Source organism: Arthrobacter sp. M71 S08, from assembly GCF_059089725.1.
In genome coordinates this window covers 742,324-797,940 of sequence record NZ_JBNHEY010000001.1, presented here as the reverse complement: position 1 = coordinate 797,940, position 55,617 = coordinate 742,324, and the positions used below count along the sequence as shown (strand labels likewise).

Annotated in this window: 57 protein-coding genes (2 of these 57 cut by a window edge); 13 read left to right on the top strand and 44 right to left on the bottom strand. The window is 64.2% G+C overall.

From position 1 onward, the window contains the following. Positions 1 to 25, bottom strand: partial view of a 50S ribosomal protein L35 gene (rpmI, locus tag AC5RTB_RS03730; RefSeq protein ID WP_026545492.1) — the beginning only. Its footprint begins 170 nt before the window's first position; only the first 25 of its 195 coding nucleotides appear in the window; it begins with the start codon at positions 23 to 25; its stop codon lies beyond the left edge, outside the window. A 112-nt stretch (positions 26 to 137) separates the two neighbouring features. Further along, positions 138 to 1,202 carry a translation initiation factor IF-3 gene (infC, locus tag AC5RTB_RS03725; protein WP_494059712.1) on the bottom strand — a complete coding sequence of 355 codons (1,065 nt, stop codon included), beginning with the start codon at positions 1,200 to 1,202 and terminating at the stop codon, positions 138 to 140. A gap of 321 nt (positions 1,203 to 1,523) precedes the next feature. Here infC and AC5RTB_RS03720 point away from each other — a divergent pair, with 321 nt between their 5' ends. Beyond that, on the top strand, positions 1,524 to 1,934 hold the full coding sequence (locus AC5RTB_RS03720) for a DUF1844 domain-containing protein (protein WP_494059711.1): 411 nt from the start codon (positions 1,524 to 1,526) through the stop codon (positions 1,932 to 1,934). On the opposite strand, the gene AC5RTB_RS03715 is transcribed toward AC5RTB_RS03720, so the two are convergent. From AC5RTB_RS03715 to AC5RTB_RS03680, 8 genes are all read right to left on the bottom strand, one after another. After that, positions 1,927 to 3,267 (bottom strand): MFS transporter, encoded by a 1,341-nt coding sequence (locus tag AC5RTB_RS03715; protein WP_494059710.1) that lies wholly within the window; start codon positions 3,265 to 3,267, stop codon positions 1,927 to 1,929. The genes AC5RTB_RS03720 and AC5RTB_RS03715 overlap by 8 nt on opposite strands. A 39-nt stretch (positions 3,268 to 3,306) precedes the next feature. After that, the gene (locus tag AC5RTB_RS03710) at positions 3,307 to 4,173 is read right to left on the bottom strand and encodes an SseB family protein (protein WP_494059709.1); all 867 of its coding nucleotides are present in this window, start codon (positions 4,171 to 4,173) and stop codon (positions 3,307 to 3,309) included. A 2-nt stretch (positions 4,174 to 4,175) separates the two neighbouring features. Next, complete coding sequence (priA, locus tag AC5RTB_RS03705; protein WP_494059708.1) at positions 4,176 to 4,928, bottom strand: bifunctional 1-(5-phosphoribosyl)-5-((5-phosphoribosylamino)methylideneamino)imidazole-4-carboxamide isomerase/phosphoribosylanthranilate isomerase PriA; 753 nt, start codon at positions 4,926 to 4,928, stop codon at positions 4,176 to 4,178. A 44-nt stretch (positions 4,929 to 4,972) separates the two neighbouring features. Next, a complete protein-coding gene (locus tag AC5RTB_RS03700) occupies positions 4,973 to 5,128 on the bottom strand; it encodes a hypothetical protein (RefSeq protein ID WP_494059707.1) in 156 nt (51 codons plus the stop codon). A 3-nt stretch (positions 5,129 to 5,131) separates the two neighbouring features. Then, positions 5,132 to 5,770: an imidazole glycerol phosphate synthase subunit HisH gene (hisH, locus tag AC5RTB_RS03695; RefSeq protein ID WP_494059706.1), complete on the bottom strand. Its 639-nt coding sequence runs from the start codon at positions 5,768 to 5,770 to the stop codon at positions 5,132 to 5,134. Then, positions 5,767 to 6,384, bottom strand: a complete 618-nt coding sequence (gene hisB / locus AC5RTB_RS03690; RefSeq protein ID WP_494059705.1) for an imidazoleglycerol-phosphate dehydratase HisB — start codon at positions 6,382 to 6,384, stop codon at positions 5,767 to 5,769. Before hisB ends, hisH begins: the two co-directional genes overlap by 4 nt. 66 nt (positions 6,385 to 6,450) lie before the next feature. Beyond that, positions 6,451 to 7,560, bottom strand: a complete 1,110-nt coding sequence (locus tag AC5RTB_RS03685) for a histidinol-phosphate transaminase (protein ID WP_494059704.1) — start codon at positions 7,558 to 7,560, stop codon at positions 6,451 to 6,453. A 104-nt stretch (positions 7,561 to 7,664) separates the two neighbouring features. Beyond that, on the bottom strand, positions 7,665 to 8,054 hold the full coding sequence (locus tag AC5RTB_RS03680) for a LysM peptidoglycan-binding domain-containing protein (protein ID WP_494059703.1): 390 nt from the start codon (positions 8,052 to 8,054) through the stop codon (positions 7,665 to 7,667). Between the two features lie 291 nt (positions 8,055 to 8,345). Between AC5RTB_RS03680 and lexA the strand changes: the two genes are divergently transcribed. Beyond that, positions 8,346 to 9,074 (top strand): transcriptional repressor LexA, encoded by a 729-nt coding sequence (gene lexA, locus AC5RTB_RS03675; protein WP_494059769.1) that lies wholly within the window; start codon positions 8,346 to 8,348, stop codon positions 9,072 to 9,074. Between the two features lie 12 nt (positions 9,075 to 9,086). Here lexA and AC5RTB_RS03670 read toward each other — a convergent pair whose 3' ends face one another. Then, positions 9,087 to 11,108 carry an ATP-dependent DNA helicase gene (locus AC5RTB_RS03670; RefSeq protein WP_494059702.1) on the bottom strand — a complete coding sequence of 674 codons (2,022 nt, stop codon included), beginning with the start codon at positions 11,106 to 11,108 and terminating at the stop codon, positions 9,087 to 9,089. Then, positions 11,101 to 12,666: a GTPase HflX gene (gene hflX / locus AC5RTB_RS03665; RefSeq protein WP_494059701.1), complete on the bottom strand. Its 1,566-nt coding sequence runs from the start codon at positions 12,664 to 12,666 to the stop codon at positions 11,101 to 11,103. The genes AC5RTB_RS03670 and hflX overlap by 8 nt, the downstream gene beginning before the upstream one ends. Positions 12,667 to 12,837: 171 nt before the next feature. Here hflX and AC5RTB_RS03660 point away from each other — a divergent pair, with 171 nt between their 5' ends. After that, a complete protein-coding gene (locus tag AC5RTB_RS03660) occupies positions 12,838 to 13,446 on the top strand; it encodes a class I SAM-dependent methyltransferase (protein WP_494059700.1) in 609 nt (202 codons plus the stop codon). On the opposite strand, the gene dapF is transcribed toward AC5RTB_RS03660, so the two are convergent. The 6 genes from dapF to AC5RTB_RS03630 all read right to left on the bottom strand — a co-directional run bounded on the left by dapF (position 13,443) and on the right by AC5RTB_RS03630 (position 19,071). Next, positions 13,443 to 14,405, bottom strand: coding sequence for a diaminopimelate epimerase (gene dapF, locus AC5RTB_RS03655; protein WP_494059699.1), 963 nt, complete (start codon positions 14,403 to 14,405; stop codon positions 13,443 to 13,445). The genes AC5RTB_RS03660 and dapF overlap by 4 nt on opposite strands. Then, positions 14,389 to 15,321 carry a tRNA (adenosine(37)-N6)-dimethylallyltransferase MiaA gene (miaA, locus tag AC5RTB_RS03650; RefSeq protein ID WP_494059698.1) on the bottom strand — a complete coding sequence of 311 codons (933 nt, stop codon included), beginning with the start codon at positions 15,319 to 15,321 and terminating at the stop codon, positions 14,389 to 14,391. Before miaA ends, dapF begins: the two co-directional genes overlap by 17 nt. Before the next feature lies 1 nt (position 15,322). Next, positions 15,323 to 16,813 (bottom strand): tRNA (N6-isopentenyl adenosine(37)-C2)-methylthiotransferase MiaB, encoded by a 1,491-nt coding sequence (miaB, locus tag AC5RTB_RS03645; protein WP_494059768.1) that lies wholly within the window; start codon positions 16,811 to 16,813, stop codon positions 15,323 to 15,325. A 128-nt stretch (positions 16,814 to 16,941) separates the two neighbouring features. Beyond that, a complete protein-coding gene (locus tag AC5RTB_RS03640; RefSeq protein ID WP_494059697.1) occupies positions 16,942 to 17,565 on the bottom strand; it encodes a regulatory protein RecX in 624 nt (207 codons plus the stop codon). Positions 17,566 to 17,571: 6 nt separating this feature from the next. After that, positions 17,572 to 18,633, bottom strand: coding sequence for a recombinase RecA (gene recA, locus AC5RTB_RS03635; RefSeq protein WP_490890877.1), 1,062 nt, complete (start codon positions 18,631 to 18,633; stop codon positions 17,572 to 17,574). Positions 18,634 to 18,852: 219 nt separating this feature from the next. Beyond that, a complete protein-coding gene (locus AC5RTB_RS03630; protein ID WP_494059696.1) occupies positions 18,853 to 19,071 on the bottom strand; it encodes a DUF3046 domain-containing protein in 219 nt (72 codons plus the stop codon). A gap of 41 nt (positions 19,072 to 19,112) precedes the next feature. Here AC5RTB_RS03630 and AC5RTB_RS03625 point away from each other — a divergent pair, with 41 nt between their 5' ends. Then, on the top strand, positions 19,113 to 19,586 hold the full coding sequence (locus tag AC5RTB_RS03625) for a MarR family winged helix-turn-helix transcriptional regulator (protein ID WP_494059695.1): 474 nt from the start codon (positions 19,113 to 19,115) through the stop codon (positions 19,584 to 19,586). A 79-nt stretch (positions 19,587 to 19,665) separates the two neighbouring features. On the opposite strand, the gene AC5RTB_RS03620 is transcribed toward AC5RTB_RS03625, so the two are convergent. The 6 genes from AC5RTB_RS03620 to dapA all read right to left on the bottom strand — a co-directional run bounded on the left by AC5RTB_RS03620 (position 19,666) and on the right by dapA (position 26,888). Continuing rightward, positions 19,666 to 20,106 (bottom strand): helix-turn-helix domain-containing protein, encoded by a 441-nt coding sequence (locus tag AC5RTB_RS03620; RefSeq protein WP_490890874.1) that lies wholly within the window; start codon positions 20,104 to 20,106, stop codon positions 19,666 to 19,668. 93 nt (positions 20,107 to 20,199) lie between these two features. Beyond that, the gene (locus AC5RTB_RS03615) at positions 20,200 to 20,754 is read right to left on the bottom strand and encodes a CinA family protein (RefSeq protein ID WP_494059694.1); all 555 of its coding nucleotides are present in this window, start codon (positions 20,752 to 20,754) and stop codon (positions 20,200 to 20,202) included. Further along, positions 20,751 to 21,341, bottom strand: a complete 591-nt coding sequence (gene pgsA / locus AC5RTB_RS03610; RefSeq protein ID WP_494059693.1) for a CDP-diacylglycerol--glycerol-3-phosphate 3-phosphatidyltransferase — start codon at positions 21,339 to 21,341, stop codon at positions 20,751 to 20,753. The genes AC5RTB_RS03615 and pgsA overlap by 4 nt, the downstream gene beginning before the upstream one ends. A 9-nt stretch (positions 21,342 to 21,350) precedes the next feature. Then, positions 21,351 to 24,203: an FtsK/SpoIIIE family DNA translocase gene (locus AC5RTB_RS03605; RefSeq protein WP_494059692.1), complete on the bottom strand. Its 2,853-nt coding sequence runs from the start codon at positions 24,201 to 24,203 to the stop codon at positions 21,351 to 21,353. A 51-nt stretch (positions 24,204 to 24,254) separates the two neighbouring features. Continuing rightward, positions 24,255 to 25,946, bottom strand: a complete 1,692-nt coding sequence (locus AC5RTB_RS03600) for a ribonuclease J (protein WP_494059691.1) — start codon at positions 25,944 to 25,946, stop codon at positions 24,255 to 24,257. A gap of 18 nt (positions 25,947 to 25,964) precedes the next feature. Then, positions 25,965 to 26,888 carry a 4-hydroxy-tetrahydrodipicolinate synthase gene (gene dapA, locus AC5RTB_RS03595; protein WP_494059690.1) on the bottom strand — a complete coding sequence of 308 codons (924 nt, stop codon included), beginning with the start codon at positions 26,886 to 26,888 and terminating at the stop codon, positions 25,965 to 25,967. 43 nt (positions 26,889 to 26,931) lie between these two features. Between dapA and AC5RTB_RS03590 the strand changes: the two genes are divergently transcribed. Next, positions 26,932 to 28,113, top strand: a complete 1,182-nt coding sequence (locus tag AC5RTB_RS03590) for a heparan-alpha-glucosaminide N-acetyltransferase domain-containing protein (protein WP_494059689.1) — start codon at positions 26,932 to 26,934, stop codon at positions 28,111 to 28,113. On the opposite strand, the gene AC5RTB_RS03585 is transcribed toward AC5RTB_RS03590, so the two are convergent. The 6 genes from AC5RTB_RS03585 to AC5RTB_RS03560 are packed head-to-tail and all read right to left on the bottom strand — an operon-like array spanning position 28,114 to position 32,051. Further along, a complete protein-coding gene (locus AC5RTB_RS03585) occupies positions 28,114 to 28,587 on the bottom strand; it encodes a hypothetical protein (protein WP_494059767.1) in 474 nt (157 codons plus the stop codon). Further along, positions 28,587 to 29,345, bottom strand: a complete 759-nt coding sequence (gene dapB / locus AC5RTB_RS03580) for a 4-hydroxy-tetrahydrodipicolinate reductase (RefSeq protein WP_494059688.1) — start codon at positions 29,343 to 29,345, stop codon at positions 28,587 to 28,589. Before dapB ends, AC5RTB_RS03585 begins: the two co-directional genes overlap by 1 nt. Before the next feature lie 16 nt (positions 29,346 to 29,361). Further along, a complete protein-coding gene (locus tag AC5RTB_RS03575) occupies positions 29,362 to 29,793 on the bottom strand; it encodes a molybdenum cofactor biosynthesis protein MoaE (protein WP_494059687.1) in 432 nt (143 codons plus the stop codon). Then, positions 29,783 to 30,265: a MogA/MoaB family molybdenum cofactor biosynthesis protein gene (locus tag AC5RTB_RS03570; protein WP_494059686.1), complete on the bottom strand. Its 483-nt coding sequence runs from the start codon at positions 30,263 to 30,265 to the stop codon at positions 29,783 to 29,785. The genes AC5RTB_RS03575 and AC5RTB_RS03570 overlap by 11 nt, the downstream gene beginning before the upstream one ends. Further along, complete coding sequence (gene moaC / locus AC5RTB_RS03565) at positions 30,262 to 30,741, bottom strand: cyclic pyranopterin monophosphate synthase MoaC (protein WP_494059685.1); 480 nt, start codon at positions 30,739 to 30,741, stop codon at positions 30,262 to 30,264. Before moaC ends, AC5RTB_RS03570 begins: the two co-directional genes overlap by 4 nt. Further along, the gene (locus tag AC5RTB_RS03560) at positions 30,738 to 32,051 is read right to left on the bottom strand and encodes a molybdopterin molybdotransferase MoeA (RefSeq protein ID WP_494059684.1); all 1,314 of its coding nucleotides are present in this window, start codon (positions 32,049 to 32,051) and stop codon (positions 30,738 to 30,740) included. The genes moaC and AC5RTB_RS03560 overlap by 4 nt, the downstream gene beginning before the upstream one ends. A gap of 151 nt (positions 32,052 to 32,202) precedes the next feature. On the opposite strand from AC5RTB_RS03560, the gene moaA reads away from it, so the two are divergent. Both moaA and AC5RTB_RS03550 read left to right on the top strand, forming a co-directional pair. After that, a complete protein-coding gene (gene moaA / locus AC5RTB_RS03555) occupies positions 32,203 to 33,279 on the top strand; it encodes a GTP 3',8-cyclase MoaA (protein WP_494059683.1) in 1,077 nt (358 codons plus the stop codon). 1 nt (position 33,280) lies between these two features. Continuing rightward, positions 33,281 to 33,532 (top strand): MoaD/ThiS family protein, encoded by a 252-nt coding sequence (locus tag AC5RTB_RS03550; protein ID WP_494059682.1) that lies wholly within the window; start codon positions 33,281 to 33,283, stop codon positions 33,530 to 33,532. A gap of 37 nt (positions 33,533 to 33,569) precedes the next feature. Here AC5RTB_RS03550 and AC5RTB_RS03545 read toward each other — a convergent pair whose 3' ends face one another. Then, positions 33,570 to 34,685 (bottom strand): helix-turn-helix transcriptional regulator, encoded by a 1,116-nt coding sequence (locus tag AC5RTB_RS03545; RefSeq protein ID WP_494059681.1) that lies wholly within the window; start codon positions 34,683 to 34,685, stop codon positions 33,570 to 33,572. Positions 34,686 to 34,799: 114 nt separating this feature from the next. Between AC5RTB_RS03545 and AC5RTB_RS03540 the strand changes: the two genes are divergently transcribed. Continuing rightward, positions 34,800 to 35,093: a hypothetical protein gene (locus AC5RTB_RS03540; RefSeq protein ID WP_494059680.1), complete on the top strand. Its 294-nt coding sequence runs from the start codon at positions 34,800 to 34,802 to the stop codon at positions 35,091 to 35,093. Between the two features lie 10 nt (positions 35,094 to 35,103). Here AC5RTB_RS03540 and AC5RTB_RS03535 read toward each other — a convergent pair whose 3' ends face one another. The 4 genes from AC5RTB_RS03535 to AC5RTB_RS03520 form a co-directional block, all read right to left on the bottom strand. Next, a complete protein-coding gene (locus tag AC5RTB_RS03535; protein WP_494059679.1) occupies positions 35,104 to 36,471 on the bottom strand; it encodes a M16 family metallopeptidase in 1,368 nt (455 codons plus the stop codon). 81 nt (positions 36,472 to 36,552) lie between these two features. Continuing rightward, positions 36,553 to 38,823, bottom strand: a complete 2,271-nt coding sequence (locus AC5RTB_RS03530; RefSeq protein ID WP_494059766.1) for a polyribonucleotide nucleotidyltransferase — start codon at positions 38,821 to 38,823, stop codon at positions 36,553 to 36,555. 290 nt (positions 38,824 to 39,113) lie between these two features. Continuing rightward, positions 39,114 to 39,383, bottom strand: a complete 270-nt coding sequence (gene rpsO / locus AC5RTB_RS03525; protein WP_026545461.1) for a 30S ribosomal protein S15 — start codon at positions 39,381 to 39,383, stop codon at positions 39,114 to 39,116. A gap of 114 nt (positions 39,384 to 39,497) precedes the next feature. Then, positions 39,498 to 40,538, bottom strand: a complete 1,041-nt coding sequence (locus tag AC5RTB_RS03520; protein WP_494059678.1) for a bifunctional riboflavin kinase/FAD synthetase — start codon at positions 40,536 to 40,538, stop codon at positions 39,498 to 39,500. Between the two features lie 199 nt (positions 40,539 to 40,737). On the opposite strand from AC5RTB_RS03520, the gene AC5RTB_RS03515 reads away from it, so the two are divergent. After that, on the top strand, positions 40,738 to 42,645 hold the full coding sequence (locus tag AC5RTB_RS03515) for a hypothetical protein (RefSeq protein ID WP_494059677.1): 1,908 nt from the start codon (positions 40,738 to 40,740) through the stop codon (positions 42,643 to 42,645). Here the strand turns inward: AC5RTB_RS03515 and AC5RTB_RS03510 are convergent. The 4 genes from AC5RTB_RS03510 to truB form a co-directional block, all read right to left on the bottom strand. Then, positions 42,642 to 43,289 carry a DUF4345 domain-containing protein gene (locus tag AC5RTB_RS03510; RefSeq protein WP_494059676.1) on the bottom strand — a complete coding sequence of 216 codons (648 nt, stop codon included), beginning with the start codon at positions 43,287 to 43,289 and terminating at the stop codon, positions 42,642 to 42,644. The genes AC5RTB_RS03515 and AC5RTB_RS03510 overlap by 4 nt on opposite strands. Before the next feature lie 78 nt (positions 43,290 to 43,367). Then, complete coding sequence (locus tag AC5RTB_RS03505; protein ID WP_494059765.1) at positions 43,368 to 43,760, bottom strand: hypothetical protein; 393 nt, start codon at positions 43,758 to 43,760, stop codon at positions 43,368 to 43,370. An 89-nt stretch (positions 43,761 to 43,849) separates the two neighbouring features. After that, positions 43,850 to 44,224, bottom strand: a complete 375-nt coding sequence (locus AC5RTB_RS03500) for a hypothetical protein (RefSeq protein ID WP_494059675.1) — start codon at positions 44,222 to 44,224, stop codon at positions 43,850 to 43,852. Then, positions 44,224 to 45,153 (bottom strand): tRNA pseudouridine(55) synthase TruB, encoded by a 930-nt coding sequence (gene truB / locus AC5RTB_RS03495; RefSeq protein ID WP_494059674.1) that lies wholly within the window; start codon positions 45,151 to 45,153, stop codon positions 44,224 to 44,226. Before truB ends, AC5RTB_RS03500 begins: the two co-directional genes overlap by 1 nt. A gap of 54 nt (positions 45,154 to 45,207) precedes the next feature. Here truB and AC5RTB_RS03490 point away from each other — a divergent pair, with 54 nt between their 5' ends. Continuing rightward, positions 45,208 to 46,350 (top strand): pyridoxal phosphate-dependent aminotransferase, encoded by a 1,143-nt coding sequence (locus AC5RTB_RS03490; RefSeq protein ID WP_494059673.1) that lies wholly within the window; start codon positions 45,208 to 45,210, stop codon positions 46,348 to 46,350. Positions 46,351 to 46,578: 228 nt separating this feature from the next. After that, positions 46,579 to 47,715: a ScyD/ScyE family protein gene (locus AC5RTB_RS03485; RefSeq protein WP_494059672.1), complete on the top strand. Its 1,137-nt coding sequence runs from the start codon at positions 46,579 to 46,581 to the stop codon at positions 47,713 to 47,715. A gap of 104 nt (positions 47,716 to 47,819) precedes the next feature. Here the strand turns inward: AC5RTB_RS03485 and rbfA are convergent, their stop codons facing one another. The 5 genes from rbfA to rimP form a co-directional block, all read right to left on the bottom strand. Then, complete coding sequence (rbfA, locus tag AC5RTB_RS03480; RefSeq protein ID WP_494059671.1) at positions 47,820 to 48,257, bottom strand: 30S ribosome-binding factor RbfA; 438 nt, start codon at positions 48,255 to 48,257, stop codon at positions 47,820 to 47,822. A 117-nt stretch (positions 48,258 to 48,374) separates the two neighbouring features. Continuing rightward, on the bottom strand, positions 48,375 to 51,305 hold the full coding sequence (gene infB, locus AC5RTB_RS03475; RefSeq protein WP_494059670.1) for a translation initiation factor IF-2: 2,931 nt from the start codon (positions 51,303 to 51,305) through the stop codon (positions 48,375 to 48,377). A gap of 205 nt (positions 51,306 to 51,510) precedes the next feature. After that, entirely contained in the window at positions 51,511 to 51,789 is a 279-nt protein-coding gene (locus AC5RTB_RS03470; protein WP_494059669.1) for a YlxR family protein, read from the bottom strand. 74 nt (positions 51,790 to 51,863) lie between these two features. Beyond that, complete coding sequence (gene nusA / locus AC5RTB_RS03465; protein ID WP_494059668.1) at positions 51,864 to 52,835, bottom strand: transcription termination factor NusA; 972 nt, start codon at positions 52,833 to 52,835, stop codon at positions 51,864 to 51,866. Positions 52,836 to 52,865: 30 nt separating this feature from the next. Continuing rightward, positions 52,866 to 53,465: a ribosome maturation factor RimP gene (gene rimP / locus AC5RTB_RS03460; protein WP_494059667.1), complete on the bottom strand. Its 600-nt coding sequence runs from the start codon at positions 53,463 to 53,465 to the stop codon at positions 52,866 to 52,868. A 102-nt stretch (positions 53,466 to 53,567) separates the two neighbouring features. Between rimP and AC5RTB_RS03455 the strand changes: the two genes are divergently transcribed. Together AC5RTB_RS03455 and AC5RTB_RS03450 are read left to right on the top strand one after the other, a co-directional pair. After that, complete coding sequence (locus AC5RTB_RS03455; protein ID WP_494059666.1) at positions 53,568 to 54,650, top strand: DUF4439 domain-containing protein; 1,083 nt, start codon at positions 53,568 to 53,570, stop codon at positions 54,648 to 54,650. Positions 54,651 to 54,659: 9 nt separating this feature from the next. Continuing rightward, positions 54,660 to 55,617, top strand: the 5' portion of a protein-coding gene (locus AC5RTB_RS03450) for an aminoglycoside phosphotransferase family protein (protein ID WP_494059665.1). Its footprint extends 47 nt past the window's final position; only the first 958 of its 1,005 coding nucleotides appear in the window; the start codon lies at positions 54,660 to 54,662; the stop codon falls past the right edge of the window.

Sequence of the window (55,617 nt, the reverse complement as noted above, 5' to 3'; positions counted from 1 at the left end):
CACTGTGTGTCTTCATCTTCGGCATGGAAACCGATCTCCTTTGGTCTCCGCCGGCACTTTGCCGGCGGCTCTTGCGGTATCCGCAGCGAACTGCGGTGCTTACGTGTTTGCCTCGCTGCCCGGACGGCAACTGGCTCCTAGTTGGAGCCGGAGGGCTTCGGTCGGCTCGGCGAACCCTTGGTTGGGGCCGCCTTGCCGGTTGGCTTTGGCGTAGCAGGCCTGGGCTTCGGCGTTGCCGCCGGCTTAGGCATTGCAGCGGGCTTGGGCGTTGCTGCCGGCTTGGGCGTTGCTGCCGGTGCCGCTGCTGCAGGTGCCTGTTTCGGTGCGGCTGCCTGTTTCGGCGCCGGTGCCGCAGGCGCCTGCTTCGGTGCGACAGCCTGCTTCGGTGCTGCAGCTTCCGGCTTGGCCTCAGGTGCCTTGCTCTCTTCCTCAGGTTCCTTCGCCGCTTCAGCCTCAGGTGCATCAGCAACAGGTTCCGGAGCCTCAGGCGCTGCAGTCTCTGTCTCTGAAGTTTCAGGTACTGAAGTTTCTGTCACGGTTTCAGGAGCTTCGGGCGCTGCAGCTTCCGGGGCGGACGCCGTTCCGGCAGATCGCAGTTCCTCGGGAAGTAGATCCCCAATGCTCTGTGTCAGCGGTGCCTGGCCGGAAGTGTCAACCTTGCCCTTCGGCGAGTCGTTCGCAGCCTTGGACTCGGCGCGCTGGGCAGCGCGGCGCGCTTCAGCCTTCGCTTCAGCCTTGTTCTTGACCGGCCCGATGACCATCACCATGTTGCGGCCGTCGATCCGCGGAGTCGATTCGACGACGCCGACCTCAGCTACGTCCTCCGCGAAGCGCTGCAGGAGACGAATCCCCATCTCGGGACGCTGCTGCTCGCGACCGCGGAACTGAATCATGGCCTTTACCTTGTCGCCGGCTCCAAGGAAGCGAATGGCGTGACCGCGCTTGGTCTCGTAGTCGTGGGTATCAATCTTCAGCCGGAAACGAATTTCCTTCAGCACGGTGTTCGTCTGGTTCTTGCGCGCCTCGCGCGCCTTCACCGCGGCTTCGTACTTGTACTTACCAAAATCCATGAGCTTGGCAACCGGAGGCTTGGCCTGAGGTGCCACCTCAACAAGATCAAGGTCGGACTCAGCGGCGAGTCGGAGGGCGTCTTCAATGCGGACGATTCCAACCTGCTCGCCCGCAGGGCCTACCAACCGCACCTCTGGGACGCGGATACGATCATTGATTCTTGGCTCGCTAATGTGCTGCTCCTGATGTCCGTCGAAAACCTGGACCGCGTGCAAAAGGAGAAGGCCCCCAATTGCATGCGCAATCGAAGGCCTCGGGCATCAGTGCGTAGGACAAACTGTAAACGTATGCCTTGGCACCGACCTGAACCCGGCTGCCTGTAGTCGCCTCAGGGGCAACGGCGGCAATCGCGGGTGGGAGAGGACTCCGCTTGCATACTGGTGATCCTTTTCATGCCGTTCCCGGCCATAAAAAATAACGACCCTCAGTCGGTCTGTGACAAGCTTACCAGCATGAGCACAGCAGACAGCAATCCCGACGCCACCCGCCATACCTTCCCGGCCTCAGACGAGGGCGACAGCGGAACGCTCGGCTCTGCCGACCATGTCCGCGACATAGCGGAGGTTCCGGCGGTCGAGGTCATCACAACATCGGCGGTCCATCTGATGAGCGCCGCGGCCGTCAAATGCGGACTGGCCGAGGGATCGGATGCCGAGACCTACAAGGACCTGGACGAGGCTCGCAAACTGATCACCGCACTTGCGGGATTCATCACTGCAGCGGCACCGGAAATCGGAAGCCAGCATGCCGGACCTTTGCGCGATGGACTGAGGTCGCTCCAGCTCGCCTTCCGCGAGGCGTCGATGCTTCCCGACGCACCCGGCCAGGGACCCGGTGAGAAGTTCACCGGTCCCGTCAACTGATTGTCCGCCGGCGACAATCCCTAGACCACCAGGCCGAGCGCCGTCGTCGTACCTGCTGCGCACCCAGACACAGCAGGCTCATGGCGGCGGCAGCTGCTCCCACCGCGACGAATCCTCCCCAGGGTCCCACGGAGTCGATTGTCAGGCCCGCCAGCGGTGCGCCCAGTGCCACGCCTGACGTGAGAGCCGAGCCGTACCAGCCCATCGCCTCTCCCCTGCGTTCCTCGGCGACCAGATAAGCAATCCGTTCCGATGCGGCGGAGAGCACCGGGGCGCACAGCAGTCCCGGCGCGATCGAGAGCAGCGCCAGCATCATGGTGCTGTCAGCAAAACCCATGGGGATGGTCAGGACGCTCATCAGGAGCAGGAGAACCAGAGGCGAGAGCGGCCTGTGCATTGCACCGTAAACCAGCCCGCCGACTACAGAGGCTGAACACCAGGCGAGGAAGACCCACCCCAACTCAAATGCCCGGTCATTGTTCTCGAGCACGGCGATGATACCGACATCGGTACCGGCGAGGACGAGTCCTGCTCCCGCTGCCACGATCATGACCACTGCCACAGGGAGCGTGAGCCATTGGAAGCTCTGTGCGACGCGTGCGCGCGCCCCGGCTGCTCTGGCGGGCCGCGCTCCGGGGACAAGTTCAGCCGACGCCTCGCTGACGCGCGCAGGAGCGGACGCGACCATCACTTCCACGGCCGCGGCAACGTCCTGGGCGGCGGACAGCGTGGCACCGGCGGCGCCCGGCTGGGTGCTCCGGGTGGGCGGGTTGAACCACATCAGGAGCAATCCCGCGAGGGCGGTCGATAGCCCGACGACGGTGAGCCCGAAGACCGTGGACACTTGGGTGGCCAGCACGGCACCGAGCGCTGGGCCGCCCATGAAGATCACTTCAGTCCCGACCGCGTCAAGAGTGAAAGCGGTCCGGCGTGAATCGCCGGTGACCAGGACGCCCAGGGATTGCCGGACCACGGAGAAGACGGGAAGGGTGAATACGCCGCCGATGAGAGCGGCGAGGAGCAGCCACTCGTAGGACAGGTGGGGAGCCACCGACCAAATGACTGCCTCCGCGACCACTGATGGAATAAGCGCTACCCGCAGGCCGGCTATATCCACCCGTCGGCCGCGCCACGGCGCACCTACAGCAATGCCGATGGTCATTACCGCCGCAACCGCTCCTGCTTCGGCGTAGCCTCGCTCCAGGGTCTGCACCACGTGCAGGGTGAGCAGCACTCCCGCAGCAGAATGCGGAAAGCGGGCGATCATGCCCACGATCAGCAGGCGGCGAACCGGGACGATCCTCAGCAGCTCCCGGTAAACGGCAAAGTTCAACGTTCGTCATCTTTCACGCGGGCTCCCCCGCGTGAAAGATCAACGCGTGAGCCGAATTTCGAGCGAGTCCACCCGCTCGACAAACTCCTGCAGATTTTGGAGGCGGTCCTGGAATGCCGCTGTCGTTGAGCGGACATCCTCCTGCGAGAGCCCTGAGTCCAGTACGAGGGTCAGGCGCAGTTCCGGGCCGGCACCGCCGCCTCGGACTACTCTACCGTCAGCTGTACGGCTGGAGACGCCGGGGCCGGGAGAGAGCTCGACCCTGCGGATGGTGCCCTGTTCGGCGATGGCTTCGCTCACCAGGCGTGCAAGGTCGGGATCCGCGTACGACGGCGTCCACTCCCTTTGCTGGGCCAGCGCCCACAGCGCGGGGCGGCGGACGACGAAAGTCACCTCGGCGCCGGGGTCCACGACCATGAGTTCGGCATTCTCGGATACTGCAGCAAGGGCCGCTCGTGGCGCAAAGACCGCGACGGGCCGCGCCTCCGGGTGCCAGCGTTCGAGGCGGGCTGTGGACGTGAACACCGGCAGGACACTTCGCCCGTCCGGCGCCCTCATGGTGACCAGGGCCATGTCTGCTTCCTTGTCACCCTCATGGTGGCGGTGCCCGGCCCCTGCGGCCTCCTCGGCAACTCCGTCCTGGCCTCCGAGCTGGGCGACCACCGGCACGAAGACGCGAACGTCGGCCAGTGCCCCTACGACTGCCGTCTCATCCGCGGCATCGTTCACCAGGTTGCGCACAGCGGCATCGTAAGCAGCCGGCACCGCGCCGTCGTCCTTGTCGAAAGCATGAAGCGGGTTCCCGTCCGCAGACAGATCCCTGCCCCTCCAGGCGCGCCCGGCCGAGTCGGCAACGTTGTGGCTGAGCGCCGCCTCGATATGGGCCGGGAGCCTCCGCTCGGTCATGCCTAGCGTTCCGGGTGTCCTGCGACGTCCAGCGCCTGCGGCAGCGTGAAGGCACCCGCGTAGAGGGCCTTTCCGACGATGGCGCCCTCGAGTCCTTCGACAACGAGCTGCCGGAGCGCGGCAAGGTCGTCCAGGCTGGAGATGCCTCCGGATGCGACAACGGGGCGCTGGGTCTTCTCCAATACGTCGCGGAGGAGCTGAAGGTTAGGGCCCTGCAGAGTCCCGTCCTTCGTCACATCGGTTACCACGTAGCGTGCGCAGCCGGCGTCGTCGAGACGGGCGAGTACCTCCCAAAGGTCGCCGCCCTCCTCGGTCCAGCCGCGGGCGGCCAGCGTCGTGCCCCGAACGTCGAGGCCGACGGCGATGGCGTCACCATATCGAGCGATGGCGCTGGCGGTCCAGACCGGATTTTCAAGTGCCGCGGTGCCGAGATTGACGCGCTCAGCGCCGAGCTCGAGTGCCTGGTCCAGGGAAGCGTCGTCACGGATGCCGCCGGAGAGCTCCACCTTGATGTTCAGTTCCTTGACGACGCGGGCGAGCAGGTCGCGGTTCGATCCGCGACCGAAGGCGGCATCGAGGTCCACGAGGTGAACCCACTCGGCGCCGTCGTTCTGCCACTGCAGGGCCGCGTCCAGGGGGTCGCCATAGCTGGTCTCGCTACCGGCCGCCCCTTGGACCAGCCGGACGGCCTGGCCGTCCGCGACGTCGACAGCCGGGAGGAGCTCAAGGATGGGAGATTCGGTGAAGGGGCTCATTCACGTCCTTTGTTCAGGTGTTCGGGCCGGCTCAGGTGGACGGCTTACGGGGTCAGGGTCAACAGAAAGGCAGCGAGCAGGGCCATCCCGGCGAGGACGCCGAAGCTGATGGTCAACGCCCTCGGCATCTGCTGGCGGTGGAACGAGACGACGCCGCCGATCAGCAGCCCCGCCAGCCCCATGAGGATCAGGCTCCACATCGGTCAGCGAAGGCTGCCGGTCCAGTTGCGCAGCAGTTGGGCTCCAGCATCTCCGGACTTCTCGGGGTGGAACTGCGTGGCGGAAAGCGGGCCGTTTTCCACTGCCGCAATAAAAGGGGAACCGTGGGTGGACCAGGTGACCTGTGGGGGGCGCATGGCCGGCTGGGTGACGTCGAAGTTCCATTCCTGGACTCCGTACGAATGCACGAAGTAAAACCGCTCGTCAGCCAGTCCCTCGAAGAGCACCGAACCTGGCGGCGGCTCGACTGTATTCCAGCCCATGTGTGGAACCACATCAGCTTTGAGCCGCTCAACCGTACCGGGCCATTCGCCCATGCCCTGGGTGCGCACACCGTGCTCCACGCCCTCCTCGAACAACACCTGCAACCCAACACAGATGCCAAGAACCGGGCGCCCTCCTGCAACGCGGCGCCCGATCATCCGAAGGGCGTCGACATCCTTCAGGCCCTGCATGACGGCAGCAAAGGCACCGACACCGGGCACAACAAGACCGTCGGCGTTCAGGACATCGTCGGCAGCCGCACTGAGTGTGACTTCAGCACCGACGTGTTCGAGTGCACGCACCGCAGAGCGGATGTTCCCCGACCCGTAATCGAGCACGGTCACTTTCGGTGCACTCATAGCGCACCCTTGGTGGACGGAATACCCGTGACGCGGGGATCCGGCTCGACTGCCGCACGAAGGGCCCGTGCAAAAGCCTTGAACTGAGCCTCCACGATGTGGTGCGGATCCCTGCCCCCGAGGACCTTCATGTGAAGGCAGATCTGCGCATGCAGCGTGATGGCTTCGAAAACGTGGCGCGTAAGGGAGCCCGTAAAGTGTCCACCGATGAGGTGATATTCCTGGCCGGCCGGCTCGCCCGAGTGGACCAGGTAGGGACGTCCGGAGATGTCCACGACGGCGTTCGCCAGCGCTTCGTCCAGCGGCACGGTCGCTTCGCCGAAGCGGCGGATTCCGGCCTTGTCACCAAGTGCTTCCCGGAGCACCTCTCCAAGTGTGATCGCCACGTCCTCGACGGTGTGGTGTACGTCGATATGCGTGTCGCCGCTGGCCTTGACCGTGAGGTCGATCAACGAGTGCTTTGCCAGAGCGGTCAACATGTGGTCGTAGAACGGCACAGAGGTGCTGATGTCAGAGCGGCCGGTGCCGTCGAGATCGAGTTCGACGAATACCGATGATTCACTAGTGGTCCGCTCGCGTCGGGCAGCGCGTTGGGCGGTAGCTTCCGCGGTCATGGGTGGTCCTTACGGTTGTAACGGCAACAGACGGGCAGTGGGCCCGTACGTGCATCCCGGTCTAGTTTAGGAGACGCCCGGCCGGATCAAAGATTCGAGGGTGTCAAGGAAGATAGTGGTCTCCTCCTGTGTACCGGCAGTGACCCGCAAGTGGTGCGGTATGCCGACGTTGCGGATCAGGACTCCGGCATCAAGGAGGCCCTGCCAGACTGCGCGCGGGTCCTCGATGCCTCCAAACAGCACGAAATTGGAGTCCGACGGCGCAACCGGCAGGCCCATGCCTATAAGGCCGGACACAATGCGGTCCCTCTGCCGCTTAATCTCATCGACGTTGGCGAGCAGCTTCCCGGAGTGCGTCAGGGCCGCCACTGCCGTGGCTTGAGTGATCGCGGAGAGGTGGTAAGGAAGGCGTACGAGCCGAAGGGCGTCCGCGATTTCCGGCGCCGCGGCCAGGTATCCGAGGCGCGCTCCGGCGAGAGCGAACGCTTTGCTCATAGTGCGCGAGACAATAAGCCGCTCCCTCCCGGGCAGCAGTTCGAGTGCGCTGGGCGTGCCCGTGTGGGAGAACTCCGCGTACGCCTCGTCCACAATGATGATCGCCTGGGCTGCCTCGCCTGCATCGTAGACCTCGGAGACAACGTCCAGGGAGAGGGCAGTACCGGTCGGATTGTTCGGGCTGCACAGGAACACAATGTTCGCTCCTGAGGAAGCCACCTGGTCAGCGGTCGACCGAACATCAAGATCGAAGTTGTCCTGCCTCGTGCCTGTCAGGTACTCAGTCCCCGTGGATCCGGCAAGTAAGGGATACATCGAGTAGGTGGGAGGGAAACCCAGAGCAGTTCGGGCAGGGCCGCCGAACGCAAGCAGGATGTGTTGGAGGACCTCGTTCGATCCGTTGGCTGCCCAGATGTTGTCTGCGGTGAGTCCGTGACCGAGGTAGCTGGCGAGGTGCTCGCGGAGGAGGGTGAACTCCCGGTCGGGGTAGCGGTTGAGTCCTGCTACGGCTTTCTGCACCGCATCAACGATCGCACTGCGAACGTCCTCCGGGACGCCATGGGTATTCTCGTTGACATTCAGAAGGATGGGTACGTCTATCTGCGGAGCACCGTACGGCCGGAGTCCGCGCAGGTTCTCTCGGATCGGCAGACGGCTAAGGCGTTCAAGCTGATCGGTCACTACCAGAGTTTAAGGCCGCAGGCTGCCCATTGAAGAATTCGTTGCGGGAGCGGGGCACTATTACGCACTTCCCCGGGACACTTCCATCCGACATCTTCAAGGCCTCACGGGCCTCCGACGGGGATATGGAGGGACTGCCCAGCCTGCACGGTGGACGAGGCCAGAGCGTTCAGTTCGACGATCTCCTCGACTACCGCACGCGGATCCCGGTTTGGTGCATACTCTGCGGCCAGTGCCCAGAGAGTCTCGCCCGACGTGACATTGACGCGCACGGTATTGGTGACTTCGCCCGCGCCTCCCGCGGCCTGTGCCTGCGAGGTGAAGAACGCACTGATGATGAGCAGCGCTGCGGCGAGAAGTGCGAGGGGCAGAGCTATCAGAACAATCCAGCCGCGGCGAGTGAGATGCAGGCCGGATGGTGCGCCGGTTCCGCGGTTCGGACGCATTTCCAGCCGGAATGTGGGAACTGATCCTGCGATATGGAGCGTCGACATGGCGTCCACCTTTCTCGTTGTGTGGATGTCCCAACAGCTTTTTTCGAAGCTGTGTTCTATTCCTATCCGTTTATTCTTAGCATTTGTGAACTAATATTGTCGAGACTCGCTCGAACAAATGTTTGAAAACGGACGTTCAGTCCCCTAGCGTTGCTGGCAAAGGTGACGGTCCGGCCGCTTCGAAACCAGCTCATCACCCACCACTGACAAAACAGGTTGGCGAGCGGCAGTCCGGGTCCAGCCAGAGGAAAGGGACGCATTCTCGTGGCAGATCTCAGTGCGGCAGAGGACATGACAGAGGTGCCTGCGCCAGACGCCAAGCGCGGACGCGGGCGTCCGCGGGGCCGGGCCACGCCAAAGGGAATGACACCCCGCCAGAAGAAGATTCTTGAGACCATCCAGCGCAGCGTTGCAGCGCACGGTTACCCGCCGTCCATGCGCGAGATTGGGGACACCGTCGGGCTTGCCAGCCTCTCAAGCGTCACGCACCAGCTCTCGCAGCTGGAGCGCATGGGTTACATCCGTCGCGACCCGAAGCGTCCCCGCGCCATGGAGATCCTGCTTCCCCTCACCCTTGGAGACGACGGTCCGCGCATCCTGCCTTCCTCCGCTGAGGAAGAAGAATCAGCGCCACTCTCGGCCGTTGATGCCGCCATGGTTCCGCTGGTCGGACGCATTGCCGCCGGCGGTCCTATCCTGGCGGACCAGCTGGTTGAAGACGTTATGCCGCTCCCCCGTCAGCTTGTCGGTCATGGAGAACTTTTCATGCTGCGGGTGTCCGGCGACTCCATGATCGACGCCGCCATCTGTGACGGCGACTGGGTAGTGGTCCGCCGTCAGAGCAATGCGGAAAACGGAGACGTGGTGGCGGCGCTTCTGGATGATGAAGCCACTGTGAAGACGTTCCGCCAGCGTGATGGCCACACCTGGCTCCTGCCGCAGAACACCAACTACGAGCCGATTCTCGGCGACCATGCCACCATCATGGGCAGAGTCGTCTCGGTGATGCGCGCCCTCTAACCCGCTCGCAACCTAGGCCGGTTGCGTGGGAGCAAGGCGCGTCAGAATCGCGAGCGCGGTTGCCCTGTCTGTCGTGGGCCAAAAGGGCGGCAGGGCGGCCCTCAGGAAGCCGCCGTAGCCGGCCGTTGCCAGGCGGGAGTCAAGTACGGCGACCATTCCCCTATCGTTCTGGGCGCGGATGAGCCGGCCCGCTCCCTGAGCAAGGCGTACCGCGGCGTGGGTGGCCGAGACATGCATGAAGCCGTTCCCCCCGGCCTTCGCCACAGCACGGGTTCGCGCCGTCATCAGCGGGTCGTCGGGCCGCGGGAAGGGTATGCGGTCGATGGTGACCAGGCGGCAGGAGGTTCCGGGCACATCAACGCCCTGCCACAGCGACATTGTGCCGAAAAGGCAGGTGTCGGGTTCCTCCGCGAACTGCTTTACCAGCGCAGACATGGAGGATTCGCCCTGGCAGAGGATCTCGACGTCGACTCTCCCCCGAAGCGCTTCGGCAGCATCTTCCGCTGCCCGCCGCGACGAGAACAGTCCGAGTGTTCCCCCACGGGAGGCCTTGATCAGCGCCTCGAGCTCGTCCAGCTGCTCCTCGGAAGTTCCGCGTCCGGGCTTCGGCAAGTCCTTGGCGACGTACAGTACGCCCTGCCGGGGATAGTCGAAAGGACTTCCGACGTCCACCCCGGTCCACGACGGCGCGCCCTCGCCGGTTAACCCGAGGGAGCCCGCGACCGGCCCGAATTCGGAACCGATCGCGAGTGTCGCTGACGTGAGCACGACGGTGTGATCCTCGAACAGGCCCCGCCTGAGACGTCCCGCAACCGAAAGTGGGGCAATGCTGATGGTGGCGGGCGAGGAGTCGTCCGCCGCTGAGTAACCGGAGCCGGGACTGAACGTGCTCGGACGGCTGGCCCACAGCACCTCCCCAGCGCCACCGGCTGAGACCATTCGCTCGGACAATTCGAGCAGCATCAGCAGACGCGAGCGGGCCATCTGCCGCCCGCCGTCCGCCGACTGGGCGGACCCGTCGGAGCTCGACTCGGATAGAGCCAGCCTGCAGGCTTCCCGCAATTGGACAAGCGCGAGCTCCTGCTGCTCATCGAGCCCCCCGGGCATTAAGCCGGTGGGTTGAGCGTCAAAGGCACCCTCAAAGGCGCTCTGCGCGGCATGCAGCGTGTCAGTATCCGCGCCCAGATGGCGGCGCGCCACCGAGGCTGCCGCTCCGATCAGAGCTCCGGAGAGTTGGCCGGACACCGCTGAGGTCACGCGGTCGTGCAGCTCGTGTGCTTCATCGATGACTACCACGTCGTGCTCGGGGAGCACCGCAAGCCCCTCGAACGCATTGATCGCCAGCAGGGCATGGTTGGTGATCACGATGTCCGCCTGCCCGGCTTTTTCTCGTGCACGCTCACTGAAGCATTCGTCGGCAACGGGACACTTCTGGGCGCCGAGGCATTCCATGGAGGAGACGGAGACCTGACGCCAGGCCCGATCGCTGACACCCGGGAGGAGCTCGTCCCGATCGCCGGTTTCGGTATCCTCAGCCCACTCCCGCAGCCGGACGATCTCCCGACCAAGTGGGGTCGACGGCCCGGCCGTGGGATGCGGTGCCGCGGTGTCGCCGTCGAGAGCAAACAGCGCTCCTGAATCGTCCTCGTCGGGGAATCCGCCGTCGGTCTTGTGGCGGCAGACGTAGTTGCTCCGGCCCTTGAGCAGCGCGACGTTCACCGGGCGCGGGAGTGAGCCGTGCAGTGTGTCGAGGAGCCTCGGCAGATCACGGTTAACAATCTGCGCCTGCAGTGCCAGGGTGGCGGTCGAAACGATGGAGGTCGTGTCGCTCTTCACCGCATGCGCAATCAACGGAAGCAGGTATGCCAGCGACTTCCCGGTACCGGTGCCAGCCTGCACCAGCAAATGGGTGCCGGTGTCGATTGCCTCCTCGACCTGGCGCACCATCTCATGCTGTCCGCTGCGCTGCTGACCGCCCATCGTTTCCACGACATGGTCAAGCAGTTGAAGGGGACTTACGCTCCCTTCAGCCATGCCTGACGAACGGCTCCAGTTCCGCGGCCAAGCCTTCCCGGACCATCACGTCGATCTGTGTACCGTCTTCCACATGCTCAAGGCGAAGGATCTCCGCATCCGGCTGGTGCAGACGGCTGACGACATCGCCGCGCTGGTAGGGCACGAGCAGGGTCAGTTTGACGCTGGGCCGCGGGATTGCCTGACTGATCAGCTCCAGCAGCTCCGGAATTCCCTGGCCAGTGCGGGCAGAAACGATCGCGTGGCGGGGTTCCCGCTGCCGGAGCCGTTCGAGCACGAAGGGATCGGCCGCATCCGCCTTGTTCAGGACCACAATTTCCGGCACCTTGCGCGCGTCGACTTCGGTAAGCACTTCGCGTACCGCAGCGATCTGCCCCTCAGGGTCGGGGTGCGAGGCATCCACGACGTGGAGAATGAGGTCGGCGTCCGCCACTTCCTCCAGCGTTGACCGGAACGCCTCGACCAGCTGGGTAGGAAGCGAACGGACGAATCCGACGGTGTCCGCGAGCGTGAACTCGAGCCCGTCAGGAGTCTGCGCACGCCGGATGGTGGGATCCAGCGTTGCAAAGAGCGCATTCTCGACCAGGACCCCGGCGTCGGTCAGGCGGTTGAGCAGGGACGATTTTCCGGCATTGGTGTACCCGGCAATAGCGACTGATGGAACTTCATGACGACGGCGGTTGGCCCGCTTGGTCTCACGGGCAGGCTTCATCCCGGCGATTTCACGACGGAGCTTGGCCATACGGGTGCGGATCTTCCGCCGGTCGAGCTCGATCTTGGTTTCACCGGGTCCACGGGAACCCATGCCTGCACCGGCACCGCCGACCTGGCCACCGGCCTGGCGGGACATCGAGTCACCCCAGCCACGGAGACGAGGGAGGAGGTACTCAAGCTGCGCGAGCTCGACCTGCGCCTTGCCCTCACGGGACTTGGCGTGCTGGGCGAAAATATCCAGGATGAGCGCCGTCCGGTCGATGACCTTGACCTTGACGATGTCTTCGAGTCCGCGGCGCTGCGACGGAGCGAGCTCACTATCGACGACCACGGTGTCTGCACCGGTTGCCATCACGATGTTCTTCAGCTCCTCGGCCTTGCCCGCTCCAAGGAAGGTTCCAGGGTCCGGTTTCAGGCGGCGCTGGATGATCCCGTCCAACACTTCCGATCCGGCCGTTTCCGCGAGTGCAGCGAGTTCGCGGAGAGAGTTCTCCGCCTCTTCGACTGTGCCTTCGCCCCAGATGCCCGCCAAGACCACGCGCTCAAGGCGCAGCTGCCGGTACTCGACTTCGGTGACATCCTCGAGTTCCGTAGACAGGCCAGCCACACGCCGGAGAGCGCGACGCTCCGCGAGGTCCTGCTGTTCGCCGTCGTACTCGGTGTGCTCCTCGTCGAGTTCCGAAAGGGCCTGGGCTCGGCCACTGGGGCCGTTGCTGAAACGGCGGGGAACGCCGTTGGGCGACGATGCGGGGTCCTTGGCAAGTATCCGGTCAATAACAGCCTGGATCTCATCCGGGCCCATTTCCGGCTCGGGCGTTGCCGACGCTCCGTGATGTGTGGTCATACTCTCCCTTGGTAACTGTCTTTCCATGGTAGTCCGTTGCCCCAAGTGCGTGGGCAAGATTCTCTGAGCGCGAAGACGGGCACAGGACCGATCGGCCGAAGCGGCGTCGTGGAGTGTGTGTTGCGGACTGTAGGTTCGCGGGCCGTGAGGAGCGCACTAGGCTGGAACACTATGGATTCGCAGCACTACTTCAGCGCCGCCCCTTCGGGACCGGATCGCCGCCGGCCGCTCCGGGTGACCCTTGCGGGCAAGGAGCGGGAGCTGGTTACATCGGGCGGTATCTTCAGCCCCGACGGCGTGGACAAGGGCACTGCCATCCTGCTGTCCGAGGTCCCGCCTCCAACCGGCTCGAACCTGCTCGACATTGGCTGCGGATGGGGACCGATTGCCCTCACAATGGCGCTTCAGGCACCGCAGGCGAACGTCGTGGCAATCGATGTCAATGAGCGTTCGCTGGAACTGACCAGGGAAAACGCACGCCGGCTGGATCTGTCCAACGTAAGCGCTGTCCTGCCCGACGACGTCAGCCCGGACATCTCCTTCGACACCATCTGGTCCAACCCGCCTATCCGCATCGGAAAGGACGCTCTCCACGAGCTTCTCCTGCGGTGGGTTCCGCGGCTGGCGCCCGGCGGCATCGCCTGGCTGGTCGTGCAGAAGAATCTTGGTGCGGACTCGCTGCAGCGGTGGCTCGCTGCCGAGCTTGCCGCCGATTACGACGTCGACAGGGCAGCCACCTCGAAGTCCTTCCGCATTCTACGGGTGACCCGCAGGGCCTAGGCGAAAGTACCGCTGGCTACCAGCACTGCAGGTCCGCTGAGGTGGACGTGCTCGGCTCCCCCGGGACTGATCGCAAAACGGACGCCGACAGTACCGCCGGGGACTGTGACGCTCCAGATGTCAGGGGCCTCTTCTCCTGCCCAGTATCGCGCGGCGACTGCCGCCGCGCAGGCACCGGTACCGCACGAGAGCGTTTCTCCCACTCCGCGCTCGTGGACACGCATGCTTACCTGCCCCACGCCGTCGTGCATGAGGGGGTCATGCGGGACGACAAACTCGACGTTGGTACCGTTCGGCGGCACCGGGTCCACGGAAGGCGCGTCGAACAGACGCGTTGCTCGCAGTTCGGCGATCTCAGCGAGGGCAACAACCGTGTGGGGATTGCCCATACTGATCGACAGGCCCGGCCTGGCAACCTGCAGTCCGTCGGCCTCCACCAGGGAATCAGTTGCACGCGAAGCTGCCGCGTTCGGATAGATGAATTCCCAGGGACCCATGTCGACCGAGTAACCGTCGGCAGACCGCTCGACCAGTTTGATGCCGCCACGGGTCCCGATGGCCACCACGGCACCCTCCGCCAGCTCGACCAGGCCCTGGCTGATCAGGAAATGAACAAACACGCGGACCCCGTTGCCGCACATCTCCGACATCGAGCCGTCACCGTTGCGATAGTCCATGAACCACTGCGCGCTTGGATTCTGTTCGAGCAGCGCCCTTCCCTCCGGCAGGAACGACGACGGCACCGCACGGATCAGACCGTCAGCACCGATACCGCGGTGACGGTCACAGGCGATCGCGACATCCGTGGCCGTCAGGTCCACCGACCCGTCCGGATCCGCAACGAGGATGAAATCGTTGCCGGTGCCGTGCCCCTTGGTGAAGGACAGGCCGGACAGTCGCGTACGGACGGGCGATGCTGCTTGGGCGTGGGTACTCACCGTTCTAGGATAGGGGTCCATCGCTGCGGACAATGCTCACGGCTTTCGCAACAAGCTCCGGATCCCGCCAGTGGAGCCAGTGCACCCGTTCATCGGCCCGGAACCAGGTCAGCTGACGCCGGGCAAAGCGCCGCGTAGCCGCAATGGTGTCCTCCGCTGCCTCCGCCGGTGACCATTCGCCGTCGAGCACGCGCAGGAACTGGCTGTACCCCAGGGCGCGCGCCGCGGTTCGGCCCTTCCGGAGGCCCTGCTCATCGAGCGTGCGTACCTCGTCCAGCAGCCCACGCTCGACCATGACATGCACGCGCTCGGCAAGCCGCTCCTTGAGGATGTCCCGGTCGACCTGCAGTCCAATCTGCACGGCGGGCTGGTGATACACGCGCTGCGGCATGTAGGAGCTGAAGGGCCGGCCCGTGATTTCGTGCACTTCAAGCGCCCGGATCACGCGGCGCTCGTCTTCCAGACGCTGTGCTGAAACGGGATCGACGGCGGAGAGTCGCTCCCTCAGGGCCGCTGACCCGTGCAGTTCGTTTTCCGATTCGAGGCGGGCGCGGACCATGGCGTCGGTCGGCGGAAATTCAAGCTGATCGAGGGCTGCGCGGATGTACAGGCCTGAGCCGCCCACGAGGATCGGCACGTTGCCCCGCGAACGGACATCCGCCATCACCTCGCGGCTGCGCTGTTGGTAGCGGGCAACGCTTGCTTCGTCACGGACGTCGAGGATGTCCAGGAGGTGGTGCCGTACGCCGGAGTGTTCATCGACTGACAACTTGGCCGTGCCGATGTCCATGCCGCGGTAGAACTGCATGGAGTCAGCGTTGATGACCTCACCGCCGAGCGCCTTGGCCAGCGCGATGCCCAACTCTGATTTCCCCGACCCCGTGGGTCCGACGACGGCGATGAGCGGCAGCGTTCCCGCCGCCTCCGTCCCGCTCATCTTAGGGACGGCGAACGGGAAGGGAGGGCATGCCCAGTGAGACACCCTTGCCGCCGATACCCGCAGCGCCCGGTGCCGGCGCTCCACAGGACTCTGCCTGCGCCCGGTCCCAGGCGTCACCGGCGCGTGAGCGACGCAGGTGGTAATCCTCTGCCGAGGGGTCAGCGATGAGGTGGAAGGCCGCGGCCGCAGTGATGGGTACGGTGACGAGGTCCCCGGGCCGTGGAGCCTCAGTGCCCTCCGGCACCGAGAAGTGCACGAGACGCTGGTCGCGGGCACGCCCGCTCAGTCGATGGGTCTCATGCGCTTTGCGGCCCTGCTGAGCGGTGACCATCACCTCCACCCGCCGGCCGACCTGCGCCGCGTTCTCCTCACCGGAGATGCGGTCCTGCAACGCGGTGAGCCTCTCGTAGCGCTCCTGTACAACTGCCTTCGGGAGCTGGTCGGGAAGATCCGCGGCAGGCGTGCCGGGCCGCTTGGAGTACTGGAAGGTGAAAGCGGTGGCGAATCGCGACTGTTCCACGACCCGAAGCGTTTCCTGGAAGTCCTCCTCGGTCTCTCCGGGGAAGCCGACGATGATGTCCGTCGAGATTGACGCGTGCGGCATGCGCCGGCGAACCCGGTCGAGAATGCCGAGGAACTTCTCCGACCTGTAGGAGCGGCGCATCGCCTTGAGTATGCGGTCGGAGCCGGACTGCAGGGGCATGTGCAGTTGTGGAGCCACGTTCGGCGTCTCTGCCATGGCGTCGATGACGTCGTCGGTGAACGCTGCGGGGTGGGGGCTCGTGAAGCGCACCCTTTCCAGTCCTGGGATGTCGCCGCAGGAACGCAGCAGCTTGGCGAATGCACCCCGGTCCCCGAACTCAACCCCGTAGGAATTTACGTTCTGGCCCAGGAGCGTGACTTCGATGGCCCCGTCCGCCACCAGTGCCTCGATCTCGGCAAGGATGTCGCCGGGGCGCCTGTCCTTCTCCTTCCCTCGCAGCGAGGGGACTATGCAGAAGGTGCAGGTGTTGTTGCAGCCGACGGATATGGACACCCAACCCGAGTACACCGCGTCGCGTTTGGTCGGCAGGGTGGAGGGGAAGACGTCCAGCGCTTCGAGGATCTCGAGCTGTGCTTCGTTGTTGTGACGGGCGCGTTCCAGCAGGGCGGGCAGCGCGCCGATGTTGTGCGTTCCGAAGACGGCGTCCACCCACGGCGCCTTGCGGAGGATCGTCTCCCGGTCCTTTTGGGCGAGGCATCCACCCACAGCAATCTGCATCCCGGGCCTGGATTGCTTGACGGGTGCAAGCTGACCGAGGTTTCCGTACAGCTTGTTGTCCGCGTTCTCCCGCACCGCGCAGGTGTTGAAAACGACGACGTCGGCCTGGTCTCCAGCGGCAGTGACGTAACCGGCGTCTTCCAGGAGGCCTGCGATCCGTTCGGAATCGTGCACGTTCATTTGACAGCCGAACGTACGCACTTCATACGTGCGCTGCTGGGCGGACACATGCTCTGCGGGCTGTGCTGGGGAAGGAAACGCAACTGTGGAACTCACCCATTAAGGGTACGGCCCACCGCTCCCTGTCCCAATCCGACGGCGTGCAGCCGTAGACGGCCAGCCGACGCGGGGAGATCCTAACCCTCGTCCGGGATATCCTGCTCGACGGAATCCCGCTCCAGAAGATTCTTGACGATCGAGAACGCGAGGGAGGGGGCGTAACCCTTCCGCGCGAGCATTGCTACCAGGCGGCGCACTTGCTTGTCGCGCTCCACGCGGTCATTGGGATCAGCGAGCGGCCGCAACTTCCTGCGTACAAGATCTTCGGCGGCAGCACGCTCGTCCTCATCAGTGCGTTGGGACAACGCATCTTCGGCCAACTCCCCCGTGATGCCCTTGTCCGCGAGCTCGCGCTTGATCGCCGATCTGGCCAGCGACCGGGTTTGCGCCCGGCTTCTGACCCACATTCGGGCGAACTCCGCGTCGTCAATCAGCTGGACCTCTTCATAACGGTCCAGGATCTCCTCCGCTACCTGCTCGGAAACATCCCGCTCGAGGAGTTTCATGAGGAGCTGGTGACGGCTGCGCGGTGCCATGGAGAGCTGACGCAAGACGATCGAGCGTGCAACCTCGTGGGGATCCGCTTCCAGGGTGAGGTCCGCCGGTGAACCAGGTGTGGGGCCCTGATTTCCCTTCGTCTTGCCTGAACGTCCGGCGCCGCGTCGGGTCGCGGCGCCGGACCCTCCGGAAAAACCACTCATAAACGGCTAGCCGGCCTCGCCGCCGACGGCCTTCAGCTTGGGAGCATCCTGTTCCGGTGCGGGTTCTACCGCACCTCCCACTCCCAGCTTTTGCCGGATCCGCTGCTCCAACTCGTCAGCAAGGTCGGGGTTGTCTATCAGGAACTTGCGGGCATTCTCCTTGCCCTGTCCCAGCTGGTCTCCGTCATAGGTGAACCATGCGCCCGACTTCTTGACGAGGCCGTTCTCTACACCGACGTCGATGAGTCCGCCTTCACGGGAGATTCCGAAGCCGTACAGAATATCGAATTCAGCCTGCTTGAACGGCGGAGCCATCTTGTTCTTGACGATCTTGGCCCGCGTCCGGTTACCGACCGGGTTTGTGCCCTCCTTGAGCGTTTCAATACGCCGCACGTCGATGCGCACGGACGCATAGAACTTCAGTGCCTTGCCGCCTGTGGTGGTTTCCGGGCTGCCGAAGAACACGCCGATCTTCTCGCGAAGCTGGTTGATAAAGATGGCGGTTGTCTTGGTCTGGCTCAGCCGGCCTGTGATCTTGCGCAGTGCCTGGCTCATCAGCCGGGCCTGCAGACCCACATGGCTGTCTCCCATTTCGCCCTCGATCTCGGCGCGGGGGACGAGCGCGGCAACGGAGTCGATGACGACGATGTCGATGGACCCTGAGCCCACGAGCATGTCCATGATTTCAAGTGCCTGCTCACCGGTGTCCGGCTGGGAGACCAACAGTGCGTCAGTATCCACGCCGAGCTTCTTTGCGTACTCAGGATCCAGTGCGTGCTCGGCATCGATGAAAGCCGCGATGCCACCGTTGCGCTGGGCGTTGGCTACCGCATGCAGCGCCACCGTGGTTTTACCCGAAGATTCCGGACCATAGATTTCCACGACGCGGCCGCGCGGGAGACCGCCGATTCCGAGCGCCGCATCGAGCGCGATGGAACTGGTGGAGATAGTCTCGATTGGCGCACGGATCTCGTCGCCAAGCCGCATGACTGAGCCCTTGCCGTACTGCTTGTCAATCTGGGCCAGTGCGGCCTCAAGAGCCTTTTCACGATTGGCTGGTACGGCCATAATTCACCTCGGTTTATTCATGGCCACCTAAGGCCCGTTTTACTGTTCCTTTTGACCGTAACGTCCCCCTCCGACAGTTTGCCCGGCGGAGCAACCGATGTGGATATCCTGCGCTGTTCAGCGGACATGTGGAGGACGTGTGGCAAGGAATGTTCTCCGTTCAGCATAGCCCGGTCCGAACACATATTCGATTGATTCGCCCGGCGTGTTCGGCTGCCGCTAGCGGGGCTTGACGTCCCGCCCCAGCCGGCGGTAATCGGGCACATCCTGCATTTCGCATACCGCGAGCCATACCGCCTTCGGATCGCTTCCTGCCTGCAGGGCCTGGGCAGGGGTCCGGTCTCCGAGGCCGGACAGATGCAGGGTCTGGGCCAGCGTCCGTGAGTAGGCGGATCCGAACTCGTCGTCCATCAACCGCCAGAAGTCACTTGTGCGCATGCTGCGCCCTCCTTCTCCTGATAAACCCTAGAATGAAAAGCATGACTGTAGACCGCCAGGAACCCGATGCTTCCGTCGATGCTGCCGTTCAGGCGTTGGAACAACAGCTCAGCATGCTGTGGCGGCGTGCGCGGTCAAACTCCTACAAAGTAGCGCGGCGCGTCCACCCCGATATGGAGCCGGCCGCCTACGGACTGCTGGTCATCTTACAACGGGAGGGCTCGATGCGCCTGACTGACTTGGCGGCCAGTATCGGGGTAGGCAAACCGTCCGTCAGCCGGCAAATCGCCATGCTCGAGCAGCTCGGCCTGGTCCAGAAGGCAGCCGATCCCCTTGACGGCCGCGCCCAGTCCATCAGTCTCACGGAGGACGGGTTGAGGCAGCTTTCGGCCGCACAGGAGGCCCGCAAGGAAGCTTTCCACCAACTGATGGAGGACTGGAGCCTGTCGGACCTTACGACACTCGGGAACCTCATTTCCCAGCTTAATCAGACCTATACCAAGGACAACTGGTAGCAGCACCGAACAGAAGAGGCTCGCCGCATGCGGCGAGCCTCTCCTCAACACTTTGAGTTGGTTATGAGTTGGTACAGAATCAGTTCTTGGTGCCTGCCAGGCCCCTGCTGAAACCGTCGGTGAAGTCCTCAGGCATATCGCCGCCGAACTGCTGGGCGAATTCCTGGGGAACCGTGTCAGGAACCGCGACTCCTTCAGCTTCTGCCAGACGATCACTGACCTCTCGGAGCATCAGCGACAGCGGCACATCAAGTGCTGAGCAGATTGACGAAAGCAACTCCGAAGACGCTTCCTTTTGACCTCGCTCTACCTCACTGAGGTAACCCAGAGAGACCCGGGCGCTGTGCGACACTTCCCTGAGCGTACGGCCCTGGCGCTGGCGGACGTCCCGCAGGACGTCTCCGATCTCGTGGCGTAAAACGACCATCTTGCGCTCCTTCGGCTTACGTTGCGGATCTTCTGCCAACCCCACATCCCGCCAACGGATAACACCGTTCACGGATACGGGTTGCTTTACCATGTGTATCGCCTAACTCCCTTGTGCTGACTACTGTGCAGCCGTCTGATTTAAGCCTAGCCCGTCTGAGTTCTGCGTGCTGGATACTATTGATAACTATTGCGGAACTCCGTTTGTTCCCGCCGGTTCGTGTTGAAGAGCCCCTGTCAGCAGTGTCACTGCCGCGTCACAGGTCGATTCCCGGATTTCCGCCCGGGTGCCGGTGAACCGGAACTCCCGGACCACACTACCGTCAACCGTATCAACAGCAACGACGACGGTGCCTACCGCTTTGCCTTCATGGGGCTCCGGTCCTGCAACACCGGTGGTAGACACGCCGACATCAGCACCGCACGCAATCCTTGCCCCCCTGGCCATCTGCTCGGCCACTTCACGGTCAACGGCACCCACGCGCGCAAGGAGTGCCGGGGAGACTCCAAGCAGGGCTGCCTTGACCTCTCGATGATAGGACACCACACCGCCCCGCAGGACTGCCGAAGCACCCGGGACGGTGGCCAGCGCGGCGGCAACCATTCCGGCGGTCAACGATTCTCCGGTAGCGATGGTCAGGCCGCGTTCCCGAGCAAGCGCAACCACCCGTTCAAGATTTGCAGCGCGGGTCTGCCCGCCCGTCACCGTGGGGTGCGCAGTTGACGGCTGATCCGCCTTCACAGCGGCGAGTTGGGTGCTGTGCGACGAAGACGGACAGCCTGCATCACGTAATCGATGCCTGTCACCACAGTGATGGCCAGTGCAGCCAACATCACGACGACGGCAGGCCACCACGCCCAGTCCCCGAGGGCCGGCACCAGCAGGTAAAGGAAGATCGCAAGAGTCTGGACGACTGTCTTCAGCTTTCCTCCGCGCGAGGCAGGCATCACCCCGTAACGGATAACCGCAAACCTGAGCAAGGTGATGCCGAGTTCCCGAACGAGGATCACTATGGTGACCCACCACCAGAGCTCCCCCAGTACGGAAAGCAGGATCAGTGCGGAGCCGATGAGCAGCTTGTCGGCGATGGGGTCGGCGATCTTCCCGAAATTCGTGATGAGGCCACGGCTACGGGCGATATCACCGTCCAGCTTGTCGGTGTAGATGGCGATTGCGAACGTTGCAACAGCGAGCCACCGGAGCATGCCGCCCTGGCTTGCATCGGCCAGGAGGAACCACACGAAGAACGGCACCAGCACGATTCTCACGACCGTCAGCACATTTGCGACGTTCAGGACTGGTACCGCTCCGGCGTCAGAATTACTCACGGATAAAGGCTACCTGCCTGTCAGTGACCAGGCGTCTTCCGATCCGTCATCGTCGTCGTCATGGTAGTCGGCGGCCTGCGGACGGGAGTCCAGATCCTCTGCGACCAGATCGGTGCCGCCACCGGGCGGGTAGCTCTGTTCGGCTGCCGGCTCGGCAGCCGCTGCCGCCGGCGGATCATCGCCCCGCATGGCAGCGAGAACCGGACCGAGGTCATCGGGCTTCACCAGAACATCACGCGCCTTGGAGCCTTCCGATGGGCCAACCACTCCCCTGGATTCCAGCAGGTCCATCAGGCGGCCGGCCTTGGCAAAACCGACGCGAAGCTTGCGCTGCAGCATCGATGTGGAACCGAACTGTGTGGTGACGACCAGTTCCGTGGCCTGCAGCAAAACTTCGAGATCGTCCCCGATGTCGTCATCAATCTGCTTCTTCGGCGCCTCCACCGCAACGTCATCGCGGTAGACCGCTTTCAGCTGTTCCTTGACGTGCTCCACCACGCGGTGGATCTCGGACTCAGTCACCCAGGCACCCTGAACGCGCATTGGCTTGGAAGCACCCATGGGCAGGAAGAGAGCGTCGCCCTGTCCGATCAGCTTCTCGGCACCCGGTTGGTCAAGGACAACCCGCGAGTCGGTGACCGACGAGGTGGCAAACGCCATGCGCGACGGTACGTTCGCCTTGATCAGGCCGGTCACGACGTCGACCGACGGCCGCTGCGTTGCAAGCACAAGGTGGATGCCCGCGGCACGCGCCAGCTGGGTGATACGGACGATGGAGTCTTCGACGTCCCTGGGCGCAACCATCATCAGGTCCGCGAGCTCATCGACGATGACCAGCAGGTACGGGTAAGGCCGCACAACGCGCTTTGAGTCCGGCGGAGGGACGACCTTCCCGTTCCGCACAGCCTTGTTGAAGTCATCGATGTGCTTGTAGCCGTAGTTGGCGAGGTCGTCGTAGCGGGTGTCCATCTCGCGGACAACCCATTGGAGGGCCTCAGCAGCTTTCTTGGGGCTGGTGATGATGGGGGTGATGAGGTGTGGCACACCCTCGTAGGCCGTCAGCTCAACGCGCTTCGGATCGACCATGATCATCCGCACCTCATCGGGTGTGGCCCGCATGAGTATGGACGTGATCATTGAGTTCACGAAGGAGGACTTACCCGCGCCGGTGGCACCCGCGACAAGGAGGTGCGGCATCTTGGCGAGATTCGCGACAACGAATCCGCCCTCGACGTCCTTGCCGACGCCCATGACCATGGGGTGGTCCGTCTTCCGCGCGTTTCCGGAGCGCAGGACATCGCCCAGCGACACCGTCTCGCGGTCAGTGTTCGGGATCTCGATGCCGATAGCGGACTTGCCTGGAATCGGAGACAGAATCCGGACGTCCGAACTGGCGACCGCATAGGAGATGTTCTTGGACAGCGCGGTGACCCGCTCCACCTTGGTGCCCGAGGCCAATTCGATCTCGTAGCGGGTGACCGTGGGTCCCCGGGAGAAACCGGTCACCTTCGCGTCGACGTTGAACTGCTCGAGGGTATGCGTAAGCGCTGCGACGACGGCGTCGTTGGCCTCGGAACGTTCCTTCGGTGGAGTGCCGGCGGGCAAATAATCTGACGGCGGGAGCGTATAGGTCACGTCTCCGGCGAGCGAGAGTTGCTCGGTCCGCTGCGGGATCGGGGTTGCGGGGGCCTGCGGCTGGACCGGGTTCGACGGAACGTGGACCGGCTGGGCGGCGGGTGCGCTGACCGGCGGCAGGACCGCCATCGCCTCGGTGGCCGGCTCTGCCTCTTCCAACCCCTGGTTGCGCTTGATCTTCTCGGTGGCAAGCTCCTGCTGGGTGGGACGACGCACGCCCGGCGGGATGGCCGGCGGAGCGGGGACGGGGTCGCCGTCGTCGTCGAGAACGGCGCGCTCGAAGGCTTCGTCCCCGACATACCCGTCCAGGTCCTCTTCCTGCTTCGAATCCTTCTTCCCGCCGAAGAGGCGGGACTTCTTCTTCGGCTTGGCCGCCGCACGCTGGCGGTCGGACAGGTAACTCTGGTCGTGCTCGTCGGTGTCCCCGCCGCCCTCGTTCAGGTCCTGACCCATGAGGTGCTCATAGAGCTTGCGCAGACGGGACGGGATATGGCGGAACGGCGTGGCAGTGATGATGAGAATGCTCACGAACAGCAGGAATGCGAGCACAATGGCCACGGGCCAGGCGGAGAGTATTGCAGCGGCAGGTCCGGCAACGAGATACCCGACCACGCCGCCGGCCCGCCACAGGGCATCCAGGCCGGCGGCAAGCTCGGGTTGTCCGCCCACCAGATGCGCAATGCCCGCACCGGCGAACGTGAGAACAGTGAGGCCGATACCGATTCGGTTATTGGCCTGGGGGTTTTCGGGGTAACGGAACAGGCGCACTGCACCGGTCAGCAGGATGAAGGGCAGCAGCAGCGCCATCCAACCGACGGAACCACCGGCGACAGCATGCACGACGTCGGCTACCGGACCCGTCAGCGCCCACCACTCAACCGTTGCCACGGCGGCGGCACAGAGGAAGAGGAAGAACCCCGTACCGTCCCGGCGGAGGTCTTTCTGCGGCTGCACGTCGTGACCGAATTTTCGGATTGCGCCGGCGACCAGGTGTGCCAGTCCCATCCAGAACCCACGAACGATGCGCATGGGCCACGGAAGTTTTTCTTCTGTCGCAGCCTCCGGCTGGGCCTTGCCCGAACCACGGGCGGTCGATCCCCGACCAGCGGCCGTCGATCCACGGCCGGCGGCTGACGTGGTGCGGGTGCGCGGCTGTTGCGAACCTCGCGGCTGTGGAGCTCGCGGCTGTTGACCCCGCGAAGAAGTGGGGGAAGTACGAGTCGCCATAGTCGCTACGCTACCCGATGGCACCCCCGGATCCCGGGATTAGCGCGCCCGCTAGGCCTCGAGGACGACCGGGATAATCATCGGACGGCGGCGGTGGCGGCGGTTGACCCAGGTACCCACCACGCGCCTCACCACCTGCTGTAACTGATGGGTGGTGTGGTCCTTGTTGCTCATGACTGCTTCGGCCAGGGCGGTGCTGATCTTCGGCTTGATGTCGTCGAACACCGAATCATCCTCGGCGAAGCCGCGGGCGTGGATGTCCGGTCCGGAGACGATCGTTCCCGTGCTGCGGTTGACCACGGTGATGATCGAGATGAAGCCTTCCTCGCCGAGGATACGTCGGTCCTTCAGGTCGGCGTCAGTGATCTCGCCGATGCTGGAACCGTCCACATACACGTATCCGCATTCCACCGCGCCCACGATCCGGGCCACGCCGTCCTTCAGGTCCAGGACGGAGCCGTCGTCCGCCTGGAGTACGTTCTCGCTCGGGATGCCGGTCTGGATCGCGAGGTTCCCATTGGCAATCAGGTGCCGCGTCTCGCCGTGGACGGGCATGACGTTTTTGGGCTTCAGGATGTTATAGCAGTACAGCAGTTCACCGGCCGCTGCGTGGCCCGATACGTGCACGCGGGCGTTGCCCTTGTGGATGACATCGGCGCCCAGCTTGAGGAGCCCGTTGATAACCCGGAAGACCGCGTTCTCGTTGCCCGGGATGAGCGAGGAAGCGAGGATGACGGTGTCTCCCTTCCCGACCGTAATCGGGTGGTCTCCGTTCGCCATCCGTGACAGCGCCGCCATCGGCTCACCCTGCGAGCCGGTCGACATCAACACGACCCGGTCATCGGGCAGGTTGTCCACGTTCTTCACGTCAACCAGGATCCCGTCGGGCACCCGCAGGTAGCCGAGCTTGGCTGCGATCGACATGTTGCGCACCATCGAGCGGCCCGCGAAACAGACGAACCGGCCGTGGGCTGCCGCGGCGTCGAGGACCTGCTGTACGCGATGGATGTGGGAGGAGAAGGAGGCAACGATGACGCGCTTCTTCACCTGGCCGAAGAGCCGGTCGAGCTCGGGGCCGATCTCGCGTTCCGCCGTCGTGAACCCGGGTATGTCCGCGTTTGTGGAGTCAACCATAAACAGGTCCACTCCCTCTTCACCCAGGCGCGAGAAGGCACGCAGGTCGGTGATGCGGCCGTCGAGGGGCAGCTGGTCCATCTTGAAGTCGCCGGTGTGCAGCACCGTACCGGCCTCGGTACGGATGAAGACAGCAAGCGCGTCGGGAATAGAGTGGTTGACGGCGACGAACTCACATTCGAAGGGGCCGAACTGCTCGATCTGGCCCTCCGCCACGGTGAGGGTGAAAGGCCGGATCCGGTGTTCCTGGAGTTTCGCCTCAATGAGCGCGAGAGTCAGCTGCGACCCGATCAGCGGAATGTCATTCTTGAGGCGCAGAAGATAAGGAACCGCGCCGATATGGTCTTCGTGCCCGTGGGTGAGTACCAAGCCCACAACGTCGTCCAGCCTGTCCTCGATGTAGGAGAAATCCGGCAGGATCAGGTCGACGCCGGGCTGCGTCTCCTCGGGAAACAGAACTCCGCAGTCCACAATCAGCAGTTTTCCGCCGATCTCGAAGACGGCCATGTTGCGGCCGATCTCACCGAGACCGCCGAGTGGAACAACCCTGAGTGTTCCCTCGGCTAGTGGTGGAGGCGGAATGAGTGCGGTTGCTGCGAGTTCTGTCATACGTCGGCCTTTCGGATGCTAGCGGTCAGTGCCCGCGGAAAAGTCCCAGCCCGCTTCGGCGAGATCGGCCAGTACCGGTTCCATCTCGACTGCGGTGGGATCAACAAGCGGCAGCCTCACCACGGAGTTGGAAAGTACGCCCTGCATCCGCAGGATTTGCTTGGCGGAGACTGCGCCCGGGATGTGCGTCATTACAGCGCGTACAACCGGGTCCAGTTCGAAGTGAATCTTCCGTGCTGTGACGAAATCACCGGCAGCCGCTGCGTCGACGAGGTCACGGAACTGCGCGGTGGCCACGTGGGCACTGACGCTGACAACGCCAACGGCACCGGCTGCCATCCATGGCAGCGTCAGGCCGTCATCACCCGCGTAGACATCCAGCGTTGTGTTGGCAAGCACGCGGGTGATGTCAGCGTAGTCCGCCTTCGCGTCCTTCAGCGCAAGGATCTTCGGGTTGTCGGCCAGCCGGATCATGGTTTCCGTGCTGATCGGGATACCGGCCCGGCCCGGGATGTCATAGATCATGATGGGCAGGTCCGACGCCCCGGCCACGGCGTCGAAATGTGCCAGAACACCGGCCTGCGTCGGCTTGTTGTAGTACGGAGTCACGACCAGCTGCGCGTCCGCGCCGGCCCGCTCGGCCCGCTTGGCCATCTCGACAGAGTGTGAGGTGTGGTTGGTACCAGTGCCGGCAATGACCTTCGCTCGTCCGCCGACTGCCTCTGCTACGACCCGGAAAAGGTCTTCCTTCTCCTGATCTTCAAGGGTGGAAGTTTCACCGGTTGTACCGGAGACGACGAGGCCGTCACACCCGTCCTCCACCAGACGGACCGCAAGCGCGGCCGTGGCGTCGAAGTCCACGGAGCCGTCGGCGGAGAAAGGCGTCACCATCGCGGTGACAAGAGAACCGAATGGGAGCGGGCGAATTTCGGAGGCAGCCATGGATCAAACTTACCCGCTGCGGCGGGCGTGAGAACATTCCATCATGGCCACCACTCAAAGCTCGGGCCGGCTCAGCGGCATCGACGCTGCCCGGGGCATTGCCCTCTTTGGGATGATGTCCACCCACGTCTTCCCCCTCTATGTGGAGGGCACCTCGGAAGCATCGTGGATAGGGGCCACCTTCTCGGGACGTTCGTCCGCCCTGTTCGCACTCGTGGCGGGTATGGGACTGGCGCTTCTGAGTGGCGGCAACAGATTGCATGACCGGGGCGGGATTTCCCGCGACCGGCGCGGAATTGCGTCACGCGCCGTCGTCATCGCGATGGTGGGGCTGATGCTCGGAGGGCTCGAGACAAACATTGCGGTGATCCTCTTCCACTACGCCGTCCTGTTCCTGATGGCTCTGCCGTTTGTCGGTCTGCCATTGCGCCGGCTGGCGTGGTGGGCGGTCGGATGGACCCTGCTGTCCCCGGTCGCTGCTTTCGTCCTCCGCCCGTGGATTGAGGCCACCGTCGTTCCGTCAGATCTGCACGGCAACCCTGCGCTTGAGCACTTCGGACAGCCCGTGACACTTCTCGCTGACATCCTTGTGACCGGCTACTACCCCGCGCTTCAGTGGTTGAGCTATCTGCTCCTCGGCATGCTGATCGGCCGCCTTAACCTGCGGGCGTTGGGAGTGCAGACGGGCCTGCTCATTGCCGGAGTCGGGGTCGCAGGTTCGGCCAAGTTCATCAGCGCGCTCCTGCTCGGGCCACTGGGCGGCATGGCCGTCCTGCTCGAGACTCCGGAGGGACGTGGCCACGACATTGAAGCGAGGCTCACGGTCAGCCTCACGGGTATCGACCAGAGCGGCACCTGGTGGTGGCTGGCGCTCAGCGCTCCGCACTCGGGGACGCCGCTGGATCTGGCACACACAGCGGGAACTGGCGCCGCCGTCGTCGGACTCTGCCTTCTTGTTGGCAGACGGCTGCCGGGGCTGCTGCTGCCGCTCTCCGCTCCCGGTGCCATGACGCTGACCCTTTACTCGCTGCATATCTGGATCATGAGCGTCGTCGATCAGCAGGACGTTCCGCTGGATCCGGCACCGGTTTACTGGGCTCAGGTCGTCGTGTTCCTTGCAGTCGGGTTGCTGCTGTGGAAACTCAATGCCCGCGGTCCGCTCGAGTATGTGGCGGCCGGCGCAAGCGACGTGGCACGGTCGACGGCGACGGTACGGAAACGTTAGCTAGTCCGTCCGGCCGCGGAAGAGCTTTGCTGCGTGCCGCATGGAACGGCGTGCGCGGGTGCGGTCTCCCGCAGCGTCATACGCGCACGAGAGCCGGAACCAGGAACGCCAGTCGCCGGGGTTGGCTTCTGCTTCCTCCTGATAGGCCGGGAACTGGGCGTCCGCGGCCTCCCGAACAATCCGGCCGGCAGGTGTCCGCGGCAGGTCATCGACCGGCAGCCCGCCCTCCGCATGCAGTGTGGTGGCCATCCGTTCTGTCTGGGCGCCGAACGACAGTTCGCGAACCAGCGCCCATGCTCCAATCGCCGGAAGCAGCAGGTATGCAACTCCGAGTGCTTTCGCCACGGGATCCGGGTCAGTCAGCAGGATAACGCTCCGCTGCAGGGCGACAACGAGCCAGAAAGCGAGCAGGACAGTGACGAAGATTACGCCGATTTTTACGCGATATTTCTTAATTATCTCCACGGCATTCATCACGCCTGCAGGTCCAGGTATCCGTCGAGGCCAACCGTGAGCCCTTTATGGGAACCGACTTCCCGGATGCCGAGCAGCACACCGGGCATGAAGGACTCGCGGTGAAAGGAATCGTGACGGATGGTCAGCTGCTCCCCGGCACCGCCGAACAGGACCTCCTGGTGCGCCACCAGACCGCGCAAACGCACAGAGTGAACCCGCACGCCGTCGATGTCACAACCGCGGGCGCCGTCCCGCGCTGTGCGGGTAGCGTCGGGGCTCGGCAAGAGACCGGCTTCCTTGCGTGCTTCCGCGATCAGCTCAGCCGTGCGCTCCGCGGTACCGGACGGGGCGTCCACCTTGTCCGGGTGGTGCAGTTCGATCAGCTCGACTGATTCGAAGTACTTCGCTGCCCGAGCGGCGAAGGCTGTCGCCAGGACCGACCCGAGCGCGAAGTTCGGCGCGATCAGAACGCCCACGTCAGCCTTTCCGGCAAGCAGCTCCCGGAGCCGGGCGAGCCGCTCCGCGTCCCAGCCGGTGGTGCCGACAACAGCATGGATACCGTGTTCGACGGCGAACGCGACGTTCTGTTCCGTGCTCTCCGGCACCGTGAGGTCCACGACCACCTGCGCTCCGGCTGCCACTACATCCTCGAGGGAATCGTGCCTGCCCAGCGCAGCGACAAGTTGGAGGTCATGAGCGGCGTCGATCGCCTTGACGGCCTCGGAACCCATGCGCCCGGACGCGCCAAGAACGGCAACGGAGGTCAGTTGTGTCATGGCTCCAAGGGTACTGTCAGCCATCCACGCCGACCCATTCCACAGTGCCGTCAGCGAAGAACTGCTCCTTCCAGATTGGAGCGCGCGCCTTCACCGTATCGACAAGTTCAGTGCACGCAGCGAAAGCCTGACCGCGGTGGCCGGACGCGACGGCCGCGACAAGGGCCGGATCACCGATCGCCAGCGGGCCGGTCCGGTGGGCCACCCAGATCCGCACGCCGTCGTACTTCTCGGCGATCTCAGTGGCGATCTCCGCGATTACGCCGGAGGCCGAGGGATGGGCGCTGTAGCCGAGACGATCGACCTGACGGCCGCCGTCGTGATTGCGAACGACTCCGCCGAAGCCCACCACGGCGCCGCAGTCGGCAGACCCGACAACGGCCAGGGCATGGTTCAGGTCGAGCGGTTCGGTGGAAACTCCCGCGTGCAGGACGGTGCTAGTGCTCATGACTTCCCTCTAATTGCGCGCAGATGTGGTCGAGAATGGGTTCCAGGACGGCCAGGCCGTCCTGGACTGCCCCCGGTGAGCCCGGGAGATTGATGACGAATGTGGAGGCCGAAACCCCGGCGTACCCCCGGCTCAGCGCGGCCATGGGAGTTTTTGCCGCACCTGCCCGACGTACTGCCTCCATGATCCCCGGCAGGGAGCGTGTGAGGAAGGGCTCGGTAAGATCGGGTGTGACGTCGTCGGCGCTCAGGCCGGTTCCCCCGCTGGTGATCAGTACAGCGGGCTTTCCATCGAGGCATTCGACAAGGGCATCGCGGACGGCGTCGCCATCGGGAACCACTTCGGCGCGCTGCACGGCGTAGCCTTTCCCGACCAGCCAGCGCTGGATAAGCGGCCCGCATTCGTCCTCGTAGACGCCCGCTGCCGCGCGGGTCGACGCGATGATGAGAGCGGCCGTTCTCTGCGTAGTCATGCGACCCAGTCCCCGCTCTTCCCACCCGATTTGGCCAACACCCTGATATCCGTGACGACGGCGCGCTTGTCCACGGCCTTGATCATGTCGTACAGCGTGAGGGCAGCGACGGACGCTGCGGTCAGCGCCTCCATTTCGACACCGGTCACCGCAGTGGTCTTCACTGTTGCGTTAACGACGACGGCGTCACCCTCCGGCTCGAAATCGATGATCACCTTGCTCAACGGCAGCGGATGGCAGAGCGGGATAAGCGTGGAGGTCTGCTTCGCCGCCATGATGCCGGCAACCCGGGCAACAGCGAGAGCATCCCCCTTGGGGAGGTCTCCGTCCGCAATAAGTGAGATGACATCCGGCCTTGTCCGCAGGATGCTCTGCGCCGTGGCCTGACGCGCGGTGACAGCCTTCTCAGACACGTCCACCATGTGGGCGGAGCCGTCTTCGCGTACGTGGGTGAGCCGGGCATCGGATTCGGTCATGTCAGCGCCTCTCGGTTGGGGTTGCTGGGGTGAAGGGGTTGGATGCCCCCGCGGAGTTCGGTGAGCAGCCACACGGCCACCGGGGTGCCTGCCTCCAGGTTGCCGGTGCCGACGGGCAGGTGCACGAGCGCGTTTGAGCCGGCGAGAGCGTGTAGCAGGTGGGAGCCCGGACCGCCGAGCAGTGTGACGTCGCCAATCCCCTCTCCTTGGCCGGAGCGGTCGGTGTAGACACCTCTGCGCACCTGATGCTTGTTCTCGGGTGACTGGATGTCCTCGGTGAGCCGTGCCGGCAGGCAGACGCGGTTTCCCGGTATCCCGGTGACAGTGCCCAGCGCCGGACGGAGGAACATCTCGAAGGAGACGAGTGCGCTCACCGGATTGCCGGGGAATCCCAGGAACGGGACTCCGTTGATGGTGCCGATTGCCTGCGGTCCGCCCGGCTGCATCGACACAGACAGGAATTCGACGCTGCTGTCGGCCAGCGCCTGCTTCACGACTTCGTATGCACCCTGGCTGATACCGCCGGTACTCAGGATGAGGTTGACGGGCCGCCCTATGGACTCCAGCGCCCGCCGAAGCTCGTCAGGGTTGTCTGCCACGATGCTGTGCAGTTGGACCTCGGCGCCCGCCTCTTCCAGCGCCGTCGTCAGCAGTGTTGTGTTGGCGTCGAAAATGCGTCCGGGAGCGAGTTCCGTGCCGGGCTCCTGGACCTCGTCGCCCGTGCTGAGCAGCACCACAAGGAACCTGGGACGCACGCGCACGGTGGCCAGCCCACAGGCAGCGATCACGCCAAGCTGAGCAGGCCCCAGCAGGGCGCCCGCTTCCAGGGCAACGTTTCCCGCCGCCAGGTCGCTGCCCGTGCGCCGGATGAACAGCCCCTCCTCGACCACCGGCAGTTCAACGGTGAGGGATTCCCCGTGGCGGTACTGGCTGGGGTTGGGAAACTGGGAGGGTGTAGCCCTCTCAATGGGCACGACGGCGGCGGCCCCTTCCGGGATCATGGCCCCCGTCATGATCGGGGCGGCGTGGCCGGGCTTGAGTGCGGGGGGCTCCATACCTGCCGGCACCGGCTGCGCCACGGCAAGACGCAGCGGTCCGGCACCCACGAGGTCATCGCGGTGCACCGCATAGCCGTCCATCTGGGAGTTATCGAACGGGGGCAGGCTCACCGGCGTGGTCAGATCCTCGGCTAGCACACGGCCTCGGGCGGCTGCCAGCGACAGGGTCTCGGCCGATCCGTCAGCGAAGGCGCTGCTGTAGCGCAGGAGCCCGAGTACGGCCTGCTGATGTTCCTCAACTGTTCGTGTCATTGTGCCCCGTTGTATCAGCCCGCCCCGACATTTGATGTGTTGCGGCATCGAATGCTGCAGCTACCAGCCTAGTCGGGCTTCGCCCGTCATCTCACTGCACATTGGGGGCCATCCGATAGAGTCGCCGCGCCAAAGGGCGTAACCTCGAATTATGGCAATCCGACTTGGCAGCCCAACTTTCCGCGCGGGCGCATCCGCTCCTCATGCCGGGCTGCTTGACTCCTACGGCCGCCTGGCCACGGACATGCGGCTCTCACTGACAGACAAGTGCAATCTGCGCTGCACCTATTGCATGCCCGCCGAGGGTCTTGAGTGGCTGCAGAAGGACCAGGTACTCTCCCGCGAGGAAATCGTCAGGATCGTCGGCATCGGAGTGAATCTTCTGGGCGTCCGCGAGCTCCGACTGACCGGCGGTGAGCCGTTGGTGAGGGCGGACCTCGTGGACATCATCGCGGATATCCGCGCGCAGCACCCGGATCTGCCGGTGTCCCTGACAACAAACGGCCTCGGACTGGACAAGAAGGCGCAACGACTCAAGGACGCGGGCCTGACCCGGATCAACGTCTCGATGGATTCACTTCATCCGGATACCTTCGCGCAGCTGACGCGCCGCCCGTTCCTGGACCGGGTGCTTCGCGGTATTGAAGCGGCTGACGCCGTCGGGCTTGGACTGGTGAAAATCAATGCCGTGCTGATGCGTGGAATCAACGATCACGAGGCGCCGGATCTGTTGGAATGGGCGGTCTCGCGTGGCTTCGAGCTGCGTTTCATCGAGCAGATGCCCCTTGACGCCGACCACGGGTGGACCCGTGAAGGCATGATCACCGCAGCGGAAGTGCGTGAGCGCCTTTCCGAACGCTTTGTGCTTACGCCCGACCCGCGGAACCGGGACGGTGCCCCCGCGGAACGGTGGGAGGTACGCCGGTCCGAAGAGCCCGACGTCGTGGTTGGCACTGTCGGCATCATCGCCTCCGTTACGGAGCCATTCTGCTCCGATTGCAAACGCACCCGCGTCACGGCCGAAGGCAAGATCATGAGCTGCCTTTTCTCGCGGGAGGAGACCGACCTGAGGGACCTGCTCCGGTCAGGAGCCGACGACGACGCTATAGCCCTGCGCTGGCAAGAGGCTATGTGGGCCAAGCCCAAGGCGCACGGCATGGATCATACGGGGCTGGGCGCAGCCGACTTCGTGCAGCCTGACCGCTCCATGAGCGCGATCGGCGGCTGAGGTGCTGGTTCGATACTTCGGCGCGGCCCAGGCGGCCGCGGGCGTCCCTGAAGAACGCCTTGAGCTGGACGGCGTGGGTTTGTCAGAGGTTCTCGGGGAAATCCGCGCGCTACACCCTGAGGGTGACCCGTCAATGGCACGGGTGCTGGAGCGGAGCAGCTTCCTCCTGAACGAGGTAGCTCTGCGTGACCGGAGTGAGCCGATCGGCCGTGACGACGTGCTCGATGTCCTGCCGCCGTTCGCCGGCGGCTGACTCTGTTCTGCACAGTCGGCGCCGCAGCGCAGAATTGTCACAGCGCAGAATCACTGCGGGAATGCTTCTCCTCAACAACTGCGCGGCGGCCAAGCCCCAAGGCAAGAACAGCGGCGCGGTTGTGGGCCCCGGTCTTGGCGAATACAGACTGGAAATGGTCCTGCACAGTGTACGGCGCGATGGACATGCGTTTGGCGACCGCCGCATTCCCGAGTCCAGCCGCCGCCAATCCTACGGCCTGGCGTTCCCTCGGGGAGAGGGCGTGGCAGCGTACGAACATGCCCAGGCGGGCTGAAGGCATGCACTCCTGAATAGTCACCGCAATGAGCGGATCTTGCGGGCGCCCGTGCCCTTCCATGCGTGCAGCACGGACACTGGCCCAGTTTCCATCGCCAATATGCACCCGAGACGCTGCGGCGTGACTGTCCACCGCTGCCTCTTTCGCCAGCAACTGTCCGACCACGTTGAACACTTCAGCTGCAACTCCCGCGTTTGGTTCGGGTGCCCGCTGCAGAAACTGGAGCCAGCGCGCCGCCGTGCGGGTCTGGCTTTTTATTCTCATTTCCCCGTCCAGGATCAGCACAGCCTGCTGTGGAAGCTCGCTGTCGCCGTCGTTCGGGCGGAACTGCCGCGCCCTTGCCGCCCGCAGCGCCCTCGTGATCGCAGGTGCCACTGCGGCGAGGAAGTCTGTTTCCTCCGAATTGAAGGTTCGGTCGCAGTTATCCCGCCAAAGATCCAGCCATGCCCAACTGCCGTACGAATCGGCGAAGACCGTAGATGCCAGGTCACTGACGCCATATTCGGAGAGGATGTCACGCCACAATGAGCTGCAGGAGCGATTCCCGCCTGTAGCCTGCAGCAGTGTGGCTACAGCAATACCTTCGTTCGCCAGATGTGTCCAGCGGTTGACGGGGCACGTGTACTTCAACCTAATCAGGCGCGGTACCTCCGCAACGAAAGGTCCCTGCGCCATCGGGGCTACACCGGTGGCGGTCTCCGGATCAGCCAGCGGCCAGACGTAAGCCGAATATCCGACGGTCCGGCCTAGTTCCCGGAGCAGCTCCGCACGAAGTTCGTGGTCATCAAGGTCGTCTTGGAGGCACAACGAGAGTATCCGCTCCCTGCTCCTGCTCACAGTCCAACTCGTGACCATGGGTTCAGTATGGGTCCAATAACCCGCGGACGCATCCCATTTATCTGGGATACCGCCGCGGACTGAGCGGCTATACCGTCATTCCATGAACGATCAAGAGAAAGGAGTTCAGCGATGTACTCGCTTCAAATTGAACATGGGGTCCGCGACTTCGAATTGTGGACCATGGCATTCAACCGGGATCCGGTGGACCGGGCGAAGGGGGGCGTAGTGGCTCACCGGATATCACGCCCGCTGGACAACCCAAACTATGTTGTGATCGAGCTTGATTTCGAACGTTCGGAGCAGGCGGCAGCATTATTGGAGCGGCTGCGGAACGAAGTGTGGAGTAGCCTAGCGGCCGCTCCCGCCCTGTCCGGGAACCCCACAACCCGGATCCTCCACACAGTCGTTGCGAAGGTCTATTGAACGTCTCGGTTCACAGCCCAATCTCCGTGGCATGGTCGAAAGGTCCGACGACGGTAATCGTGCGCGGGGCGTCGGCCAGCTGCCGCGCGAGGCGCTGCACCTGCTCCGCAGTCACCGCCCGAACCCGCTCAAGTGTCAGGTCCAGCCCTAGGAACTCACCGCTGACAAGCTCCGCCCGGCCCAGCCGGGTCATTCGAGAACCGCTGTCCTCAAGGGAAAGCACCATGCCGCCGGACAGCTGGCCAACGGCCCGCCGCAGTTCCTCGTCGCTCACTCCATCCGACGCCAGCCGCTCCAGCTCTGCGCTGAGCAGGCTGATGACCTGGCCGGTCTTCGCCGGGCTGCACCCTGCATACATTGCGAAGTAGCCGGCATCGGCGTAAGACGCCGAGAAGGAGTAGGTCGAATACGCAAGCCCTCGCTTTTCCCGAATCTCCTGGAAGAGACGTGAGGACATGCCTCCGCCGAGCACCGCGTTGAGGACGCTCATCACGAACCGTCGGTCATCGGTGGCAGTCAGCGCGGGACAGCCGACCAGCACATTCGCCTGCTCCACGGCTCGGTGGATGACCTGCACTCCCCCGGCTTCCTTGAGCACGGCCGGCTCGGGTGCGCGCCTCGGCACGGGAGTTGCGTCCGCCGCCAGTTCCCATCCTGCGCGCTGAAGCGCCTGAATGACGAGTGAGCACACGACGTCGTGGTCCAGGCCGCCTGCTGCAGTGACTACCAGCTCTTCGGGGCGATAGTAGCGGCGATAGTGCTCAAGAACCGAGTCACGGGAAATGGAGTTAATCGCCTCGGGCGTTCCGCCGATCGGACGGCCCAGCGGATGTGAGCCGAGGACAGCTTCCACAAAGTTCTCGTGTGCCACGTCGGAGGGATCGTCACTGTCCATGGCGATCTCCTCAAGAATGACGTGCCGCTCCTGCTCCAGCTCCTCCGGATCGATGACAGCTGAGGTCACCATGTCCGCAATGACGTCGATCGCCATGGGCAGGTCTGAGTCGAGAACCCTCGCGTAGTAGCAGGTGTTCTCCTTGGCCGTCGCAGCGTTCGATTCGCCTCCGACTTCATCAAAAGCGGCGGCGATATCGAGTGCAGTTCGACGCTGCGTTCCCTTGAACAGCAAATGTTCGAGGAAGTGCGTGGAACCATGCTCCCCGTCAGCTTCGTCACGGGAGCCGACCCCCACCCAGAAACCGATGCTTGCCGAGCGCTGGCCGGGCATCGCCTCAGTGAGCACACGAACACCACCGGGCAGCACTGAGCGCCGGACCACTGCTCCGCCCTGCGTCCCGGCAACCAGCATGGACGAACTTTCCAAGCCACCCGGCGTCAGCGGGAGCACCACGGGCGAGCCGTGAACTGTTTCAGTCATATCCTTCTCCTCAACGCCAGCGGCCCCACGGCGAAATCAGTTCGCCGTGGAGCCGCTGGATTGTGCTTGTCAGCTTGTGCGCTAGTTGTCGTCGCCCTCGGCAGGAACCAGGACTTCGGCAGGAGCAGCGTCTTCGGCAGCTGATTCGCCGGCTTCCTCTGCGACCACCGGAGAGAGGGACAGCTTGCCGCGGTCGTCGATCTTGGTGATCTCAACCTGGACCTTCTGGCCTACGGAGACGACGTCATCGACGTTGTCCACCCGCTTGCCGCCGGCGAGCTTGCGCAGCTCCGAGATGTGGAGCAGGCCGTCCTTGCCCGGAGTCAGCGATACGAACGCGCCGAAAGTGGTGGTCTTCACGACCGTGCCCACGTAACGCTCGCCGATCTCAGGAACCTGCGGGTTGGCGATCGCGTTCACCGCGGCGCGCGCAGCCTCTGCGGACGTGCCGTCCGTGGCGCCGATCAGTACGGTGCCGTCGTCTTCGATCGAGATGTCGGCGCCGGTGTCTTCCTGGATCTGGTTGATCATCTTGCCCTTGGGGCCGATGACCTCACCGATCTTGTCGACAGGGATCTTCACCGAGATGATGCGCGGAGCGAACTCGGAGAGCTCATCCGGAGTGTCAATCGCGGCCTCAAGCACACCGAGGATGTGCAGGCGTGCTTCGCGGGCCTGCTTCAGCGCCGCAGCCAGCACTGAAGCGGGGATACCGTCAAGCTTGGTGTCCAGCTGGATCGCCGTCACGAATTCCGAGGTACCTGCAACCTTGAAGTCCATGTCGCCGAACGCGTCTTCCGCGCCGAGGATGTCAGTGAGGGCGGCGTAGCGGGTCTGACCGTCGACCTCGTCGGAAACGAGACCCATGGCGATGCCGGCAACCGGAGCCTTCAGTGGGACACCGGCATTGAGCAGGGAGAGCGTGGAGGCGCAGACCGAGCCCATTGAGGTGGAACCGTTGGAGCTGAGCGCCTCGGAGACCTGCCGGATGGCGTACGGGAACTCCTCGCGGCTCGGAAGCACCGGAACAAGGGCACGCTCGGCCAAGGCGCCGTGACCGATTTCGCGGCGCTTCGGGGATCCGACGCGGCCGGTCTCACCGGTGGAGTACGGCGGGAAGTTGTAGTTGTGCATGTAGCGCTTGCGCGTCACCGGCGACAGCGAGTCGATCTGCTGTTCCATCTTCAGCATGTTAAGCGTGGTGACACCCATGATCTGGGTCTCACCACGCTCGAAGATTGCCGAACCGTGAACACGAGGCAGAACCTCGACCTCCGCGGTGAGCTTACGGATGTCGCTGAGGCCGCGGCCGTCGATCCGAACCTGGTCGCGGAGGATCCGCTGGCGCACAACCTTCTTGGTGACTGAGCTGAACGCGCCGGCGATTTCCTTCTCGCGGCCCTCAAACTGGCCAGCGAGGGACTCGACGACCTCGGAACGGTAGGCGTTGGCTGCGTCTTCGCGCTCCTGCTTGTCAGCGATGGTGAAGATCTCAGCAAGACGTGATCCGGCTGCGCTCTCGACGGCCGAGAAGACGTCCTCCTCGTAGTCCTTGAACACGGGGAACTCGACGGTGGGCTTGGCTGCGCGGCCGGCGAGGTCGGACTGAGCCTGGCACAGTGCACGGATAAAGGGCTTTGCGGCCTCAAGGCCGTCGGCGACGACCTCTTCGGTGGGAGCGGTGGCGCCGTCGTCCTTGATGAGGGACCACGAATTATCGGTGGCTTCCGCCTCGACCATCATGATCGCGACGTCATCCCCGACGACCCGGCCGGCAACGACCATGTCGAACACGGAGTTCTGGAGCTCGGAGTGCTTCGGGAAAGCGATCCACTGGTCCTCACCCGAGCCGTCGGAGACGAGCGCAACGCGTACGCCGCCGATCGGGCCGGAGAACGGCAGACCGGAAAGCTGCGTGGACATGGAGGCAGCGTTGATGGCGACGACGTCGTAGCGGACGTCCGGGTTGATGGCCAGCACGGTGACGACGATCTGAACCTCGTTGCGCAGGCCCTTCACGAAAGCGGGGCGCAGCGGGCGGTCCATCAGGCGGCAGGCAAGAATGGCTTCGGTGGACGGACGTCCTTCGCGGCGGAAGAACGAGCCCGGAATGCGGCCGGCAGCGTACATGCGCTCTTCGACGTCCACGGTCAGCGGGAAGAAGTCAAAGCCTTCACGCGGGGACTTGCCGGCGGTGGTGGCGGAGAGGAGCGCGGTGTCCTCGTCGATGTAGACCATGGCAGCGCCTGCTGCCTGCTGGGCGAGACGCCCGGTTTCAAAGCGAACAGTGCGCTGGCCGAAGCGACCGTTGTCAATAACGGCTTCGGCGAACTGGATTTCGGGACCCTCCAAGAGAGTCACCTCCGTTTCTTTGGTGGCGGAGGCAGGCGGCGTCTCGCTGGTCAACGCCGTTTGGACGGGTTGTGGCACCCGGTCTTCGATCGAGGTCCACGGGAGGACCATCACATGATGGTGTCCCGGAGACCACTACCGAGGACCGCGAATGCCTGCTTGTCCGCCTGGCTCCTGATTATGAACTTTGTATTTCCATGCGTTCTTGCGAGCGCGGCTCTTTGCGGCGCATGGCCAGCAAAGATTGAAGACGGCTCCTTCCCGAAGGAAGGCGCCGCCTCACAGTCTAACTAACGGCGCAGGCCGAGGCGCTCGATGAGCGTACGGTAGCGCGTGATGTCGGTGTCGCGCAGGTAATCCAGCAGACGACGACGGCGACCCACCAACAGAAGCAGGCCACGACGGGTGTGGTGGTCGTGCTTGTGCTTCTTGAGGTGTTCGGTCAGGTCGAGAATGCGGCGGGAAAGCATCGCGATCTGCACCTCAGGCGAACCGGTGTCGCCCTCGGAGGTTGCATATTCCTTGATGATTTCCTGCTTCAGAGCGGCTTCAAGTGCCACAAATAACTCCTATGAGTTGTACCGTGAACAAAATGATGCCGGTTCCCCTCGCAGGCGAGCGGAGCTCCGGCGGTGGCCCAGCAACCACGGACTGCAGCCGGACCGCAATCAACTTTACCCGTACGTACGCTGTTCTGTCGAAAGCACACCGCGCGTCTGGTCGACGTCCAGCCGCATCTGTTCGATCAGCGCTTCCGGCCCGCGGTAGGCAACCATTCCCCGCAGCCGCCGCACGAACTCCACGATCACCGTCTGTCCGTACAGATCGAAGACGTCGATGTCCTCCTTGGGGCGGTCAATCACGTGAGCCTCGACCTGCCTGCTTACGCCTTCGAACGTAGGGTTGGAGCCGACCGAGATCGCTGCGGGCCAGCGCACCTGGCTACTGTCGATGAGCCATCCGGCATAAATCCCGTCCGCGGGGATGAAACCGGTCGATTTGGAGGACAGGTTGGCTGTCGGGAATCCCAGAGCCCTTCCGCGGGCGGCTCCGTGGACCACTTCACCCCGCATACGGTGGGGCCTGCCCAGGATCCGGGCGGCAGTGGTGACATCGCCGGCAACAAGTGCTTCCCGCACCCAGGTCGAGGAACAGCGGCGTTCCCCTCCGGCCGCCGTGCTTTGCAGACTCGAACCATAATCATCGATGACGACCACATCGAAGCCCAACTGTCCTCCGAGCGCCTGCATGGTCGAGAGGTCACCGGAATTGCCGCGGCCGAAGCGCACATCGTGGCCGATGACGACTGCTTTCGCGCGCAGGCCCTCAACGAGGACGGAACAGACGAATTCCTCAGGTGTCTGCGCCGCAAGGTCAAGCGTGTAGTGCATCATCAGGAGGCCGTCGATACCAGTGTCACAGAGGGTTTCGACCCTGTCCTGCAGGCCCATGATCAATTCCGGCGCGCTGTCCGGGCGGTGGACCTGGGCGGGATGCGGTTCGAACGATATGACGACGGCGGCCGCGTCCCGTTCTCGGGCGGCTGCGACGAGCTGCTGAAGCACGCTCTGGTGGCCCCGGTGAACACCGTCGAAGTTTCCAATGGTGACAACTGTCGGACCGAAACCCTCCGGCACATCGGCCAGGTCTCTCCAGTAGAACACGCATCTCCTTGGCGGTTGGACGGGTAACTGCACCCTTCGTCGTTCCTTCATTATGGCCGATGGAAGCAGGCGGTCTCGACGAGCCCGTCCGCAAGCTTCGTCCTCCCCTCCCCACAGGCACCGAAATAGGGAGGGTTATACACATGAGCGGGACTGCGCATCCAACCGCTTCCAGCGGTAACGACGATGGTTTCTGTGGGCTGCTCCCGCTGGCTTCGGCGCGGCCCTGAACCCGATCTGGAGGACATCCGTGCCATCTTCTTCTTCTCTCTCCCCGCGCCGGGGCGTCCTGCGGGCCGTCGGTGTCTGGTTGTTACTCGCGGCTCTGCTGGGGCTGCCTAATGCGTCACCGTCGCAGGCTGCTCCGGTCGGAAGCGGGTGGACACGCGCGGCAGGCGTGCATGCCGCCGAGCATTTCGTGGGACAGTACAAGAACTCGCGCGGCCAGGTGGCTTACTGCACTGACTTCGAGCGTCTGTCCCCGGAGAATACGGTTGGGTACGACGGCCATTCGGGTGGATTTGTCCGGAGCGACGGCAGCGCGCTGGACGCGACGGAAAACGCTGCCCTCTCCTACCTGCTGCACCGGTGGGGCGCCACGACGGACAGTGCCACCGCGGCGTCCGTCCAGTTGGCTGTCTGGGCGCTCACCTCCCCGGGAATGGCCTGGGACTCCCCAGGGATGACCGCCCTCCTCCGTGCCGAGGGGCTGCCGGCTGACGTTGTCGCACAGGCGCGCTCCATGACCCGGGTCGCATTCGACGGAGCCGGACCCTACCAAGTGTCAATCGAACTCGAGGCCGTAGGCGAGGACGGAATGATTACTGCAGTTGTTGGAGTGTCTGGAGGCAACGGCGAACCGGTCGCCGGATTGACAGCGTCCGCAGAACTGACCGGACCGTTCGCACTGGTGGAGAAGGCAGAGTCCACCTGGACAAGCAGCGAGGAATCACACCGTTTGAGCCTGCGCAGGACCGGGCTGGGCAGCGGGTCCCTGGCTGTTGCGGTCCCCCGTACGCCTGCTGCCGGCGTCAACTGGCTCGTGCCGACGCGTGCGGATGTCCAACGCCTGCTTTTTGCCGCAGTCGTCGAACCGCGCAATGCCGCGGCAGCCATCTCGGACCTACCCGCGTTCCAGCCGGCGGTTGCAACGAAGACTTCCGCTGCCCGAACCGGCGCAGGAACTACCGTCCATGACGTCCTCACGATCAGCACCGTTGCCGGTGCGGAGGGCAGTTCACCTGTGCCGTCTCCGTGGTTGTCCGTGCCGGGCAGTGAGACGCCGGTATCCGTGGAAGTGGTCTCTACGCTCTGGGGACCGCTGGATGCGAAGCCTTCCCTGCGGGAGTCGGTACCGGAGGGCACACCGAGCGTCGGCACGGTCACTACGAGGGTGGATGGTCCCGGCACGTACAACACCGCGGGCCTGGTTGTTCCATCACCCGGATGGTACGTCTGGACGGAATCGATCGCCCCCGAAAGCGTTCTGCCGGCCGAAGCGTCGAGTTACGTTCTCGGATGGCAGGGACAGTACGGTCTGGAAGCCGAGACAACCTTCGTACCGTGGGCCCCGGAGATCAGCACCCAACTCTCCGCACAGGATGCACTCGTCGGCGATCGCGTCACCGACGCAGTAACCGGAGCTGGTTTCGGGCCACCCACGAGCGACTCGGGAGGCACCGTCACGCTCTCGATGTACGGTCCACTCGCGGAGCGGCCCTCCCTCGCGGCGGACATTCCCGCAGGTGCCCGGCTGCACTCCCAAATGACCGTGCCGGCCTTGAACGGAAGCCAGTCCTCTGAACCCTTCGCCGCTTTCAGCGAACCCGGCTGCTATAGCGTCGTGGCGGCCTACCCCGGCGACGAGCACACCGACCCTTTCACGTCCGCCTTCGGCGAACCGTCGGAAACAGTGTGCGTTGAGCCGAAGGAGGTTGTGGCAACCCCTGAGCCGGTCGCGGAGGAAGCACCGTCGCCTCCCGCTGCGGACAGCGGCACCGCAGCACCGGTTACTCCGCCGCACCGCGCGGAACTGGCCCAGACAGGTATCCGTGCGGAGGTTGCCGCCGGAGCGGCGCTGGTGCTGCTCGGGGTTGGCCTGGCCTGTCTCCAGCAGGGCAGAGCGGACAGGCCAGGCGGCAACCGCCACCGAAGCTAGGAGCGGGCGCCGTACTCCCTGCGGAGCTCGCTGGTCTTGGCAATGTACCGGTGCCAGACCAGCAGCGCCGCGGGGAACGCCAGCTCGACAACCATCAGGATGATCAGGAGGTAGTGCGGCGTTCCGGAGAACGCCCAGGAGAGGACTCGCCCGATGCCGCCAATGAACACCATGAGGCAGACGAGCCATAACATATTTGCCCACTGGAACTTGATGGCGATTGTCACGAACGCGGCGCCTACGCCAATCATCATCGCGGCAAAGAACCGGAACTGGTTCTCCAATGTCGGGTTCACCGGACCATCCCCCGTCTCCGGCAGTCCGGTCGTACCGGTGATCAGGTAGTACCCGCCGAACCCGGCGATAATGAGTCCCACGAGCACCACGACCGTCCGGAAGACACCCCAGTCGTTGCCCGACTTGGTTGACTTCCCGGAATCCTTCTTCGTGGTCTTGGAGGCGGGCTGACCGGAAGATGGCTGCCTTGAGACGGGCTGTCCGGAGGATGGCTGCCTTGAGGAGGACTCACCGGAAGCGCCAGTTGTGCCTGTCGGTCCGCTCGCGGTGCCCCCGGAGCCGCGTCCTGCATCCGTGGAAGAACTGCGACGATCCGGCTGCGTGTTGTCAGGGGTGTTGCTGTTCATGGTGTTCCCTCTGTGATCGACGATGCGCGGGCCAGGCCCTGTCAACTCATCCTCTCACTCCTGAAGTTCCTGCGCGCATCAGCCATGCGCGGTCATGGCGCGGTGGCGGTACAACCACCACAGGCCCAACACGGGCAGGATCAGCGGAACAAACCCGTAACCCTTGCCGTAGACCGACCAAACCGTGTCCGCGGGAAAGAGAATCGGATCAACGATACTCAGTGTGCCGACAGCGAGTACGCCAACCAGTTCCAGGCCCACAGCAGCGACGGACAACCGATACCAACCCGGCCCGGAGCGGCTCAGGGAAACCGTCGCGAATACATACACCAGGGCGGCCAAGGCGGTCAGCGTGTAGGCCAACGGTGCCTCTGAGAACTTGGTCGCGATCTGGAAAGCCGCGCGCGCGGTCGCCGCCAGCGCGAAGACCCCATACACGGCGATGAGGAGACGTCCGGGTCCGCGGCTCAACGCACCGTCGGTCCCAACGGGCCTCGGAGCACCGTCCGGCGCGCCGGACCGATCCGGCTGTCCGTGCGCCTGTCCCGCTGCACCGCGCGTCACGCCGGCACTGCTCCGTCCCAAATCTGCTCCATCCGATACAGCATCACAAAAACTGTCACTCCCACCGCACCCAGCACCAGATTGCTCCATCGCGAACGCTCGAGTATCGCCCACCAGAACGCACCTACAGGGATCACCAGCGCGGTCAGCAGGTACCCCCAGAACTCCCATGCTTCACCCGTGACGGGTTCCCCTCCGGCCTGCCGGAAAATCCCGGCAACCAGGTACACCAGCAGGAACAATTCCACGGCGGCCACCGCGAGGATGGTTACGTCATTGGGAGGCTGCCTGATAACGGCCGCACCGACGCACAGCAGGGTCGAGACAAGGCACACAATGGTGCCTGCGATGAAGAAGCCGTCGACCACCATCAGTTGCCCGACTCCCCCGGTGCGAAGACCAGGGCAGGTTTCGCTTCCTCACCCCGATTTTCAAGGAGCGCAATCAAAGCACCGCTGGGAGCGAACGCAGCAACCGGACGCTGGTCGGGGTTCCCGGATGCCATGCCCGAGCCCGCACCGGCGCTGATCCGGCGGCCGTGCGAGAGGTCATGGGCCTCGGCAGCGCTCAACTCGCGTACAGGGAACAGCGCGCGGGCGGCTTCATCGATACCGAAGAGCCTGAAATCCCGGGCCAGCTCATCAAGAGTGGAGGACTGGGCGAGCGTGTACGGGCCCACCTCGGTGCGGCGCAGAGCCGTCAGATGACCACCGACGCCGAGGGCCGCGCCGAGGTCCCGTGCCAGGGCGCGAATGTACGTTCCGGAGCTGCACCGGACCGTCACATCGAGGTCCTGGACCACTCCGCCGATCTCGTGGCGGATCACGGAAATATCGAAGCTGTGCACTGTCACCGGACGGGGCGGCAACACCACATCCTCCCCGGACCGGACGCGGTTGTAGGCCCGTTCGCCCTTCACCTTGATGGCGCTGACGCTGCTGGGCACCTGCTGGATTGGGCCGGTAAGGGCGGCAACGGCCTCCCGGATCGCAGCCGATGAGACGCCGGCAGCTGAGGTTTCGGCGATGACGTCGCCCTCGGAATCGTCAGTGATCGTGGACTGTCCCAGGCGGATGGTTGCGGTGTAGGTCTTCGAGGTGCCGACGATATAGGTCAGGAGGCGTGTAGCCCGGTTGATTCCCACCACCAGAACGCCTGTAGCCATGGGATCGAGGGTTCCAGCGTGTCCCACTTTGCGGGTCCCTGCGAGCCGACGCATTCTTCCCACCACGTCATGGCTGGTCCAGCCCTGCGGCTTGTCCACTATCACTAGTCCTGAGTGGACCTGCCCGGAATTCACGCCTTTCAGTATAGGTGTCGGGACCTCACCACCCCTCACCGCTACTATGCCCCTATGCCGTCCATTCCCAAGCACATCGAAGAGCTTCCCTCCAACCAGATCCGGGAAATCACCCAGGCTGCATGGAGTACTCCGAATGCGATCGTGCTCAGCATCGGCGAACCGGCGTTCCCCGTTCCACGCCACATCCTTGATGCAGGCATAGCGGCGCTGGACAGGGATGACACCAATTACACCCCCAACGAGGGCATCGCTCCCCTGCGACGGAGCTTCGCGACGCGGTTCGGCAGCCGCAACGGCATGGAGGTCGATCCCTCCAGGGTTTATGTCACCGCCGGGGCTCAACAGGGTCTGCACCTGGCGATGAGTATGCTGCTCGACGCCGGGGACGAGGTGTTGATCCCCAACCCCGGATACCCCACATTCACCATGACTGCGCAACTGGTGCACGCACGGCCGGTCAGCTACCCGCTGCGACCCGAGAACGGTTTTCAACCGAGAATCAGCGACCTTGAAGAACTTGTAGGCTCCCGTACCCGCCTCCTGGTACTGAACTCCCCATCAAATCCGCTCGGAGCCGTCTTCAGCGAAGAGCTTACCCGCGACCTCGTTGATTTCGCCGAACGCCACGACCTCTGGATCCTCTCGGACGAGTGCTACGAAGCATTCACCTACGAAGTGCCGCATGTCAGCCCTGCACGATTCGACACCACGCCGCAGCGCGTACTGACCTCGCTCACCCTCTCCAAGACTTTCGGCCTTACAGGATTGCGGATCGGCGCACTGGTGCTGCCGGGCGGGCTGGGCAAGGAGTTCAACACAGTGATGGAGTCAATCGTGTCCTGTGTCGGAGCGTCACCGCAGTATGCAGCCGTAGCCGCACTCACAGGACCCACCGATTACATCGAAACCGCACTGCACCACTACCGCTCGAACCGGGACGCGGCGACGGCGGTACTCACCTCGCTCAACATCTCCTACCTCGACGCCCAGGGGGCGTTCTACCTCTGGGCGGACATGTCCCACGCCACCGGCGGCGACGTGCGCTCCTGGGTCCGGACTTTTCTGGCGGAACAGGGTGTGGCCGTCGCGCCCGGAACAGCTTTCGGCTCCAACGGTGAGGGCTGGATCCGGATTGCGCTCTGCACCGACAAGGGTAGCCTGCTCACCGGAGTGAACAGGCTACCCGGACATTAGGGCTTGCCACGGTTCCAGCATCCTGGGCAGTGACCGTGGACCGCTACCCTGTTCGTTTGAGCAGCCGCTCCCAATTTCTATTTACCTGTCTGCCCATCGGGTCTAATCTTTGAATGGCTTCGGCGCTGCGCCGCTTGACGGCATCATTTCCGGTTATGGGCAAGCACTGGACGCAGGGTCGGAGAAGGTCTCGCTTTGTACTGGTTCTACGAAGTCGAGGAGATCACAGTGAAAAGATCACTGCTTGCCGCCGTCACCACGGTGGTTCTAACACTGGGGGCAGGAATTACCCCCGCTCAGGCCCATGGCGGTGATGAGCCGTCCCCGCCAACTGTAAAAGAAGTCACTACCGTTGCTGAAGGGTTGGTGTCACCGTTGCGCCTCGCCACAGGCCGAGGCAAGTCAATCGATGTTGCGCAGAGTTTCGCGGGCATCATCACTCGTATCGCCAGGGACGGCACTACCGAGACTCTGGACTCTGCGGAGGGATACTTCTCCGGCTCTGTCTCCCGCTCCCATGGCACCACCTACTACACGATGACGAGAGGCGCCGGCCAAGGAGACCCATCGGCCAACGAGTCCCTCCTGAAATCCATCGACTGGCATGGAAATATCAGCACCATTGCCGATATCGCCGCCTATGAGCGGACGGCCAATCCTGATGGAGACACGCGTTACGGCTTCCGGGACCTGGATCAGGCATGCCTGGACCTGCAAACGGAGGCGCTGGGTCCGCAAGCGAGTTACACCGGCCGGCCCGACTCCAACCCCTATGCCACAGTGCCGTTCGACGGCGGCGTGCTGGTGGCCGACGCCGGCGCCAACGCCATCTTCCGGGTGGACCACTGGGGCAACATCTCAACGGTAGCCGTGCTACCGGCAATCCCGGTGGTAGTCACCGCGGAGATAGCCGCTGCAACCGGTGTGCACCCATGCGCCGTGGGCTTCACTTACTACCTCGAACCTGTACCCACCGATATGGAGGTCGGTTGGAAGGGCACTCTCTATGTCACGTCACTTCCCGGCGGACCTGAAGATCCAAGTCTGGGAGCGCTGGGATCAATTTTTACTGTCAATCAGTGGAGTGGAGAGACCACACTGCTCACGTCAGGTCTGGTGTCGCCGACCGGCCTGGCACTCGATCGAAAGGGCAATATCTACGTCGCTGAATTGTTTGCCAACCGGATTTCGGTCATCCCGCGCGGATCAACCACTGCCAGCACTCTGCTGGAAGTCAATCAGCCCGCTGAGGTCGAGATGCAGAAAGGCAGCAGGCTCTACGCCACCACCGATGTACTTTCACCAGAGGGCGCACCCCCTGCCGGCAAGGTGATCAGTATCAAACTGATGCGGTCGGGCCACTAAGCGTCGGCTTGGCAGGACACTATACGCGGACAAACAGGAGGGGCGGTCATCGGATACTACCGAGCCGCCCCTCCTGGTCTTCGTCCGTATGATTTACGGCCTGATCACTCTTCGTCGTCGTCCTCGCCGGGCTTGCGGTAAGGATCTGCGTCGCCGGCGAAAGCAGCCTTCCTTGCAAGTTCAGCGACCTCGGCATCGCGTTCCTTCGCGGTGCGAAGCAGTTCTTCGAGATGGTTCGCGTTGATGGGGATCTCGTCCGGAACGAATTCCAGTGTGGGCGTCAGCCGTGCAGTGATGTTTCGTCCCACCTCGGAGCGGAGCACACCCTTCGCGGACTCGAGCGCCTTGTGTACTGCCGCCTGTTCCTCGGACTCGCCGAACACGGTGTAGTAGATCGTGGCGTGCTGCAGGTCATTGGTGACCCGTGCATCAGTGACCGTGACCGCTTCCAGCCGGGGGTCCTTGACCCGACGGCGAAGGGCCTCGGCGACGATGACCTTGATGCGCTGGGCCAACCGTGCAGCGCGTGCGGCGTCTGCCATGACTTCTCCTTACTTCCTCCCCAGTGGGAGCTATAACGCCGACCGCGGCATGGGCCCCGCGTCGGTATGGGTAGGAAGCGGGGCCGCTGCATGCAGCGGCCCCGCCCGAAACGAACCCTAGACCCGAGGCTTCTCGCGCATCTCGTAGGTCTCGATCGTGTCGCCTTCCTTGACGTCGTTGAACGACCCGAGGCCGATACCACACTCGAAGTCCGTCCGGACCTCGGTGGCGTCGTCCTTGAAGCGCTTGAGCGACTCAACCGTGAGGTTGTCGCCAACGACCACGCCGTCGCGCACCAGGCGCGCCTTGGTGTTGCGTCGGATGACACCCGAGCGGACGATCGAACCGGCGATGTTGCCGAACTTGGAGGAACGGAACACCTCGCGGACCTCTGCGGTGCCGAGCTGTGCTTCTTCGTACTCCGGCTTGAGCATGCCCTTGAGTGCAAGCTCAATGTCATCGATTGCTGCGTAGATGACGGAGTAGAAGCGCAGGTCCACACCTTCGCGGTCAGCCAGCTCGGCGACGCGCTCGGCGGGCCGGACGTTGAAGCCGATGATGATCGCGCTGTCGACCGTGGCCAGGTTGACGTCGTTCTGCGTGATGGCACCGACGCCGCGGTGGATAACCCGCAGCGCAACTCCCTCACCGACGTCGATCTTGAGCAGCGAATCCTCGAGTGCTTCGACCGCACCGGACACGTCGCCCTTGAGGATGAGGTTGAGGGTATCAACCTTGCCCTCCGCCACGGCCTGGTCAAAGTCTTCCAGGCTGACGCGCTTGCGGCGCTTGGCGAGGGCCGCGTTGCGGTCTGCAGCCTCGCGCTTCTCAGCGATCTGGCGCCCGGTGCGCTCGTCCGGCGTAACCAGGAAGGTATCGCCTGCACGTGGAACCGTGGACAGACCCAGTACCTGTACAGGACGGGATGGGCCGGCCTCAGTGACGTTCTCGCCATTCTCGTTGAACATCGCACGAACACGGCCGTGGGCGATGCCCGCGACAATGGTGTCGCCGACCATCAGCGTTCCGGACTGGACCAGCACGGTCGCAACCGCGCCCCGGCCCTTGTCGAGGTTAGCTTCGATCGCGATACCACGGGCGTCCTTGTTCGGGTTGGCACGCATGTCGAGCGCAGCATCCGCGGTGAGCAGTACCGCTTCGAGCAGCTCGTCGATCCCTTCGCCTCTCAGCGCCGAGACGTGCACGAACATGGTGTCGCCACCGTACTCCTCGGGAACCAGACCGTACTCGGTGAGCTGACCCTTGACCTTGTCCGGGTTGGCGCCTTCCTTGTCAATCTTGTTCACAGCCACGACGACGGGCACGCCGGCCGCCTGGGCGTGGTTGAGCGCCTCAACCGTCTGCGGCATGACGCCGTCATCCGCGGCCACAACCAGGACGGCGATGTCGGTGACCTTCGCACCACGGGCACGCATGGCGGTGAACGCCTCGTGACCGGGTGTGTCGATGAAGGTAATCGGACGGTTGTCGCCCTCATGCTCGTGGTCGATCTGGTATGCACCAATGTGCTGGGTGATGCCACCGTGCTCACCGGCTACGACGTTCGACTTGCGGATCGCGTCCAGCAAGCGGGTCTTACCGTGGTCGACGTGACCCATGACAGTGACTACCGGAGGACGTGCCTCAAGCTGCGCGTCGACCTCAGCGTCCAGTTCGGCATCCAGGTCGATGTCGAAGTTCTCGAGCAGCTCGCGCTCCTCGTCCTCCGGGGATACAACCTGGATCTTGTAACCGAGCTCAACACCGAGTACTTCGAAGGTGGCCTCGTCGAGCGACTGGGTTGCCGTAGCCATCTCACCGAGGTGGAAAAGAACGGTGACCAGCGCAGCGGGGTTCGCATCAATCTTCTCGGCGAACTCGGTGATCGAAGATCCACGACGCAGCCTGACGACAGTATTGCCGTCACCGCGGGGAACGCTGACGCCGCCCAGCGACGGGGCTGACATCTGCTCAAGCTCTTGCCGCTTCGCCCGCTTCGACTTGCGCTGCTTGCCGCGACCGGCTCCACCCTTGCCGAAAGCACCGGCAGTGCCGCCGCGACCGCGACCGCCCTTGCCGAAACCGCCGCCGGCAGGGGCTCCACCGCCACCACCGGCGCCGGGAGCTCCCCCGGGGCCGCGGCGGGGTCCAGCGCCGGCCGCTCCACCGCGACCGGGCGCCGCTGGGCGCTCGGTCCGGTTCGGCATCATGCCCGGCGTCGGCCGTGCACCACCGGCTCCGGCACCGCCGGGGCGAGGTGCACCCGGACGAGGTGCGCCGGGTCGGGCACCGCCTGCGCCAGCGGCGGGACGGGGACCGCCCGCACCGGCGGCTGGGCGGGGACCGCCCGCACCTGCTGCGGGGCGGGGGCTGCGATCATCCTCGCGGCGTCCGCCCGGGCGGGGCATGCCCTGGGACGTTGCGAACGGGTTATTGCCCGGACGCGGGCCGCCGGAGCGATCGCCGTCGCCTCGGCCGGACCGGGGCATTCCCTGGGACGGCGCAAAGGGGTTGTTGCCGGGACGGGGGCTGCCTTGACGGTCGCCGGGGCGAGCCGCTCCGGGACGCGCCGAGGTCGGCCGTGCAGCTGCCGGCTTCGGGGCCGGCTTGCGGTCGGTGCCGGAGTCACTGCTGGAACCCGATTCGGGAGCGGCAGGGGCCTCTATCTCGGGTTTGGGTGCCTCAGGCGCCTTGAAGGCAGGGGCTGCCGGTGCCTGCTCAGGTAAAGCTTCGGGGGCCGGTGCTGCCGGCTTTTCCGGAGCCGGAGCCGCAGCTGCTGGAGCGGGCGCCGGTGCTGCGGGCGCCGGACGAGGCGTCGCTGACTTGGGTGTGGGCTGGGACCCACGCGCCGGGGCCGGTGCTGATGCCGGCGCCTTGGATGCCGCCGGGGCATCGGGGAAAGCGCCGCGAAGTTTCTTCACGACGGGCGCTTCGATGGTTGAGGATGCCGACCGGACGAATTCGCCCAGTTCCTGCAGCTTTGCTACTGCATCCTTCGAAGTAATTCCGAGCTCTTTTGCGAGCTCGTGTACGCGGACCTTGGCCACATTTCTCCTGTCTCGGTCCGCACCGAGTCAGGAGCGAACCGTCTAATTCCTACTGCAGACCCCAGCTGACAAAGCAGCTGACGCGCCGATTGCAGAGCTCAACAGATTGTTCATCGTTGGGCACTCATGGCTGGGTACTCATCGGGTTTCCATCAGTTTTCTGACCCGCTTTCAGGGAGGACGGTGTACATGCAGGGAATCTCCATCAGGAGACACCCTTGAGTGTGCGCAGCCAGTCTTCAACGCTTCGCGTGTCAACTACGCCTCGAAAGGCGCGGTTGAACGCTTTGCGTTTGAGCGCAAGCTCCACACAGGACGGCCGGGGGTGCAACCAGGCACCCCTGCCCTCCAGCCGACGGCGGTGATCCACCTCAGCGACGTTGAAGCCGCCGCGGTTGACCGCTGACCATCGAACCAGATTGGCTTGGTCTTCACGCTCTCGGCAACCGATGCAGGTTCGTACCGGCTGGTGGCGTAACGACATAAGCCCTATCCATTCTAGCGCCATGGGCGTCGATATGACGCATTGGCGAATTACTGAGGCGAAACCCCGCTGCTTCAGGCGCCGGCGGCGTCGGAAGCTATATCGATCCGCCACCCGGTCAGCTTCGCGGCGAGCCGCGCGTTCTGGCCTTCCTTGCCGATCGCGAGCGACAACTGGTAGTCCGGCACAACCACGCGGGCGCTACGGGTCTTCTCGTCAGTGATGGTCACCGAGGACACGCGCGACGGCGAGAGCGAACTCGCGATGAACGTCGCCGGATCATCGCTGTAATCGACGATGTCGATCTTTTCGTCGTTGAGCTCATTCATTACTGCTCGCACGCGCGAACCCATTTCGCCGATGCAGGCTCCCTTCGCATTCACTCCGGGAACATGCGCCTTCACCGCGATCTTGGTGCGATGGCCGGCTTCCCGGGCGAGGGCGACGATTTCCACGCTCTTATCCGCGATTTCCGGAACCTCAAGCTCAAAGAGTTTTCGGACCAGGCCGGGGTGCGACCGCGACAGCGTGATCGACGGGCCTTTCATCCCGCGGTGCACGTCCACAACGAATGCCCTCAGGCGGGTTCCGTGGAGGTACTTCTCACCGGGAACCTGCTCGGGAGGCGGAAGCAGTGCTTCTACAGAACCCAGGTTTACCTGGATCATGTGCGGGTTGTTGCCCTGCTGAATGAGGCCGGCGACCAGTTCGCCTTCCTTGCCTCGGAACTCTCCGAGAATGTTGTCGTCCTCGGCATCCCGCAGTCGCTGCAGGATGATCTGGCGTGCAGTACTCGCCGCGATCCTGCCGAATCCCGTGGGGGTGTCGTCATACTCGCCCACTGCTACGCCGTCGTCGTCGACTTCGGTGGCCCAGATGGTGACGTGACCGGTCCGCCGGTCCAGCTGTGCACGGGCTATTTCCTGCGCGCCTGGAGTCTTGTGGTAGGCGACCAGGAGCGCCTGCTCGATTGTAGGGATCAGCAGGTCAAGGGGTATCTCCCGCTCCCGTTCGAGTAACCGCAGAGCGCTCATATCTATATCCATTGGGGCCTCCTCAGCAGCCAGCGGTCGTGATCAGTCATTGTCGCCGCCGGGTTCCTCGGCATCAGCGTGGGCAAATTCAACCTGGACGGTACCCTTGCGAATTTTCTCGTAGGGAATCTCGCGGTCCTCCCCGAACTTCGGCTTGGTGCCCTTCTTGACCGCCATCATCGGCCTCAGGATGATGGAAGAGTCCCGGGCGTCCATCAGTCTGCCCTCAAGGTCCTCACCGTCCACCAGCTTCACGGCGACCAGCCTGCCGACGTTCCTCCGCCAGTGGCGCGGTTGCGTCAGAGGCCGGGATACACCGGGCGAAGAGACCTCCAGGTTGTAGGGGCGACCGTCATCCCCCGGATCGTTGTCAAGGGCGTTCGAGACGCTCTGGGATACCTCGGAGATGGTGTCGAGGCTCAAGCCCTCCACGCCGTCGTCCGGCAAGTCGACAACAACGTGCAGCGTCCGGTGGCTCCCGGCGATGCGAACGTCCACGTCTTCGAGCAGGAGATTATGCTGTTCCACGGTTGGACGCAGAAACTCCCGAAGCCTCTCGGCTTCCGCTGCTGCGTCGAGGTGCGCGGGAGCCGCATTTCGGTGGTGTGCCGGGGTGTTCTGCTTGCCGGACCGATCCGCCATTGCCGTCTCCGCTCGATGATGTTGTAGCTACTAGCGTAACGACTTTATGACAGGTCGGTGAATGGCGCACGAAACCTCCTCCGCATGGCATGATGATCGGTTGTGACGCAATCGAAGGACCGTTCCGACTCTTCCGGCAGCGGCTTCGGTGGAGCAGTTTGGCGCATCCTCCGGAGGGGAGCCCTCCTGCTTGTCCTCTTGCTTGTGGCGTCCATTGGCCTCGTCATCGGCAAGGGATCCTCAGAACCCGAACTAAGCCCTTCCGAACTCGCACTCAGCGACGGCTCCGCGGCGGCGCAGGCTCTCGCAGTGACTGCGTCGTCCCTCGAGGAGTCGGCTTCGTCCGCGGACGCTGCGGGCTATGCCGCCCTTGCCGAAATGCTTCAACTGCACGCTTCGGCATTGCGTCCGGCAGGGAGCGCCACGCCATCGCCTTCCCCCGTCTTGTCACCCGCCGAAGGATCGGCGGGGCCGTCTCCTTCAACAGCGCCCGCAGCACCGTCGCCAACGGACTTCCTCGCTGATCTCACGGACTCCTACACGCAGCGCTTCGAGGCGGCGGCGACCGTGGACGCAGGACCGGCCCGCGTGCTTGCCTCGGTGGCCACCGCCCAGTGGCTGCAGAGCCGTGTGCTGGCCCAGCGCCTGAACGCCACCACGCCTGTGCTTCCTGTTCCGGAGATCCAGAACGACGACGGCGCCACCGAGGAGTGCCCGGCGGAGGCCACGCTGGAGCCCGAACCCGGACTGGACGGTGCGCGTACTGCCGTGCTGGCGGAACAGCGCGCCTCCTACGCGTACGAGGTGGTTGCCGCGCGTGCCGCGGAGCCGGAACCGCTCCTGGAGCGAATGACTCAGCATCAGGCCGCAGCGGCCGTGGGGTCGACGATCCTGAGGCAGCACTGTGTTGCCGAGCCGCTCCCGGCGCCGGCCTATGCGCTGGAGGATGGCTTTTTGTCGGATCCGGACACCGCCCTGCCGGAGCTCGAGCACGGGCTGGTGGGCACCTACACAGATCTCGTGGGCGTCAGCGCACCGGGACCGGTACGGGATTGGGCACTTCGGCAACTGGCCGAGACGGCACAGCGCCTGAGCGAGTCCGGAGGCAGTTCAACGCCCGACCTCGGGGCATTCCCCGGGATTGACCCACGCGAATACCCGCCTTCACCGGAGCCGGGAAGTTAGTCTTAGCGGGTGGATGCACGCGACATCGAGCTGCCTGGCACCCTGGTCCGCAGGGTGCTCCGCCTGCCACGGGGCAGGGCGTGGCTGGACAGCTGGGCCGACATCGCAAACCGTTACCTTGAGGAATGGGATCTGGTTCTGGATCTGGAACGGGGCGTCGAGCCGTGGAGCGGACACTGCGCCGTCGTACTTCCTGTCGCCTGCGCCGACGGCCGCCCGGCTGTGCTGAAGGTTACCGCCCCGGATCCGGAGGCGGTTTCGGAGCCGGATGCGCTTGCCCTGTGGGACGGCAACGGCGCCGTCGAACTCCTGGCGAGTGCCCCGGACGACTTCGTCCTGCTGCTCGAACGACTGGACGGTGATTCCTCCCTGGCGGAGCTGCCGTTGTCGGACACCGCCGCGATCTGGGGATCGATCCTGCGACGACTGTCGATCGCACCCAAGGGCCCCGCCGGATCCGATCCCCGCTGGCTTTCCATTCCTTCGGTTGCGGACCAGGCCGAGCAGTGGACCGACACGCTGCCGCTTGAATGGGAGACACTGGGGCGCCCCTTCGACCGTTGGCTGCTCGAGTACGCGCTGGAGGTCTGCCAGCTGCACGGCGCCGTGGGACGACGCCGGGACCACGATGTGCTGGTTCACTCCGACCTGCATTACCTGAATATCCTGCCGGTCCTTGAGCACCCCCGGCAGTTCCTCGCGATCGATCCCAAGCCTGTGCTGGGAGATGCGGAATTCGCCGTCGCTCCGATGCTCTGGAACCGGATCGGCGACTTGTCGCCCGCTGATCCGGCCGCCCATCTGCGGGACCGCTGTACCGACCTTGCGCTCGCGGGTGGACTGGACCCGATGCTGGCCCGGGACTGGTCGGTGGCTCGAGAAGTGGACAACGCGCTGTGGTACCTGCAGAACAGCGTCACCGACGACGCCGCGCGGTCGCTCTGGGTGGCGAGCAACCTGTTGCGCA

Bases quoted from the DNA above. Each gene is read 5' to 3' on its own strand.
- dapF (WP_494059699.1), bottom strand. From the start codon at position 14,405: ATGGACCCCTATCCTAGAACGGTGAGTACCCACGCCCAAGCAGCATCG.
- AC5RTB_RS03520 (WP_494059678.1), bottom strand. From the start codon at position 40,538: ATGAAGGAACGACGAAGGGTGCAGTTACCCGTCCAACCGCCAAGGAGA.
- AC5RTB_RS03625 (WP_494059695.1), top strand. From the start codon at position 19,113: ATGACTGTAGACCGCCAGGAACCCGATGCTTCCGTCGATGCTGCCGTT.
- hisB (WP_494059705.1), bottom strand. From the start codon at position 6,384: ATGACCGCGGAAGCTACCGCCCAACGCGCTGCCCGACGCGAGCGGACC.
- AC5RTB_RS03605 (WP_494059692.1), bottom strand. From the start codon at position 24,203: ATGGCGACTCGTACTTCCCCCACTTCTTCGCGGGGTCAACAGCCGCGA.
- AC5RTB_RS03490 (WP_494059673.1), top strand. From the start codon at position 45,208: ATGCCGTCCATTCCCAAGCACATCGAAGAGCTTCCCTCCAACCAGATC.
- AC5RTB_RS03540 (WP_494059680.1), top strand. From the start codon at position 34,800: ATGTACTCGCTTCAAATTGAACATGGGGTCCGCGACTTCGAATTGTGG.
- rimP (WP_494059667.1), bottom strand. From the start codon at position 53,465: ATGGCGGATCGGTCCGGCAAGCAGAACACCCCGGCACACCACCGAAAT.
- AC5RTB_RS03590 (WP_494059689.1), top strand. From the start codon at position 26,932: ATGGCCACCACTCAAAGCTCGGGCCGGCTCAGCGGCATCGACGCTGCC.
- AC5RTB_RS03560 (WP_494059684.1), bottom strand. From the start codon at position 32,051: ATGACACGAACAGTTGAGGAACATCAGCAGGCCGTACTCGGGCTCCTG.
- hflX (WP_494059701.1), bottom strand. From the start codon at position 12,666: ATGACCACACATCACGGAGCGTCGGCAACGCCCGAGCCGGAAATGGGC.
- lexA (WP_494059769.1), top strand. From the start codon at position 8,346: ATGACAGAGGTGCCTGCGCCAGACGCCAAGCGCGGACGCGGGCGTCCG.
- miaA (WP_494059698.1), bottom strand. From the start codon at position 15,321: ATGAGCGGGACGGAGGCGGCGGGAACGCTGCCGCTCATCGCCGTCGTC.
- AC5RTB_RS03710 (WP_494059709.1), bottom strand. From the start codon at position 4,173: ATGACCGAGCGGAGGCTCCCGGCCCATATCGAGGCGGCGCTCAGCCAC.
- AC5RTB_RS03630 (WP_494059696.1), bottom strand. From the start codon at position 19,071: ATGCGCACAAGTGACTTCTGGCGGTTGATGGACGACGAGTTCGGATCC.
- AC5RTB_RS03680 (WP_494059703.1), bottom strand. From the start codon at position 8,054: ATGTCGACGCTCCATATCGCAGGATCAGTTCCCACATTCCGGCTGGAA.
- AC5RTB_RS03575 (WP_494059687.1), bottom strand. From the start codon at position 29,793: ATGAGCACTAGCACCGTCCTGCACGCGGGAGTTTCCACCGAACCGCTC.
- hisH (WP_494059706.1), bottom strand. From the start codon at position 5,770: ATGAGTGCACCGAAAGTGACCGTGCTCGATTACGGGTCGGGGAACATC.
- AC5RTB_RS03470 (WP_494059669.1), bottom strand. From the start codon at position 51,789: ATGTCGTTACGCCACCAGCCGGTACGAACCTGCATCGGTTGCCGAGAG.
- AC5RTB_RS03620 (WP_490890874.1), bottom strand. From the start codon at position 20,106: ATGGTAAAGCAACCCGTATCCGTGAACGGTGTTATCCGTTGGCGGGAT.
- nusA (WP_494059668.1), bottom strand. From the start codon at position 52,835: ATGGATATAGATATGAGCGCTCTGCGGTTACTCGAACGGGAGCGGGAG.
- priA (WP_494059708.1), bottom strand. From the start codon at position 4,928: ATGAGCCCCTTCACCGAATCTCCCATCCTTGAGCTCCTCCCGGCTGTC.
- moaA (WP_494059683.1), top strand. From the start codon at position 32,203: ATGGCAATCCGACTTGGCAGCCCAACTTTCCGCGCGGGCGCATCCGCT.
- AC5RTB_RS03500 (WP_494059675.1), bottom strand. From the start codon at position 44,224: ATGGTGGTCGACGGCTTCTTCATCGCAGGCACCATTGTGTGCCTTGTC.
- AC5RTB_RS03510 (WP_494059676.1), bottom strand. From the start codon at position 43,289: ATGAACAGCAACACCCCTGACAACACGCAGCCGGATCGTCGCAGTTCT.
- AC5RTB_RS03660 (WP_494059700.1), top strand. From the start codon at position 12,838: ATGGATTCGCAGCACTACTTCAGCGCCGCCCCTTCGGGACCGGATCGC.
- recA (WP_490890877.1), bottom strand. From the start codon at position 18,633: ATGGCCGTACCAGCCAATCGTGAAAAGGCTCTTGAGGCCGCACTGGCC.
- AC5RTB_RS03670 (WP_494059702.1), bottom strand. From the start codon at position 11,108: ATGGCTGAAGGGAGCGTAAGTCCCCTTCAACTGCTTGACCATGTCGTG.
- AC5RTB_RS03585 (WP_494059767.1), bottom strand. From the start codon at position 28,587: ATGAATGCCGTGGAGATAATTAAGAAATATCGCGTAAAAATCGGCGTA.
- AC5RTB_RS03700 (WP_494059707.1), bottom strand. From the start codon at position 5,128: ATGTGGAGCCTGATCCTCATGGGGCTGGCGGGGCTGCTGATCGGCGGC.
- AC5RTB_RS03600 (WP_494059691.1), bottom strand. From the start codon at position 25,946: ATGACAGAACTCGCAGCAACCGCACTCATTCCGCCTCCACCACTAGCC.
- AC5RTB_RS03570 (WP_494059686.1), bottom strand. From the start codon at position 30,265: ATGACTACGCAGAGAACGGCCGCTCTCATCATCGCGTCGACCCGCGCG.
- rbfA (WP_494059671.1), bottom strand. From the start codon at position 48,257: ATGGCAGACGCCGCACGCGCTGCACGGTTGGCCCAGCGCATCAAGGTC.
- AC5RTB_RS03545 (WP_494059681.1), bottom strand. From the start codon at position 34,685: ATGGTCACGAGTTGGACTGTGAGCAGGAGCAGGGAGCGGATACTCTCG.
- moaC (WP_494059685.1), bottom strand. From the start codon at position 30,741: ATGACCGAATCCGATGCCCGGCTCACCCACGTACGCGAAGACGGCTCC.
- dapB (WP_494059688.1), bottom strand. From the start codon at position 29,345: ATGACACAACTGACCTCCGTTGCCGTTCTTGGCGCGTCCGGGCGCATG.
- AC5RTB_RS03535 (WP_494059679.1), bottom strand. From the start codon at position 36,471: ATGACTGAAACAGTTCACGGCTCGCCCGTGGTGCTCCCGCTGACGCCG.
- AC5RTB_RS03640 (WP_494059697.1), bottom strand. From the start codon at position 17,565: ATGAGTGGTTTTTCCGGAGGGTCCGGCGCCGCGACCCGACGCGGCGCC.
- AC5RTB_RS03720 (WP_494059711.1), top strand. From the start codon at position 1,524: ATGAGCACAGCAGACAGCAATCCCGACGCCACCCGCCATACCTTCCCG.
- dapA (WP_494059690.1), bottom strand. From the start codon at position 26,888: ATGGCTGCCTCCGAAATTCGCCCGCTCCCATTCGGTTCTCTTGTCACC.